The sequence below is a fragment of the Bartonella sp. PS17NMGDW genome, assembly GCF_042193555.1.
GTDB classification, from domain to species: Bacteria; Pseudomonadota; Alphaproteobacteria; order Rhizobiales; family Rhizobiaceae; genus Bartonella; species Bartonella grahamii.
In genome coordinates this window covers 1-41643 of the sequence record NZ_JBHILY010000012.1, presented here as the reverse complement: position 1 = coordinate 41643, position 41643 = coordinate 1, and the positions used below count along the sequence as shown (strand labels likewise).

35 protein-coding genes and 1 pseudogene are annotated in these 41643 nt (G+C 38.2%); 28 read left to right on the top strand and 8 right to left on the bottom strand.

From position 1 onward, the window contains the following. Positions 1–338: 338 nt before the first annotated feature. Together ACFIJK_RS07525 and ACFIJK_RS07520 are read right to left on the bottom strand one after the other, a co-directional pair. Entirely contained in the window at positions 339–575 is a 237-nt protein-coding gene (locus ACFIJK_RS07525; RefSeq protein WP_375626376.1) for an EexN family lipoprotein, read from the bottom strand. Between the two features lie 1046 nt (positions 576–1621). After that, the gene (locus ACFIJK_RS07520; protein WP_375626378.1) at positions 1622–2362 is read right to left on the bottom strand and encodes a hypothetical protein; all 741 of its coding nucleotides are present in this window, start codon (positions 2360–2362) and stop codon (positions 1622–1624) included. A gap of 399 nt (positions 2363–2761) precedes the next feature. On the opposite strand from ACFIJK_RS07520, the gene ACFIJK_RS07515 reads away from it, so the two are divergent. The 23 genes from ACFIJK_RS07515 to ACFIJK_RS07405 all read left to right on the top strand — a co-directional run bounded on the left by ACFIJK_RS07515 (position 2762) and on the right by ACFIJK_RS07405 (position 27053). Continuing rightward, positions 2762–3082: a TrbC/VirB2 family protein gene (locus ACFIJK_RS07515; RefSeq protein ID WP_375626379.1), complete on the top strand. Its 321-nt coding sequence runs from the start codon at positions 2762–2764 to the stop codon at positions 3080–3082. After that, positions 3083–3391 (top strand): type IV secretion system protein VirB3, encoded by a 309-nt coding sequence (locus tag ACFIJK_RS07510; RefSeq protein ID WP_212112790.1) that lies wholly within the window; start codon positions 3083–3085, stop codon positions 3389–3391. A gap of 22 nt (positions 3392–3413) precedes the next feature. Continuing rightward, positions 3414–5768 (top strand): VirB4 family type IV secretion/conjugal transfer ATPase, encoded by a 2355-nt coding sequence (locus ACFIJK_RS07505; protein ID WP_375626425.1) that lies wholly within the window; start codon positions 3414–3416, stop codon positions 5766–5768. Beyond that, positions 5765–6286, top strand: a complete 522-nt coding sequence (locus ACFIJK_RS07500; protein ID WP_375626381.1) for a type IV secretion system protein VirB5 — start codon at positions 5765–5767, stop codon at positions 6284–6286. Before ACFIJK_RS07505 ends, ACFIJK_RS07500 begins: the two co-directional genes overlap by 4 nt. Next, positions 6273–7259: a type IV secretion system protein gene (locus tag ACFIJK_RS07495; protein ID WP_375626427.1), complete on the top strand. Its 987-nt coding sequence runs from the start codon at positions 6273–6275 to the stop codon at positions 7257–7259. The genes ACFIJK_RS07500 and ACFIJK_RS07495 overlap by 14 nt, the downstream gene beginning before the upstream one ends. Positions 7260–7469: 210 nt before the next feature. Next, positions 7470–7772 (top strand): type IV secretion system protein VirB7, encoded by a 303-nt coding sequence (locus ACFIJK_RS07490; RefSeq protein WP_375626383.1) that lies wholly within the window; start codon positions 7470–7472, stop codon positions 7770–7772. Continuing rightward, positions 7726–8430: a virB8 family protein gene (locus ACFIJK_RS07485; protein ID WP_273788313.1), complete on the top strand. Its 705-nt coding sequence runs from the start codon at positions 7726–7728 to the stop codon at positions 8428–8430. Before ACFIJK_RS07490 ends, ACFIJK_RS07485 begins: the two co-directional genes overlap by 47 nt. Continuing rightward, positions 8427–9293 carry a P-type conjugative transfer protein VirB9 gene (virB9, locus tag ACFIJK_RS07480; RefSeq protein WP_375626385.1) on the top strand — a complete coding sequence of 289 codons (867 nt, stop codon included), beginning with the start codon at positions 8427–8429 and terminating at the stop codon, positions 9291–9293. The genes ACFIJK_RS07485 and virB9 overlap by 4 nt, the downstream gene beginning before the upstream one ends. After that, positions 9286–10446 (top strand): type IV secretion system protein VirB10, encoded by a 1161-nt coding sequence (gene virB10 / locus ACFIJK_RS07475; RefSeq protein ID WP_375626387.1) that lies wholly within the window; start codon positions 9286–9288, stop codon positions 10444–10446. Before virB9 ends, virB10 begins: the two co-directional genes overlap by 8 nt. Continuing rightward, positions 10443–11513, top strand: coding sequence for a P-type DNA transfer ATPase VirB11 (gene virB11, locus ACFIJK_RS07470; protein ID WP_015856713.1), 1071 nt, complete (start codon positions 10443–10445; stop codon positions 11511–11513). Before virB10 ends, virB11 begins: the two co-directional genes overlap by 4 nt. A gap of 65 nt (positions 11514–11578) precedes the next feature. Continuing rightward, entirely contained in the window at positions 11579–11794 is a 216-nt protein-coding gene (locus ACFIJK_RS07465; RefSeq protein ID WP_015856714.1) for an antitoxin VbhA family protein, read from the top strand. Positions 11795–11804: 10 nt separating this feature from the next. Further along, positions 11805–13439: a BID domain-containing T4SS effector gene (locus ACFIJK_RS07460; protein WP_375626390.1), complete on the top strand. Its 1635-nt coding sequence runs from the start codon at positions 11805–11807 to the stop codon at positions 13437–13439. A 154-nt stretch (positions 13440–13593) separates the two neighbouring features. Next, positions 13594–15510: a Ti-type conjugative transfer system protein TraG gene (gene traG / locus ACFIJK_RS07455; RefSeq protein ID WP_375626392.1), complete on the top strand. Its 1917-nt coding sequence runs from the start codon at positions 13594–13596 to the stop codon at positions 15508–15510. 1022 nt (positions 15511–16532) lie between these two features. Beyond that, positions 16533–16733 carry a hypothetical protein gene (locus tag ACFIJK_RS07450; RefSeq protein WP_375627376.1) on the top strand — a complete coding sequence of 67 codons (201 nt, stop codon included), beginning with the start codon at positions 16533–16535 and terminating at the stop codon, positions 16731–16733. A gap of 10 nt (positions 16734–16743) precedes the next feature. Further along, a complete protein-coding gene (locus ACFIJK_RS07445; RefSeq protein ID WP_375627375.1) occupies positions 16744–18342 on the top strand; it encodes a BID domain-containing T4SS effector in 1599 nt (532 codons plus the stop codon). 313 nt (positions 18343–18655) lie between these two features. Beyond that, positions 18656–19972: a BID domain-containing T4SS effector gene (locus ACFIJK_RS07440; RefSeq protein ID WP_375627374.1), complete on the top strand. Its 1317-nt coding sequence runs from the start codon at positions 18656–18658 to the stop codon at positions 19970–19972. 325 nt (positions 19973–20297) lie between these two features. Further along, positions 20298–21581, top strand: coding sequence for a BID domain-containing T4SS effector (locus ACFIJK_RS07435; protein ID WP_375627373.1), 1284 nt, complete (start codon positions 20298–20300; stop codon positions 21579–21581). Positions 21582–21791: 210 nt separating this feature from the next. Continuing rightward, positions 21792–23591, top strand: a complete 1800-nt coding sequence (locus tag ACFIJK_RS07430) for a BID domain-containing T4SS effector (protein ID WP_375627372.1) — start codon at positions 21792–21794, stop codon at positions 23589–23591. Positions 23592–23909: 318 nt separating this feature from the next. Then, positions 23910–24950: a Fic family protein gene (locus ACFIJK_RS07425; RefSeq protein WP_375627371.1), complete on the top strand. Its 1041-nt coding sequence runs from the start codon at positions 23910–23912 to the stop codon at positions 24948–24950. 97 nt (positions 24951–25047) lie between these two features. Then, the gene (locus ACFIJK_RS07420) at positions 25048–25677 is read left to right on the top strand and encodes a hypothetical protein (RefSeq protein WP_375627370.1); all 630 of its coding nucleotides are present in this window, start codon (positions 25048–25050) and stop codon (positions 25675–25677) included. Continuing rightward, positions 25622–26233, top strand: a complete 612-nt coding sequence (locus ACFIJK_RS07415; RefSeq protein WP_375627379.1) for a Fic family protein — start codon at positions 25622–25624, stop codon at positions 26231–26233. The genes ACFIJK_RS07420 and ACFIJK_RS07415 overlap by 56 nt, the downstream gene beginning before the upstream one ends. After that, positions 26218–26331 carry a hypothetical protein gene (locus ACFIJK_RS07410; RefSeq protein ID WP_375627378.1) on the top strand — a complete coding sequence of 38 codons (114 nt, stop codon included), beginning with the start codon at positions 26218–26220 and terminating at the stop codon, positions 26329–26331. Before ACFIJK_RS07415 ends, ACFIJK_RS07410 begins: the two co-directional genes overlap by 16 nt. Positions 26332–26462: 131 nt before the next feature. Next, positions 26463–27053 carry a hypothetical protein gene (locus ACFIJK_RS07405; protein ID WP_375627369.1) on the top strand — a complete coding sequence of 197 codons (591 nt, stop codon included), beginning with the start codon at positions 26463–26465 and terminating at the stop codon, positions 27051–27053. A 217-nt stretch (positions 27054–27270) separates the two neighbouring features. Here ACFIJK_RS07405 and ACFIJK_RS07400 read toward each other — a convergent pair. Beyond that, positions 27271–27502, bottom strand: a pseudogene (locus ACFIJK_RS07400) (integrase); the annotation flags it as partial. 334 nt (positions 27503–27836) lie between these two features. Between ACFIJK_RS07400 and murJ the strand changes: the two are divergent. From murJ to ACFIJK_RS07380, 4 genes are all read left to right on the top strand, one after another. Then, positions 27837–29408 carry a murein biosynthesis integral membrane protein MurJ gene (gene murJ / locus ACFIJK_RS07395; protein WP_375627377.1) on the top strand — a complete coding sequence of 524 codons (1572 nt, stop codon included), beginning with the start codon at positions 27837–27839 and terminating at the stop codon, positions 29406–29408. A gap of 60 nt (positions 29409–29468) precedes the next feature. Continuing rightward, positions 29469–30539 carry a tryptophan--tRNA ligase gene (gene trpS, locus ACFIJK_RS07390; protein ID WP_375627368.1) on the top strand — a complete coding sequence of 357 codons (1071 nt, stop codon included), beginning with the start codon at positions 29469–29471 and terminating at the stop codon, positions 30537–30539. Between the two features lie 62 nt (positions 30540–30601). Continuing rightward, positions 30602–31093, top strand: a complete 492-nt coding sequence (locus ACFIJK_RS07385) for a universal stress protein (protein ID WP_375626412.1) — start codon at positions 30602–30604, stop codon at positions 31091–31093. A 59-nt stretch (positions 31094–31152) separates the two neighbouring features. Then, positions 31153–31731, top strand: coding sequence for a NifU family protein (locus tag ACFIJK_RS07380; protein WP_015856727.1), 579 nt, complete (start codon positions 31153–31155; stop codon positions 31729–31731). A gap of 1139 nt (positions 31732–32870) precedes the next feature. On the opposite strand, the gene ACFIJK_RS07375 is transcribed toward ACFIJK_RS07380, so the two are convergent. Then, positions 32871–33206: a zinc ribbon domain-containing protein YjdM gene (locus tag ACFIJK_RS07375; protein WP_375618296.1), complete on the bottom strand. Its 336-nt coding sequence runs from the start codon at positions 33204–33206 to the stop codon at positions 32871–32873. Between the two features lie 1056 nt (positions 33207–34262). Further along, positions 34263–35891 carry an alpha-D-glucose phosphate-specific phosphoglucomutase gene (locus ACFIJK_RS07370; RefSeq protein WP_375627367.1) on the bottom strand — a complete coding sequence of 543 codons (1629 nt, stop codon included), beginning with the start codon at positions 35889–35891 and terminating at the stop codon, positions 34263–34265. Between the two features lie 216 nt (positions 35892–36107). On the opposite strand from ACFIJK_RS07370, the gene ACFIJK_RS07365 reads away from it, so the two are divergent. Beyond that, entirely contained in the window at positions 36108–36629 is a 522-nt protein-coding gene (locus tag ACFIJK_RS07365) for a peroxiredoxin (protein WP_375626417.1), read from the top strand. Positions 36630–37248: 619 nt separating this feature from the next. On the opposite strand, the gene ACFIJK_RS07360 is transcribed toward ACFIJK_RS07365, so the two are convergent. From ACFIJK_RS07360 to pyrF, 3 genes are all read right to left on the bottom strand, one after another. After that, positions 37249–37794, bottom strand: coding sequence for a replication protein (locus ACFIJK_RS07360; RefSeq protein ID WP_375627366.1), 546 nt, complete (start codon positions 37792–37794; stop codon positions 37249–37251). 571 nt (positions 37795–38365) lie between these two features. Further along, the gene (gene hisS / locus ACFIJK_RS07355) at positions 38366–39853 is read right to left on the bottom strand and encodes a histidine--tRNA ligase (RefSeq protein WP_375627365.1); all 1488 of its coding nucleotides are present in this window, start codon (positions 39851–39853) and stop codon (positions 38366–38368) included. A gap of 534 nt (positions 39854–40387) precedes the next feature. Beyond that, positions 40388–41233 (bottom strand): orotidine-5'-phosphate decarboxylase, encoded by an 846-nt coding sequence (gene pyrF / locus ACFIJK_RS07350; RefSeq protein ID WP_375626423.1) that lies wholly within the window; start codon positions 41231–41233, stop codon positions 40388–40390. Positions 41234–41643 lie beyond the last annotated feature (410 nt).

Below are 41643 nucleotides of genomic sequence, written 5' to 3'. Positions count from 1 at the left end.
AATATGCGCCTGCTTACTCCTTTATGAAGCGTAAAGATCGTGGTGCTCAATGGATTTACCGTTATACCATTCACGGACACCACCGTGAAATGGGATTGGTTGCCTTAAGAGATGTTTCTATAAGACAATGCTATCCTGTTTTCTCATGATCATAATCCTCAATCTAACAAAGATGAAACAAACAATAGGATTGCAAATATGATTTGGGGAGCTCATCTGAAAGATGAAAAATGATAAAAATCTCCGCTATAAAAATTAAAGAAGAAACTATTCGTTGAAACGTAACTTCTTTATTTTAGAATTTTTATATAACACTTTACTGTTGAGATGCATAACCGTTAAAACGCATGACCACGATCTGTAGAATTAAGCTTTGGCGAGAAAAACATTTCAGTATCTGCTTGTAAAACATTTTTACAATTTTTAGATTCCTTAACAGCTTGTCCTGAAAGAAAACACTTCTTTCCCCATTCTTCCCTTAATTTTGCATCTTTCTTAAAATCCTCTACGCTATAAGTTTTTTCACACCCCACAGCGAATAATAAAGCCATGCATAATAAAATAATTTTTTTCATTTTACCCTCTTTAAATACCTTATCTGTTAACATCATCCCCCAAATGGGTGTTAAGTTTTCATACTGTATGAGAAGACAGCCTTACTATCACTTACTTGCTTTCAAAGTGAGCACTCTGAGTAAAATAACGTAAGAAGAACTCACGACAGCCATCGTATGAGTTTGTCATAAAATATAATGAGAAGAAAAAAGCCCAAACTGAGTAAAAATGACAAAATCAGAAGACGCACTAATGTTTTTTTCCAACTGATTTCAAATAGTGACATAGCGATAGGAACCGCGCCCCTCACCCTATAAAAAGCCTATGAGCATTATAACGCTTAGTATCACGATCAATAGACTACAAAGCCATTACAAAAAAGTATGAGCTCTTTTTACCTATTCGTATGTTGATTATTGTTTCCCCCATCGAATGCTTAAATAAAAACATCTTGTAATATATAGAAAACAATCAACAATGCAAATCATTTTTACGAAGATTTCTTCGTGTGGAGTCTGTTTGAAATCCATCTTTTAGAAGTCTGAATTTAGAAGCAGATAATTATGAAAGCTTTTCAAGGAATGAAACAGTTTGATCACTCTTAAAGAAGTAAAAAAACGTGATCCAATCCTGAAGACAAAATTCTGATGAAAAAACTTTTGCTAGGAATTCTTTTAAGGCACTGTAAAATATTCTATCCGTTATATCAAACGTTACGCCATTTTGGGATCTATTCATTTTTCACTTTTATCAACTCTGCTCTAGAAATCCATTTCTTGAGCGTTTTTTATCGTCTCATTTTCTCCTTCAAACACAAATACTCAAAAACGTTTTGCCACCAACAATGAAATTTTCCTGCTTTTATAAAACACATAAGTAAAAATAGAAGAGCGATTTTGAGAGCCCCCCCTTGAAAATGGAAATATTATCCATTTACTTCACAAGCGGAAATAATCTCACGGTTTATTCAAACTTTCCCTATGGTCTTTTGCCCTATGCTCTGGTGCAATTTTATTGATAAAGTTTTCTCTATAAAAATTTAAGTAAATATGTTCGTTAAAGCCAATCACGGATTTTCAAAGGGGTTGTAAGATCCATTATCTCGCCGCCATTTTAAAGGTTCAGTGAAATCACTTGACCAAAGACCGATCTTGTTGTTGCGTGCTTTTTCTTCCGCATGATAGTACTGAGTTGGAATAGGATCTTTTCCCTCTTTTGAGAGGACCAACATACCTTCTGTAAGACCTGCCTCAGCTAAATCAACCCCTTGAACAAAACATTGCGCATAATAAACACCATTGTGCATCACAGCCTGTTTACAGGATAAATCCTGCCCAAGTGTTTTGGTGACAAGCCAAGCCGTTGTAACCGCACCACAGGGCCATTCTTGATCATTTAATCGTGCTTTTTGGCGTGGTGCGCACGTGTCTACACCATAAAGATGAATATCACGGGTGATATATGAGCGCCAAGATTGTGCAGCAGGCGTCAGTAATTTAAATGTAACCCCACTTGTAACAGAGGCCTTACCATGAAAAACAACAGCATTATTTGCAACATCGTTTGATGAAACACTCTTCTGCAAATCGAGAACTGGTTCATTTTTTTCTAATTGCTGTTTGGTGATAGATTTAACCAACTTTTCTTCTTCTCGATTTTTTTCTTTTCGATAAAAATTGAGAATATCTTGTATATCTTGCATCTCAAATGTTTTAAGAATACTGAAATCTATTTTATCTTTATACTGGCTTAATCCCCACACTATGGAACCCATAATGTAAATAATAACAATCAATTTAAATAGCATTTCTTAACACGCTCGCTCAAAAAATTCATTGTTTTTCTATCCTTTCACATTATTTATCACTAATCCCCTTGTTTTTAAAGAAAAAAATCCAAATATCTGTGTTGCATATTAACTACATTTTGTAAAGAATAATATTCCTTACTTGCATTGTTTTAATATTATTGTCTTTACCAATACATACAACTTAAAATTGCCATTTTCATGTAACACAATCCCAGTTTGAAAAGACTTCTGTCTCTTTAAGAAAAAGAGTTTGAGAGTGAACAGATCCACTATCAAGGCTTTTAAAACAAACAAACGAGAAGATTAAACTGTTATCAAATGACAGCATTCTCCAGTTTGTTAGAGGAAATGGAATGTCGACATATGAACAAATATTATTTGTTAAAGAGAGGTAAAATGACAGATAATAGATTCCAAAACATCATTTTTATCGTGACCATGCTGCTTTTTACGGCAGTTTTTGTATCTGATCTTTCTTATGCTGCTCCTGCTGCTAGTGGAGGTGGTCTGGGAAATCTTGATGGTGTTTTAGGCAACATTGTCACAATGATGACGGGTGCAACGGCAAAGCTTATTGCAATTATATGTGTTGCTGCTGTGGGGATTGGTTGGATGTACGGCTTTATTGACTTACGCAAAGCAGCTTACTGTGTTCTCGGGATTGCTATTGTTTTTGGTGCCCCTGCTCTCGTTGGTAAATTAGCGGGCACAACATAAATGAACGAAGATACTCTTTTCCTTGCCTGTACGCGCCCAGCCATGTTTGCTGGTGTTACAATGGAAGCGATGGCGCTTAATGTCATGGCGACATCCATTCTTTTTATTTTGACGAGTGATTTTACCATGTTTGGTCTTGGGATTGGGATGCACTTTATTTTGCGAGAAGTGACAAAGTATGATCACAACCAATTTCGCGTATTATTTGCATGGCTCAATACTCGAGGAAAACAAAAAAACCTCAACCGATGGGGAGGAGGTTCGACCTCCCCCTTGCGCCTTATCCGAACTTATAAGGAACTAAGCTGAAGGAGCCAAGCCGGTGAAACAGATGTCAATAATGAAACGGGAAACTTTGCCTGAAGAATATATTCCCTATATACGCTACATCAACCAACATGTCGTTGCTTTAAATTCACGCTGTTTAATGGTTGTGATGGCTGTTGAGGGTATAAATTTTGACACTGCGGATATTGATCAATTAAATTCTTTACACAACCAATTAAACACCCTTTTAAAAAATATCGCAGACGAACGGCTTGCTTTATATTCTCACATCATCCGCCGCCGTGAAACGATATACCCAGAAGGTCACTTTCTTTCATCTTTTGCAACAACATTAGATGAAAAATATAAAAAGAAAATGGTTTCGCAAGAACTGTATAGAAATGATCTATTTATTTCACTGCTTTGGAATCCGGCAGCGGATAAAACAGAAAAGCTGGTTTCATTTTTTCAGCGCTTGAGCAAAGCGAAGAAAACACAATCTGAACCCGATGAGGAAGCTATTCGTAAACTCGAAGAGTTAAGTCAAGACCTTATGCAAGGTTTAGAAGAGTATGAAGTCCGTCTGCTATCAATCTATGAACATGAAGGTATTTTATTTTCTGAACAAAGTGAATTTCTCCACCAGCTGGTGGGGGGAAGACGTGAGCGTATTCCTCTCACATTTGGAACTATTGCTTCAACGATTTACTCGGATCGTGTTATTTTTGGGAAAGAAATTATCGAAATTCGCCATGAAAGTAATGAACGCTTTGCTGGCATGTTTGGATGGAAAGAATACCCTTCTAAAACACGCCCTGGTATGACTGATGGTTTGCTTACGGTACCATTTGAATTCATTTTAACACAATCCTTTGTCTTTAAAAGTAAGGCGGCCGCCGGTGCGATTATGAGCCGCAAGCAAAATCAAATGATCAATGCAGCTGACCGTGCTAGTTCACAAATTGATGCACTCGATGAAGCGCTAGATGATTTAGAATCAAACCGTTTTGTTTTGGGCGAGCATCACATTTCTTTAGCTGTTTTTGCTGATCATCCCAAAATATTGTCTGAAAACTTATCAAAAGCACGTTCCCATTTAACCAATGGGGGAGCCGTAATTGCCAGAGAAGATTTAGGATTGGAAGCAGCATGGTGGGCACAGCTTCCTGGAAACTTTAGCTATCGTGCGCGTTCAGGCGCCATTACCAGCAGAAACTTTGCCGCTTTATCGCCCTTCCATTCTTTCCCCGTTGGCAAACTGAACGATAATGTTTGGGGGGCTGCTGTCGCATTGCTAAAAACACAGGCTGGTTCACCTTACTATTTTAATTTTCATTATGGCGATCTTGGAAATACGTTTGTTTGTGGCCCATCGGGATCTGGTAAAACAGTGATTGTTAATTTTCTTCTTGCACAATTACAAAAACACAATCCAACTATGGTTTTTTTTGATAAAGATCAAGGAGCAGAGATTTTTGTACGAGCTGGAGGAGGGAAATATAAACCTCTAAAAAATGGGCAGCCCACAGGGATTTCTCCCTTAAAGGGCATGGAATACACTGAAAAAAATAAAATCTTTCTTCGTAATTGGATCTTAAAGCTGGTAAGCGCTGAAGGGCAAATCGTAACAGAAGAAGAGCGACAAGATATCGCCAAAGCCATCGATTCTTTAGAAAACTTACCCCCAACACAACGTTCTCTTGGTGCACTTCAACTGTTTTTTGACAACACATCAAAAGAAGGTATCGCCATACGACTACAACGCTGGATTAGGGGCAATGATTTAGGGTGGGTTTTTGATAATGATCAAGATGATCTCAATTTAAACGCACAGTTCATTGGATATGACATGACCGATTTCTTAGACAATGAAGAAATTCGGCGCCCCTTAATGATGTATCTCTTTCACCGCATTCTTGATTTGATTGATGGGCGGCGCATCATTATTGTCGTTGATGAATTCTGGAAAGCTTTGGAAGATGATTCATTCAAAGCTTTTGCGCAAGATCGGTTAAAAACAATTCGTAAACAAAATGGCATGATGCTCTTTGCAACACAAAGCCCTAAAGATGCTTTGAACTCAACAATCGCGCACACAATTATTGAGCAATGCCCCACCCAAATATTTTTTCCAAATCAAAAAGCAAATTACAATGATTATGTCGAAGCTTTCAAACTTACTGAGCGTGAATTTGAACTGATACAGTCAGAATTAAGCAGAGAATCTCGCCGTTTTCTCGTCAAACAAGGACAAAGTTCCGTCGTTGCAGAACTTAACTTACGTGGAATGAATGATGAGATCGCCGTTTTAAGCGGCACAACAAAAAACATTGAACTCATGAATGAAATTATCAACGAATATGGAGCAGACCCTGACAAATGGCTGCCCATATTTTATCAAAGGAGAAAAAATCAATGAAAAAATATGGCTTAGTTACACTGTTATCTTTTTCTTTTATTTCTCATGCAATATCACAAACGACACCCGATGCGGATGAATATTATAAACAAGCACTCGAGAATACACAAAAATTAGATGCTGCAAAATCAGAAACAGCTGAAAGCGTATATAAAACTGCAACTGAAACTGCAAAAAAAATTAAAGCAATAAGTCATCAACTTGAACAACTTAAGTCACAAACAGATATAACAACAACAGAAGCTGTAAAAAAACCTAGCCTTGAAGAATTGCAGAAGCTTCAAGCTCTTCAACAAGAGCTTCAAGTAAAACTTTCTCTTCTTCAAGCCGATCTTCAAGTGGCTTCTCTAAAACTTCAGTCTCTTGATATGATTCAAGCAAGAGATACGAAAACAAAAGACGAAATGCGTGAAGAAAAGGAACAACAAAAACATAAATACCTTGAGGCACAATTAAAAGAAAAAGAAAAACAATTAAAAGAAAAACTTGAAAGTACGAGTACAAATGTCAGACTTTAGTTTTTCTCCATTTGAAAGCATTTCTGGGTATATTTTAACCCCTCTCGATAATGTGATGGACACAACGGTGAGAGGGTTATCTTCTGCTATTTCAGCGCCCTTAAATCTCGCCGCAATCATTTTTATCTTTCTTTATGGCTATAATGTTATGACAGGTCGCGTTGCGCTTTCCATGCATAGTCTTCTCAATAATGTTGTTAAAATCGTTGTTGTGACAACAATGGCAACGAATGCGGATACATTTAATACTTATGTCAAGGATATTTTCTTCAAAGATTTATCCAATGCTATTGGAAATGCGCTTAACAGCAATCCTGCAAGCTCCAATGTTTTTGATTATATTTTGTTAAAGGCAAATACTCGCTATCAAGAAGTTTTATACAACGCTTGGTTTTTTGAAAAGATCGTTGTGGGGCTTCTTGGTTCTATCATGCTTTTAGCCGTTATTCTTTTTTGTATAGGTGGTTTTATTGTGCAAATGTTTGCACAAGTTGCACTCGTAATGATTATAGGTCTTGGTCCTCTATTCATTAGTTTATATTTGTTTAATGCAACGCGAAAATACACCGATGCATGGATTACAACTTTGATCAATTTTACCATTTTACAGGTTCTCGTGATCATGCTTGGAACAATTATATGTCAAGTTATCCTACAGGTTCTCAAAGTTTCATATGAATCAATCTATGTTCTTTTCCCCCCTGTCCTCGTCATTTCGATCATAGGGGTTATTATCTTCCGTGCGCTTCCCGGTATTGCAACAGCGCTGGCCTCTGGCGGACCATACTTTAACACTGGTGTCTCTTCAGGAGGACAGGTTTTCACAATGCTTGCCAATGGTGCAAGAACGAGTGCGAATACAGTAAAAAATGCCGCTTTACAAATCTCAGGTGCTGCCGGTAACGCTTCTAAAGGTGCGGCAGGCGCGGCAGCAAAAGCAGGAAGATCTGGAGGTGGTCGTGGTCGGTTTTAAGATAAAGCACCTCTTTAAAAGAATAAGCACTTTTGTTTTAGCCTTGCGTGCGCCCTTTGGCGCACGCGCCATGGTCCTGTTCCAGATAAGACCTAACATCTCGGGTCTTACAACAAAACCAATCAAAGTCTTGCATCACATAGACTTGTAAAAGTGTCCAAAATAAAGGCTCTCATGCATTGTATTCCAAGATATTTGTGAGTTCAAAAAATGAAACGAAAAATAACTTTTGTTATGGTCCTAACAATCGCTCTTACTGGTTGCGCCTCTTTGAGTGGCCCCAAAAAACCACCACGCTGTAATGGCAAACATACACGTGCTTTAAATAAAGATAAGTGGAATTGGGACAATCAAAACGTTGTCCACCCAGAAAAGAGCGTAAAGACTGTTACAACTCCTATCATTCTCAATACTTTGGAAAGTGAAAAAGCAACAGCCAATTCAGCTTTATTAAAGCCGGTTATTCATGAAGCACGATCTGATAAAACTGTGGAGGTTACGCGTGAAAAGTGATGCCCTTGAAGAATATATAAAAGAAGCCCGCTCATTTGACATTGATCGCATGCATAGCATGCGCGTGCGAATGAAAATTTCCATGGCTTTAACAGTGCTTTTTGGATTGATGACGATTGCGCTGGCTTTAGCTGTCGCAGCTTTGACGCCTTTGAAAACGGTAGAGCCTTTTGTTATCCGCGTTGATAACTCAACAGGCATTATTGATACTGTAAGCGCCCTCAAAGAATCCCCTAACGACTATGATGAAGCGATAACGCGTTATTTTGCCAGCCAATATGTTCGTGCCCGTGAAGGTTTTCAAGCATCCGAAGCAGAAAACAATTTTCGCTTAGTTTCTCTTTTATCTTCTCCAAAAGAACAAAACCGTTTTGCAAAATGGTACGCGGGCAATAATCCAGAAAGTCCGCAAAATATTTATCATAACATGATTGCTACCGTCACAATCAAATCAATCTCTTTTATAAGCAAAGATCTTATCCAAGTTCGTTACTATAAAACGGTCAGAGACTTTAATGAAAAAGAAAATATTTCCCATTGGATTTCAATCTTAAATTTTTCCTACGTGAACGCACACATTTCAACATCTGACCGTCTCATCAACCCACTTGGTTTTCAAGTATCGGAATATAGATCTGATCCAGAGGTGATAAAATGATCAGACTTTTACAAACAATCTTTTTAATTTTTACGATTACTCTCAGCTTTCACACAGTCCTCTCATTTGCGGAAACAGCGCCTGTCAGTGCACGTAAAGATAACCGCATCAGATTTGTCAATTATGACCCTTACAATGTTGTGCAAATCATTGGCTCCATTCGCTCTTCAGTTCAGCTAGAATTTGCCGACGATGAAGAAGTAACCTATGTAGGAATTGGAAATTCCGTTGCTTGGCAAGTTGCGCCGGCTGGTCACTTTGTTTTTCTCAAGCCGCGTGAAGTCCAACCTGTGACCAATTTACAAATTGTCACAAGCCGCCAAGATGGTACACAACGCTCTTATCAATTCGAGCTGCAAGTCCGTGAAGGCGATGTTTCAGCCGGCAATGAGACGTATTTCTTGGTAAAGTTTCGTTATCCAGAAGATGAAGCCTTACGTAAGAAATTAGCCGAAGCAGAAAAAGCAAAACAACGTGAAGAAAACTTTGTCAATGATGTTTTAAATATCCATGAAGATTTTGGACCACGCAATTGGGCTTATGAAGCCCAAGGCTCATCCCTCATTGAACCTGCGTCTGTCTATGACAATGGAAAAACAACAACCTTTACCTTTTTAGGCAACATTGAAATCCCTGCCATTTACATTGTATCGCCTGATGGGCAAGAAGCTCTTATTCCCAAATCGATTAAAGGCAACAAAGTTATTGTTCATGCAACAGCTGCACAATTCACGCTACGGCGTGGGAATGAAGTATTGTGCATCTTTAATAAAAGGTTCGTACCAGAAGGAATTAACCCTGAAACAGGTACGACATCACCATCTGTACAACGTAAAGTGAACCTAGGAAGCAGCCATGAATAACGCCGTGGATGAAAAAAGCATCAATGATCGCGATACAATAAAAAATGCTCAAGGAAAAAGTCAACAGAACAATGTAGGGAAAGCTATTGCTCTTATTATTCTTTTCAGTGTCTGTCTTTATTTAGCCTATTCAACACTTGTTACAGAAAAAAAACAACCAATTGAATCTTCAAAAGAAGGAAAAGTTATAAAACAAACAGAGCTTTTTCGCCCTGCAAAGCCTACCCCCTCCCCCCTTGAACAGCCTCAACGAAATAACGCTCTATTGCCAAAAGTCGAGCTACCAACACCAAACATCAATCAATTAAATTCTGATGACTCACTTCTGGAAGCAGCACAACGTGCTCCTGTATTAGCTTATGCAAATACACAACAAGGCAAAATAGATTCACAAACAAATAATGGTGTATTGCCTCACCAACTTGAAAGTAAACCTGATGAAACAACACAACGTTTTAATCATCTTCTCAAACCCACAGTGCTTGAAGGTATTCGTGCTTCAACCCTTGGCAATCGAAACTACATCATCGCGATGGGAACTTCTATCCCTTGTATTTTAGAAACAGCCATCAACAGTGATCAACAAGGTTTTGCCAGTTGTATCGTCTCCAGAGATATCTTATCAGACAATGGTCGTGTTGTCCTTCTTGATAAAGGCACCCAAATTGTTGGTGAATATCGCGCCGGCTTGAAAAAAGGCCAAACACGTCTCTTTGTGCTATGGAATAGAGCAAAAACCCCTAATGGTATCATTATATCCTTAGCTTCACCTGCAACAGACAGTTTAGGGCGTTCTGGTATAGATGGAGATATTGATAACCATTGGCTCGAGAGGATTGGATCTGCGCTTCTTGTCTCCCTGATAAAAGATGCGACAAACTATGCCAATAAACGTTTATCAAAAAAACAGGAAAAAGAAGAAACTGAAACAATCTCTTCAGGACAAAACATCGCAAACATTCTCGTAGAAAATTACGCCAATATTCCTCCAACATTATCCAAAAACCAAGGGGAAATGGTGAATATCTTTGTTGCCCGCGATTTGGATTTTTCCAGCGTCTATAAATTGAAAGTCATCGAAAATAAAAAACAGATTACCAATCGAGCTGTTTCAAGAAACTTTTACAAAAATTCTGTGATACCTTTAAAATGAACTCAAACTTACATACCATGAGCGATGAAACCATCGCGATTGTTCTCACAAAACTTGAACCCATCCGTGCTTTTTTGAAAGATGAAAGTCTTTTTGAAATTGTTATCAATCGTCCCTATCAAGTAATGACGGAAGGTATTGATGGATGGAAAACAATAGAAGCACCGGCTCTCTCTTTTAATGAGCTTATGGGGATTGCGAAAGTTGTCGCATCCTATTCCAAGCAAAACATATCAGACAAGAATCCAATATTATCGGCTACTCTGCCAGGTAATGAGCGCATTCAAGTTGTTATTCCGCCGGCTGTCGAAAAAAACACGATTAGTATGACAATTCGCAAACCATCATCGCAGAGTTTTTCTCTCGAAGAGCTCGCGAATAAAGGTCTGTTTTCACTGTGTGAACAGATATCTTTCACGCCATTGAATGATTATCTTTCTCGTTTTAACGAACTCAAAATCATCGAGCATAACTTAGCTCATGCCTACTGCAATAAAGACTTTGTCTCCTTTTTAAATCAAGCTGTAAAATGCCAGAAAAATATTTTAATTGCAGGAAAAACTGGTTCGGGTAAAACAACATTATCAAAAGCATTAATCGCCAAAATTCCTCAAGAAGAGCGTATTATTACCATTGAAGATACACAAGAATTGGTGATACCGCACCCTAATCATGTCTCGATGTTCTATTCAAAAGATGGACAAGGCTTAGCCTCTGTTGGACCCAAAGAGTTGCTTGAATCATCTTTACGGATGCGTCCTGATCGTATTCTTTTGCAAGAACTTCGAGATGGTACAGCCTTTTATTATATCCGCAATGTCAATTCAGGTCATCCAGGTTCCATTACAACGGTTCATGCCTCAACAGCCCTTGCTGCCTTTGAGCAAATGACCCTTTTGGTCAAAGAAAGTGACGGAGGAGGTGATTTAGAGCGTGATGATATTCGAGGACTGTTGATTTCAATGATTGATATCATCATCCAATGCAAACGGGTTGAAGGAAAGTTTAAGGTCACAGAAATTTATTATGATCCCTTCAAACAACGAAACATCTTTGGAGGAGACTAAAAGAAGATCACATCGGTTGCTAAAGGCTCTTTTAAAGCAACGATTGCACATAAAAGGAAAAATGCATGAAAACCAAAGCAACAGAAAACAGCGAAAACCTTTTACCTATGACAGTAGAAGAATTAAAACAACGCCGTGAAGCGGTTGAAGCAGCCATCAGCACCCATGCAATAGAGGGAATAGCGCTACATTCCAAAACGCTAAAAATTTTAGAAGAATATGCAAGGGGGAATATTTCACTCGAGGAATTTAATACTCTCATGGACAACGTAACATTATAAGGAAGCTACGATGCCGAAAGCAAAAGAAAAAACAAAAAATATACAGACAGTTTCTCCTCATCATTATGTCTACCCGAACACCACAACACTCAAAAATAAATATGGAATAAAAAACTTTAAATCCTTTCTGGAGAAATGCTCGCATGATACAGCAAAAGCGATGGTTAATCTGCGTGCAGCCCCCCTACCAGAAAAATTTGATACCTCCTATCTATGCTCTATTCATTATCAGTTATTTAAAAATACCTTTGAATGGGCTGGTCATCTTCGCCATCTTCCCTTTACATTTGAAGATGGTACCACAGCCGCTATGCCCGAAATGAAAAGAACAGGATGGGAAAATCCTTTTGCACTCGGTGATGAAATCCCTGAAGGTTTACAAAAATTAGATCAAACACTTGCCGAAAAAGATAATTTGCAAGGCTTAACGCGTGAGAAATTTAACTCTGAAGCAATAAGTTTATTTAACTTCCTTAACCAGCTCCATCCTTTTAGAGAAGGCAACGGACGTACACAACGGGTCTTTTTTGAAAAGCTCGCTCAAGCAGCAGGCCATCAGCTTGATTTTTCACTTGTTACAAAAGAACGCATGATGCTCGCCAGTGTTGCTGTAGCAGAAAATGGTGATCTAGAACCAATGCAACATCTATTTGAGGATATCTCTAATCCCAATAAAATACTTCTTTTAAAGGAATTCATGAACAACATGAAAGAACTTGGGCGCAATGTTAATGATCGTCCCGTTATGGTTGCAAAAGAAGGTGAAACCTACACAGGAATGTATAGAGGTGCTGGTTATGATAGCTTTGCATTCAATGTGAAAGGGGCTTATATCATCGGCAATAAAGAGCATCTCACACCAGAACAACTCAAAACATTAAAACCCGGTGACAAATTTACCTTTACAGTTCCAAAAACAAAAGAGCTTGAAAGCATTCTCATTCCAGAAGAAAGATTAGCTCCTTTGACAGAAAATAAAAAAGCCGAAATGGTTGCAGAAGATTCTTGCGTCCACGCAAGCTTAAAACAGGTCCAGAAATTGGCAAAAATTGTTTATGGTAAAGAAAAAACATTAGATAAACAGATGCTAGAGATCATCAAAAATCCAAGCTTAGGCCAACAGCTCGCCAACCAGATTGAAAGAGCACCGCACTCTGTTTCTCATCTTGCAGGTTTCAGTTTATGTGGACTACAAAATCAAGCACGTGCAAACGCTAAAAATCATCTTGAGATGCTCTGTACTACCGTTGCAAATTTCGCCCATGCTGTAAAACATGCGGAGAAGGAAATTACTCAAGAACATGCAACAGAACAAAGTCGTCGTGCAAAAATAGTAAAAATGCCAAGCAAAAGCTTACAAGAGCTCTTCACCTTGCCAAAAGAATTACAGCAAGAAGCTTTAGCAAAAAATCCTTTACTTCAAAAAGAGCTTACCGACTTTGTAAAAAACATCAATAGCCGTCTCTCACTAACTGAACATAAAGCTGTCAAAAATAATGAGTATGAAACACTGGCTCAAAGCATTGGTGTATCAGAAAATAAAGCCAAACAAATTACACAAACCGTTAAGCAAGCCAAAGAGCTACATCAGCAAACACAAGTATGCACAATGCATCGTTCCAAAGCATTTGCTATGGCTTGCTAAGAATGGATAAAAGCTTCCTCCTTTATAAGAAGGGCTCATAAACGAGAACTGTTTGGCGTCATCTGCGCTTTTTCAAAAAAGAGAGAGTTTAATATCACACACCTGAAAAAAGAGCTTTTCGCAGCATCGTCTGATAGAATTGAAAGTAAATACAATGAAATATACCAAGACACAAATGGTACTCATTTTAACACCAATCGCTTTAGGTGCTTTAACGATATTCTTTGTTCCTCATTTTTTGTTGTTTATAACAAATGGACTAAAGAGCAATCAAATTTATTGGACACTTCGTTCAGAACCTTTACTAGTCTTAGCACTAACAGCTGCTGTGTCATTGTTTTATAGTCTCTCGCAAAAGCTGCACTTACGTAAAGGAATTACTTTCGTTTCCCTTATCTTTTTTGGAACCGCAGCTCTTTATTATATTGGTGGAGAAATAAAACGTTTAAGTCCCTATGTTGGACAACAAGGAATAACGTGGAATTATGCGCTTCAATTCATGGACCCCATGGTTGTCTTTGGCATCATCATTGGTGTTTTTTTTTCCGTTATTCAATTGATAACAACCTCTCCACCTAAAAATAAGGTCAGGCGAGCAAAAAAAGGTGTGTTTGGTGAATCCGCGTGGATGAATTTAAGAGAGGCAGCGAAAATTTTTCCTGCCAATGGGCAAATTGTTGTGGGTGAAAGATACCGTGTTGATCAAGATAATGTGTGCAAAATTCCCTTTGCACCTGGCAATAAAACAACATGGGGAAAGGGTGGGACAGCCCCTTTGCTAACCTTTAATCTTGATTTTGGCTCAACTCATATGATCTTTTTTGCTGGTTCTGGTGGCTATAAAACCACAAGTACAGTAGTTCCTACGTGCTTAACCTATCCAGGGTCTATTATTTGTCTTGATCCTTCAACAGAAGTTGCCCCAATGGTCAAATTTGCGCGTCAAAAGATGGGGAATAGAAATGTCATTGTTCTCGATCCCAATTCATTTTTAACAAAAAATTTTAATGTCATCGATTGGCTTTTAGACGACAGCGTACCACGCACACAACGCGAAGCAAATATTGTAAGCTTTTCTAAGTTGCTTCTTACAGATAAAAAATCAGACAATTCTTCAGCGGAATATTTCTCGACACAAGCTCATAACCTTTTAACAGCTCTTCTTGCTCATGTTATATTTTCTGATGAATATAAAGACAACGAGCGCAATTTAAAAACATTGCGTGGAATTCTCTCTCAATCAGAAACAGCTGTTGTCAATCAACTACGTATGATTCAAGAAACAACACCTTCTCCTTTTATTCGCGAAATGGTTGGCATTTTTACAGAAATGGCAGAGCAAACCTTTTCAGGAGTCTATACAACCGCATCAAAAGACACTCAATGGCTTTCTTTGTCCAATTACGCAGATCTTGTCTGCGGAGATGATTTTTTTTCCTCAGATATTACAAATGGCAATACAGATGTTTTTCTCAATCTCCCCGCAAGCATTTTAAACAGTTATCCAGCTATTGGACGCGTGATTATTGGCGCCTTTCTCAATGCCATGGTTACAGCAGACGGTAACTATAAAAAGCGTGTTTTATTTGTCTTAGATGAAGTTGATCTTCTAGGCTATATGAATATTTTAGAAGAAGCGCGCGATCGTGGACGTAAATACGGTACATCCTTAATGCTTTTTTATCAATCTTCTGGTCAGTTGGTCAATCACTTTGGAGAAGCTGGAGCACGTTCATGGTTTGAAAGCTGCTCCTTTGTCAGCTATGCTGCCATTAAAGACTTCCAAACTGCCAAAGACATTTCAGAACGCTGTGGACAAATGACCGTTGAAGTAACCGGAACAAGCAAATCAAGAGGCTTATCTTTAGGAAAGGGTTCATACAACGTCAATTACCAACAAAGAGCTCTGATTTTACCCCATGAAGTTATTCAAGAAATGCGTCAAGACGAACAAATTATCCTTATGCAAGGACAACCTCCTTTGCGATGTGGTCGCGCTATCTATTTCAGAAGAAAAGAAATGTTAGCCGCAGCTGCAAAAAACCGCTTTGCCCCACAAAAGAAAAACTAACCTCCTCTTATGAGATCTTGACTATGAAAAGAACAAAAACAATATACATTTCTGTTTTTTAAAAGCCCGTTAACAAAAAGTTTTTACCCGCTTCCTCACACACATAGGGAAAACATGATAAAAAAATCCGTGTTTTTTCCTTTTTGTATTTTGTGTATCATTTTACCAGCGCCCATCGTCTTTATAAAAAACACCAATCCCCTCATCAAATCACTTATAACTAAACCAACATCTCCACTGAGGAAAGTCTGCAAATACATTCCTCCAAAGCTTTTTGTGTATAATTTGTCCCCTACAAACAACCCAAAATTTAATCTTTGAGATAAGAACTCTCAAGACACCTACATTCAAGAACATCGACTTTTCCAAAAAAAACATTTTAGATATACATCAAAATGAATAAATCATCCTTATACAAGCTTTTCCCCCTTTACGATATCATAAAGTGTTCTACTTTAATGATAAAGCGCTGAAAAAAAGCCTTTCTCCCCAACCAAAGAAAGGGATTCCTCTCTTATGGATCTTAAAGAAGCGCAATACGATAAGAGCAACAATCAAAATAAAAAACAATTTGTTTCAAACATACACAAACGAGATGTTCATATGGCAAGATGTTCGTATGGAGCAATAAGAAAAACATAATGGAGAAAGATTCTTGATGACTGCTTTTGCCCATAGATTCACTAATCTAAGTACTGTGTATGAAAAGTACCAACTCCATCCGCAAACCAAGAGCGATTGCACCCGCCATATCCACGATCTTCATCAAAGCGCTCTTACAAATAACTTTATTAAAAGAAAAAAACCAACAATTTTAAGCAACGTTTTTCTTTTTGACCTCTTCCTTACACCTCAAAGAATGGAGTTTTTTCCAGAGTCAACTTGTAGATAATCCATTTTCTGACCACTCATGGGATTCATACCAGCACCTTCAATACCAGTATTTTACAGCACAACAGGATAATAAACAAAAAGAAACATCAGAAAACCTTTCCAAAAATAAATGAAAAAAGAAAATATACATGAAAACAATCACAACAGAACATTTGGCATTTCTCACACCAAAAACCTTTCAAAAGTATCACAAAACGATCGATACAACCATCCATACACTTGAGGGAAAAGCACTCCCTCTCATAACACCAAAAATCTCAAAAGAATACGCGAAGGGGAATTTTTCATATGCAGCGTTTAAGACGCTTATCAACCACCACCCTACTTAGGAGAGATTATATGTTAGAGCAAAATTATTTATATAAAGGTACCTTAACACTCAAAAATAAATACGGCATAAAAAATCCCAAAAAACTGTATGAACGCTGTGCCCATGATACCGCCAGAGAAGCTGTCAATTTTCGCCATGAACCACTTCCACAAAAATTTGATTCCACTTATTTAAAATTAATTCACTGGAGCCTCTTCCACAAAACTTTTGAATGGGCTGGAAAAACCCGCGATGTATCCTTTACATTTGAAGACGGAACCTCTGCCCATATGCCGGCGATGCGTCCCAAAGGTTATGAAGTTCCTTTTGCTGTCGGACCGCAGATTCAAAAAAAACTAAAACAACTCGAAAAAACACTTAATGAGAAGAACAATTTAAAAGGTTTATCGCGCCAAGAATTTGCTGAAAATGCCGCTGAAGTTTTTATGGTGCTCGAGCACGCACATCCTTTCCGAAAAGGGAATGGGCGCGTAAATCGAATGTTTATGGAAAAACTTGGACAAGCAGCAGGACATACCATTGACTTTTCTTTCATCACAAAAAGACGCATGACAGCAGCTTGTATTGAAGCCATGCAATATGGCAATCCCCAACCGATGAAGGATCTTTTTGAAGATATCACGCATCCGCAAAAATCCCTTGTTTTAAAAGAATTCATCTCCCAAATGAGAAATGCTGGACTAGATGAAATTAACAATCGTATTGTTGTTGCCGCAAAAGAAGGGATCCCCTATGAAGGCATCTTTAGAGGTTTTTCAGCAGAAGGTTTTGTCATGGAAGTAGACGGTGCTTTCGTCGTCGGCCACAAAGATGATCTCCCCCCAGAACTCGTCAAAACATTACAAAACGGTGCCCGCCTCTGCTTTCAAAAAAACAACGTTCAAAGCTTACAAGAAACACTGATCCCAAAAGAGACATTAGCACCTCTCACACATGAAGAGTTATTCACAAGGATTTCAAATGACCCTTATGTTGAAGCATGCCGAAAAGAAATCGAAAAATTATCAAAGATTGTTTATGGTAAAGCCCACGCATTAAAGACAAAAACGGATATCTTAACGGCAGATCCAAGCTTAGGAAATCAGTTTGCCAATGAAATTTTACAAAACCCTCAATCAATTTCTAAACTTGCAGGAAGAAAAATACTTGACATGAAAAGTCCAAATCGCAGACAGGCGGAACAAACTGTTCCACAACTCAGCCAAGCCCTTAAAAATTATGCCACAATAACAGAACAAACAAAAGAAGAAACTTTAGAACAACATCAAAGAGAACAAAAACGCCTGAGCCACACCGTCGAAACACCTGGAAAAAATTTACAAAACCTTTTTGCCTTACCAGGAGAACAACAAAGAGAAGCTTTATTGCATTCTCGTTCACTGCGACAAAAACTCCATCACTTTTCGCGCCAACTACATAATCGTCTATCCTCAGAAGATCGTAAAGCCATACAAGAAAAAGATTATACCAGACTAGCTTGCCTACTTGGAACATCAGAAAGCAGAGCAAAAGAAATTGCGAATACTGTAAGGAACACCAAAGAAGCACAATGTCAAGCTCCCACCTTAAAAGTTAATCGCTCTTCATCACTTGCTCTTACCGGCTAAAAACGAGTGAACTTTTTTCTTCCAACTAACTCTTGGCGCAAATCATTTTATCTCCATTGCGCCCACCAGTTGTTTTAGAATGTTACAAAAAATAGTCCTAAAAATGAATCCTGTAATTTACTATAACTTATTGATAAAATTTCATAAAAAAACTGTATAAAAGACATAAATGTCCACTACATATAAATATGAATAGCGCGAAATCTTTGGAGGTCATTCAATTCGATATCTGCCTTGTGTCTTACAGTTATCAAAAAGTAGGGAATGCGCCAACGCCAAAGAGGTTTTCTAAAAATATTGAAAGGAAACAGCCATGAAAAAAAGTTACCCAACCGCTTCTACCAATGTAGATGAACTAAGACGACAATTTGAACAACAAAATCTAGGAGCTTCTAATGTAGAAGACCTCTACGCAAAGGTTAATAAACCACCCAAAGAACAGCGCAACCCACAACAATATACACTTCAACAACCACCAACAACGGTCTATGCTCCCAAAAAGCCACTAGAACAACAAAACCTAGGAGCTTCTAATGTAGAAGACCTCTACGCAAAGGTTAACAAACCACCCAAAGAACAGCGCAACCCACAACAATATACACTTCAACAACCACCAACAACGATCTATGCTCCCAAAAAGCCACTAGAACAACAAAACCTAGGAGCTTCTAATGTAGAAGACCTCTACGCAAAGGTTAACAAACCACCCAAAGAACAGCGCAACCCACAACAATATACACTTCAACAACCACCAACAACGATCTATGCTCCCCAAAAGCCACTAGAAAATCCCTATGACAGACTTGGTGGAGAACCAAGTGATGGGCGACGCGCCGACAAACTCGTAGATCCCTATGCAGTAACGGATCTGGAGGCGAAAGGTTGGCAAACGTCCCCTTACGAGACAATTGGTGAAGGTGCACAAGGTGGACGATATCCCCATGAACCAGAACATCTCTATGCAGAGCTTGAATTTGGTGAAAGTGGTGGGCGCTCCCCCCAAAGACCGCTAGAATCTGTCTATGCAACGGTTGGCATGGGTGCTGAAGGCGGGCAAGAGTCTGAACAACGAGAAAATCCCATCTACCAAGGCGTTGGCAGAGGAACGACAACATCTCCCAGAACCCCGAAAGATGAGATTACAACAAAGCTTTTACAAAACACAAGTTTTCAATATGGTGTAAGAGAAACCCAAGAGTGGTGCAACGTTGTTTACGGTAACGAACATGCTTTGAATGAACACTTGGCTAAGATTCTTGACGATCCAAAAAATGCAGAAAAAGTCTTGCGGGACCTTGCAGAAAATCCCGAAAGCGCGGGTAAGCTTGCTGGTAGGAAAGCACTTGGCATAAAAAGTCACGCACGCAAAGAAGCTGAAGAGGGTTTTTCTCCCCTTTGCTCAGCTCTTGAGAGACATATCCATACTACACAAAAGCTCCATAAACAGTTTACACGGGAGCAGGAAAGAGAAAGAGGTCAAAGACACGAAAGTCCAGAAAGAGACTCAGAGCACAGACATCACTACCATCATCGCCATCATCACGCAAAAGGAAGAGAACAGGCTAATCCAGAGCACGGCTCACAACAACGAAAACATGCAACCGAAAAAGGAATGGCTTATGCCGTGTAAGGCATAAACGTAAAAACACATAAATTTTTGGTTTTCATGTAATCTCTTGGCGTAAATCGTTTCATTGCGGTTGCGCCAAGAATTTTTTTATCTTGTGATAGAAAATAATCCTAAAAATGGATGCAGTAATTGACTATAACTTATTGATAAAATTTCATAAAAAAACTGTATAAAAGACACAAAGGTCCGTTACACTGATCCTGAATAGCGTCGTTCTTTGGAGACCACTCAATTTTGATATCTTCTTATAAAAACCATAAAAGTATAAAGGGCGAGAGTGTGCACCAAAGAGGTTTTCTAAAACAACTCTTGAAAGGAAACATACATGAAAAAAGATCACCCTCACCCTTTTCCATCTCCTTCAATACAAGAACTTATAGAGCTCTATGAAAAAGCAGCAGCAGAGGTTACAAACCCAGAAAGCCTCTATAAAGAAGCTCCTTCACAAAGCAAAAGGCTGTCATCCATACCGGAAAAAGATGAAGAAAGACAATCTCTTTTAAAAGAAGAAACTGTACATGTATCAACAAATCCAACAACGCTTCTAACAAGAGGCAACTCTACCAAAAGGCAGAAACAACTTGAAACGACACACTCAACAGTTACTTCACAAGTTTCTCAAAAAAGGGCAACAAGAATTCTCTCAGAGGAAGAAATCATTCAATTGCTTCCACACCATTCATTGGTTCAAACATATCGAGAGGAAATCCAACGTTTATCCGCAAGTGCATATGGCGATTCAAATATTTTGCAAGAAAAAATGCAGGAAATTCAAAAAAATCCTGCTGCAGGAAAGGAGCTCTCATGGCGCATGGCAGCCCATCCTGAAAGTATTGCTAAACTTTCAGGCGCCAGCACGTTTGGCTTCAAAAGTCGAACGCGCAAACAAGCGGAAGAAGATTTTTCCGCCCTTTGCGTCACCGTTGATTGTTATACAAAAGCTGTAAAACAGGCAAGAGAGAGCCTATTGCAATCTCCAGAGCAAGAACTCAAAAACTATGAACGTTTAATGGGAAAGGCAGCAGTCACTGAACTTCTGCAAAAACCAGATCAACGTGAAAAAGAAACTCTTTCAGAGGCAGAAATTTCTACCAAAATTCAACAACATTCAAAAGTCAAAAGGCACTATGCCCAGATCAAATATTGGTGCGAAGTTGTTTTTGGTAACGCAAACATTTTGCAATCACAAGTGGAAACACTTTTTCAAAGCCCTGAAACAATAGAACCACTTGCACAGCAACTTGTCGGAAATCCTCAATCTTTCCACAAGTACGCTGGTGTCAGTCTTTTTGGCTTTAAAAATCAAGCACGCAGACATGCTGAAGCTGGTCTTTCTCACTTAATTGACGCCGCTGACAATTATGCAACGGCTGTAACACAAGTAAGAGAGAGCATTTTGCAAACCGAACAGGCAAAACAAAAGCGCCATGAACCATCTTCTGAACAGGCGCAAGATTTGCATCAACAACAACGCTTATCACAATCTGTTGAACGCACTGAGCATTCAACAGTAACTCGTGAAAAAGCAACAACCTCTACTCAACAAAGAGAAACAGATATTCGTCCTCGCAAAACTGCGATACCAAAAGCGATGGCTTTTGCCACCTAAACAGACATAAGTTTTCACATTGAATTCAACATCTTGGCGCAACACATAGCAAAGATCATTTGCGCCAAGAGAACCGATTATTGTGGAACCATTCAGTTTCATATCCTCTCTCATAAAAGCAAGTGAAAAAGCATAAAACAGAATAAAAACCAACGCATATTTTTAAATAGTATTTAAAAACAATATTGGAAGAGTTTGAAAGGAACATGTATGAAAAAAAGAAATCCTTCCCCTTTTATCACCGAAATGATGGAAAAATTTCAACAACAGACTGAACAATCCCCCACCAGAACCCCCCCTCCCCAAATTTCTCAAAGTTTGCCAAAACCAACTGTACAAAAACGCCCAGAAAATTTATCACACCACCCAAAGGTTGCTCCACCGCCCCCCCCACGCATGAAAACCCCAGTGCAAACCAGCACAATACCTCCTAGCACCAAAAAACAAGAGACGCCTCCCCCACAAAAAAACTCCTCTCCGCATACACAAGCAGCGCCACAAAGACCTCCACGTGCAAAAGAGAGGCAACAAAACAAACCAACAGTTCAAGAGCCCCCCTCCCTACAGACAAAAGTGGCTCCGCCCCTTCCTCCACGCATGAGAGAAAAAACACAAACTGGCACAACAATCCCCAGCTCAAAAATCCAAGAAAACTCCTCTCCGCACACAAAAGCAGCACCACAAAGACCTCCACGTGCAAAAGATAGGCAACAAAACAAACCAGCAGTTCAAGAGTCCCCCTCCCTACAGACAAAAGTAGCTCCGCCCCCTCCTCCACGCATGAGAGACAGAGTGCAAAACGGTGCAAAAATCGAGAATCCTGAAACACTCTACCCAAGTGTTAGACCCAAAACACCATCACATATGAAAGTCCGGCAACAAAGTAGTTCATCATCACAAGATAGTGGAACATATGCAGTACCTCCTTCACGAAAACCACACCGTATGGAAAACAGAAAACAAAGCGATGCTGTCATCCCAAAACCTGCCTCTCCACACACAGCAATTGAACAGCCAAAACCGTCTCACGGACAAAAAAAATCTATTAATACAATGGAAAGAGAGCTATTGCTCGTAGCATATCAAGAAGAAATACAATTTTTGTGCGAAAAGGTTTATGGCAACAAGCTTATTTTAGAAGAAAGAATAGAAGCAATCAAAGAAAACCCCGATATGGGAGAACAGCTCTTATGGGATATTACAGAACGGCCTAAGTCTATTTCTAAGCTTGCTGGTAGAAAAGTTCTTGGCATAAAAAATCATGCGCGCAGAAAAGCTGAAGAAAATCTTCCTACCCTACGTACTGCAATTAACGATTATGTATATACTTCAAAATATACAAAAAGTGAAAAGATTTCACAAGCTTCTCACACGGAACAACAACATCAGCGACAAGCACAAGAGGAAGAGCCAATAAATCAACATTTACAAAATCCGCTCAACTCAGAAAAGAAAATAAAGCCTCTCTCAAATCAGGAAATTGCCCGCAGAGTTCAACAAGATCCATCGGTTCGATATGGTCAAAGAGAGATCGAATATTGGTGCGAAATTGTTTATAATGATCCGTTTATTTTGCAATATAGAATAGAAGATATGCAAAAAATTCCAGAGATAGGAGAAGAGCTCGTATTTCAAATTGAAAACCCTTCTAGATCTTTTGCTCCGCTTGCTGGTAAGCAAGTCCTTGGCATAAAAAATGGAGCACGCAAAGCCGCTGAAGAAAATCTTTCTACCCTGTGTACCGTCATTAAGGATTATGCTGAAACTGTAAAACAGTTAAGAGAAGCCATTGTACAAAACCATCAGGAAGAACAACAAAAACGTCATCAACCACTTACCGATCTCGATAAAAAATTACAAAAGCAGCAAAGCTTATCGCAGCCCCCGAAGTTACCTGAACGCTCAACAGCAAAGCAGCATCAAGAGGTTGCAGAAACTTCTAGACAAGAAGACCAACTGCACGTTCGACCGCGCAGAGCCGAAACATCAAAAGCTATAGCTTTGTCGTGATAAATCTCCTAATTGTTGGCTTTTCATACAAAACTTTGATGCAATTATCTTGCCAAGATTGCATCAAAGACGGTGTATGAAATACAGCAGACTTTGAATAAGACACCCCATTATTTTACAGAATTCATTGATAAAATTTCACGATAATACTTCATAAAAATTACACACTTTAACTTTGTTTCATGCGAATAAGGTCAATTTTTTTCAATCATTAAAATGGGCACTCTTCTTTGAAGAAAACGCTATGAAAATAATTAAAGGCAAAAAATGTAAAAAAAGCTTTCAAAAAATAATGTTAACATTTGAAAGGAAATATACATGAAAGAAAACACTAAACATTGTGCCTCTTCCATACAGGAAGAGTTGCAAGAACAACAACCTGCAATTAGTGCAGCCATTTCTAAGCAAATCAATGAAGCATCGCAGAATTTCTTTTATCCCAATAGCAAAGTGCTTAAAAATAAATACCGCATCAAAGAGCAAGAAATATTAAAGGAACAATGTTGTGATGATGTAAAAAAAGAAATGATAAAACTGCGTCAAGAACCTCTACCAGAACAGTTTAATTCCTCCTATCTAAAATATCTTCATCAACGCCTCTTTTCCCGTGCATTTGAATGGGCCGGACAAATACGCGAAAAACCATTTACATTTGAAGATGGTACTGTTGCTTCTATGCCCATTTTGAAAAGAAAAGAATTTACAAAACCTTTTGCGATTGGCAGAAAAATACAGGAGGGACTAGAAAAGTTAGATAAAACGCTTGCTGAAAAGAATAATTTACAAGGCTTAACTCGCGAAGAATTCGTTGAACAAGCAGCTGGAATAATGATAGATTTGCACCACTTGCACCCTTTCAGAGAGGGCAATAGGCGCACAAAGAGACTGTTTGTTGAAAAACTCGCTCAAGCAGCAGGACATGAGCTAGACTTTTCTCTTGTGAGCAAAAAACGTAAAGACTTTGTCCGCGCTGCTGCCATGGAACATAGCGATCCAGAGCCTATGAAGCATCTGCTTGAGGATATCTCAAATCCAGAAAAATTGCTCATTTTACAAGAATTTACCAACTCTATGAGAACGCTTGGATTGGATGAAAAAAATTATTATCTCACTGTCGTCGCAAAAGAAGGAGAAACCTATCATGGTACCTACAGAGGCAGTGGACCCAGTGGACCCAATGGCTTCATGCTTGATGCCAATGGGATTTTCATCTTGGGAAATAAAAAAGGTCTCACCCCAGAGCAAATACAGACATTAAAAATCGGTGACGCCCTCTCCTTTACAGCGCCCAAAACTCAAAACCCAGCAAAAAACATTGCTTCCAGAAAAAAAGAGCCGTTCTTACAAACGATGAAATAACTAAAAAGAGCAAAGACAACGCATCCATTCAAACAAAGAAAAAGCTCATTTTTCACCGTGGATTGCCCCTCATGCTTTACATGACAGCATTGAAGTTATGTCCCAAAGTTTGCAAGAACAAATGACCAAACCAATTGCTCAATCTGCTTCCTCCATGAGGCAAATGCAAAAAGATTTCCAAAAAAACATTTTACAGACCAGCAATACAGCGACAAATAATCCAACGTCTGTCCAAATGACAAAGGAAAAACGCTCTGATCATCAAGAAAGAACAAAACAGCCCCCAAAACAAGCAACGGCATACTGGGACACTAGTACAAAAAAAACGGACACCGTCCCTCTCACCTTACAGGAGAAATTATCCTCATCGCCTGAAACCGAAGAAAATAAGACAATGTACCGTAATTTCTTTTGCCCTAATAGTATCACTTTAAAAAATAAATATGGAATAAAAGACTATAAAAAATTAAAAGTGCAATGTGCCCATGATACAACAAAAGCAATCATTCATCTACGCCAAGAAGCGCCACCGCAAAAACTAACTTCCACATCTCTCCAATTATTCATCACACCCTATTTAAAAATACTTTTGAATGGGCCGGACAAACACGGGGAAAAACCATTTACATTTGAAGATGTTACCGTTGCTTATATGCCAATGATGAAAAAAGCTGGTATTTTTTGCCCCAGCAAAACAGATACAAGAGGGACTAGAAAATTTAGATAAAATACTTTCTGAAACGAATAGTTTAAAAGGCTTAACCCGCGAAACATTTGTTGAACATGTCACTGAAATGTTAATACAGCTCAACTATACGCATCCCTTCAGAGAAGGTAATGGACGCACACAACGAATGTTTTTTGAAAAACTTGGGCAAGTTGCTGTCCACACACTCGACTTTTCTCTTGTAACAGAAAAACACATGAATCTTGCCAGCATTGCATCGCTAAAACATAATGATAAGGAAGAGATAAAACATCTGCTTGAGGATATCTCAAATCCAAAAAAAATACTTATTTTAAAAGAATTTATGGACAATATGAAACATCTTGGGTTTGAAAATATTCATCATCATCTTATTACAACAGCGAAAGAAGGTCATACCTATAAAGGCTTCTACAGAGGCAGTGGACCCAATGGCTTCATGCTTGATGCCAACGGGATTTTCATCTTGGGAAATAAAAAAGATCTCACCCCAGAGCAAATACAGACATTAAAAATCGGTGACGCCCTCTCCTTTACAGCACCAAAAGTTCAAAAAATGAAATTACCACAAGGATAAAAAACAACGCATCCATTCAAGCAAGAAGAAAAGAAATCGAAACTTTGTGCCAAATCATTTATGGCAATCGTCATATTTTGGGGAAAAAATTGAGATGATCCATGAAAATCATACTGAAGGAGAACAGCTCACCTATCAAATTGCCACCTCCCCCAATCTATTTCTAAACTTTCTGGTAGCAATGTATTTGGCATAAAAAACAACGCGCGCGCATGCTGAAGCAAATATTTTGCCCCTCTGTAGAGCCATTGATCGTTATATCAATATTTTTAAACAAACAGAAAGAGACATTCTCCATACCCATCATGTAAAACAAAGGCGGTGTGAACAATCGGTAGAAATGCCTAAGGCTTGGATGAAAAATCTCTTTTCCTTGTCAAAAGCACAACAGCAAGAAACCTTATCAAACTCTCCTGAATTAAGAGGGGAGATAAGGACTTATCTCAAAAAAATCAATGAGCGCTTATCCTCAAGCGAGCATGAAGCTATAAAGGAAAATAATCCTGAAAGACTTGCGAAGAGTCTTGGCACATCAACCGTTAAAGCAAAAGAGATTATGGAAATAGTCAAGCAAATAAAAGAGATAGAACAGCATATACAACCCATGTATTTTTATAACCATAAATTCGATGAGCGCCTAGCACCAAACCAGCATCAATCTATAAAGAAAAATAATGAAAAAAAATGTTCCAACACTCTTAGTAACGAAACAATTAAAGTGCAAAAAATGACAGAAACCGTCAATCAGAGTTCTAAAAGACAAGAAAATATTCAACCTCACAAAACAGAGCACGCAAAAGCAATGGCAATGAATATCTAAAGGATTCATAAACTTTAACTTTTTGCCCTCTCTGATAAAAATGATAGCCTTTACCCGCCTGCTTTCATTGGCAAATCAATCGCACCTCAACGGGAATGGAAACCATGAGAGAACAAATTTATCTTATTTCCTCAGATTTTATCCTCATTAACTGTGAAAAGAAACCTGAACAGGCAAAACGCTGTTGAAAGATCATGTCTTCCTATCCTTTTGTTTATGTAATCTCTAGAACGGGAAGGCAGCCTAATTTGGGGAGAATATAAAGCTGTAAAAGTAAAAACCAATCACGAGCTTTGCCATCACCTTTTAGCTCAGCCTTACGACTTTTAAAAACATCTAAAGTACTGTCTTTTAAATAATGGATAAATAATGAAGATTGCGCATTGCTTCACGCTTTTATTTTATTTGCGTTCTTTAATAGGGTCACGCCCCTCACGTAAAACAGAACGGGTATTGGGTTGTACTATTCACGACATCACACCATAAAGAGGAATTATCATTATAGATCCCCATATGTCCCTTCAAACTGTTATGATATCGCCCCCATATTTCAGTTTGAAAAGAAATTTTAATTATTTTATGGCAAAATAAAAATTGTAATGCAACAGTAAACAAGGAGCATAAAAAAGTCTTCAAGCACCATTGTTGACAGAAAGATAAACACCGTCGTACAACGCTTACAAAAAGTATCCTTGATTGGGATACAGATCAGATTTTTACGATTTAAAACGGTTTATTTCTCCTGTCATCGCTTCTCTTTTACAACAAAACCGATATATCTTTATGACATTGATAAAAAAAATTGCAACAGTTGCTTCCGGAACCCTTATGAGCCGTATTTTTGGCTTCGTACGCGAAATGCTTATGGCAGCAGCGCTAGGGACCGGTCCTGTTTCTGATGCCTTTAACGCTGCTTTTCGTTTTCCCAACACATTTCGTCGTTTTTTTGCTGAAGGTGCCTTTAACGCTGCTTTCATTCCTCTTTTTGCAAAAAAAATCACTGAAGATGGTCAAGAAACGGCATGCAAATTTGCAGAAGAAGTCTTTGGCGTTCTCTTTTCGCTGCTCTTACTGTTAACGATTGCGATGGAACTGAGTATGCCTTTTCTGGTACGAACCATTATTGCCCCAGGTTTTACCGAAGATGCGACAAAATTTAACGCTACAATTCACTTTACTGCGATCATGTTTCCCTATTTAACCTGCATGTCGCTTGCTGCCATGATGGGGGGCATGCTTAATGCTCTGCGACGCTATTTTATTGCCGCCATTGCCCCACTCTTTTTAAACATTATTCTGATTGGTGTGCTTGCCTATGCTTGGATTTATAAACTTGACGCTTGGCATATTGGCTTAAATCTCTCTTGGGGTGTATTGGCAGCAGGGCTTCTTCAACTCACCTTAATTGCCCTTGCTTTGCGTCAAAGTGGAATGAAAATATCCTTCCGCTGGCCCCATTTAAGTCCTAATGTTCGCAAGCTATTAACTTTAGCATTCCCAGCGGCTATCACGGGTGGCATCACACAAATCAATTTGCTCATTAATACCAACATTGCTTCTAGTCAATCGGGTGCTGTCTCTTCTTTGATGTATGCTGATCGTCTTTATCAATTGCCTCTAGGCGTAATCGCCATTGCCGTTGCAACCGTTCTTTTACCAGAATTAACACGCGCTTTGCGAAGCAAAAAGCATGAAGAAACCCACCATTTACAAAACCGCTCTATTGAATTAACGCTATTGTTAACACTTCCAGCATCCATCGCTTTTTTGTTGCTCTCCACTCCCATTGTCAGTTTGCTCTTTGAGCGAGGACAATTTACCAGTCAATCAACACATCATGTGGCACAATTACTGGAACTTTATGGACTAGGACTTCCAGCTTTTGTTCTCATTAAGGTCTTTATTCCTAATTTTTTTGCCCATGAAGATACCAAAACACCGATGATTTTTACAGGTATTTGCGTTTTCATCAATATCAGTCTCGCCTTAACATTATTTCCTTCTTTTTCTGCACGAGGCATTGTTATTGCTGAAATTACTTCTGGATGGGTCAACGCCCTGTTGCTTTGGGGTGTCCTTATCAAACGCGGTTATTGGAAATACGACTTCCAACTGATAAAGCGAATATTATGTCTCATGATAGCAACCCTTTTGAGTGCACTGGCCCTCTATTACGGATTGAATGTGTTTGGGTTTTGGTCTTTTCCTTTATCCTCACAAGCATCCTTTTTATTGCGCGCCAGCACCTTAGTTGGGATCATGCTTGGCATATTCTTGATCTATTTTAGTGCCTATTTTTTATTCAACACCCATTCCTTTTTTCACATGCTTAAAAATTTGAAAAAACGCCCATAATATCTATACTTTGTCAAAAACAATAAAACAAATAACCTTAATTGAAGAAAGAGCACTCCTATGGATACCTTCACACCACTTGTCTTTTCCGGCGTACAACCGAGTGGTCATTTACATCTTGGCAATTATCTTGGAGCCATTCAGCGTTGGGTTGAACTGCAAAACTCTCATCACTGCCTCTATTGTGTTGTGGATATGCATGCGCTCACAGTCAACCCAGATCCCCTTACTTTACGGGAATCCACCAGAACAGTGACAGCCGCCTTTTTAGCCTGCGGTATTGACCCTCAAAAACACATTATTTTTAACCAATCACGTGTTTTTCAACATGCTGAACTCGCCTGGATTTTTAATTGTGTTGCCCGTATCGGCTGGCTTCAACGCATGACACAATTTAAAGATAAAGCAGGAAAAGATCGCGAAAAAGCATCCCTCGGGCTTTTTGCCTATCCCACTTTGATGGCTGCTGATATTTTAGTCTATCGTGCAACGCATGTTCCAGTAGGCGAAGATCAAAAACAGCATGTTGAACTCACACGCGATATTGCACAAAAATTTAACAACGACTATGCACAACGTATTGCCGAATTAAATTTTGGTATCTCTATGCAAACGGATGAAGAAAAAAGGCAATGCTTCTTTCCCCTCCCAGAGGCGCTTATTGGAACAACAGCCACACGCGTTATGTCTTTGCGCGATGGGACGAAAAAAATGTCAAAATCAGATCCTTCAGATTTTTCACGCATTAATTTGACCGATGATGCTGATCTTATCGCAAAAAAAATACGCAAAGCCAAAACGGATTCGGCTCCTCTTCCCGATACCCTGACCGCTTTAAAAGAACGACCAGAAGTGGATAACCTGCTTGGTATTTATGCCGCCTTTGCTAACGTCAGCAAAGAAAAGATTCTTTTAGAATTTTCTGGTCAACAATTTTCGCATTTTAAAACAGCTCTAGCCGACCTTGCTGTCCATAAGCTTGCCCCTATAACAGAAGAATTACGTCGACTGCATCAAGAAAGTGATTATATCGACTCTGTTTTGCGTGATGGCGCTAAACGTGCTAGTATGCTCGCAGAAGAAAATATGAAAAAAATTCGTGAAATTATTGGATTTTTGCACGATACATAAAGATAATAAAACTAAAAACTGTAGAGAGCAAAAAAATCGTTTGTACAAAATAGAGAAAGTGCATGATTTCCAAACCAAAAAATCCGAAAAAAGAACCCAAGAAAAAGAACTTAGTCATTATTGATGAAACACCAGAGTGTCGGCGTGCCGTTGCGTTTGCCGCACAGCATGCCCAAAATACCAATAGAACATTGGTATTACTTTGTGTCGTTGATAGTGTGGAATTTCAACATTTTCTAGGTGTAAACAACGTTATGCGCACAGAATCAACGCAAAGTGCTCATAAAATATTAGGAGGCATTGCCAGTGAAGTCCGCACCACCCATGCGCTTGAAACAGAAATAGTGGTGCGTGAAGGAAAAAAAATTGATGAGATTTCCAAACTGATCGACGAAGATAAAAGGATTGCACTAATTGTTTTAGCAGCCAGTGGACATACAGAAGGACCAGGACCCCTTGTTCAATTAATCGGGAATAAAGGGACAGCTTTTTCAATTCCTGTCATTGTTATTCCTAGCAATCTTGCCGATGACGATATTAGATCTATTGCCTAAAAAATATAATATTCTACAATGTAAGATCTTCCTAATCCTTCATTATAAAAGGAGAGTCTATGTTTATTCAAACTGAAACCACACCAAACCCTGCAACACTTAAATTTCTGCCAGGACGCGTGGTTCTTTCTGAGGGCGTATTAGAATTTCGTGACCCTGAAGAAGCAGCTAAAAACTCACCTTTGGCGGCTAAACTGTTTAATATTCCTAATATCAATGGTGTTTTTTTAGGCTATGATTTTATCACCGTAAGCAAAAAAGAAGGAGAATGGCAACATCTCAAGCCCGTCATTTTAGGCACAATCATGGAACATTTTCTATCCAATGAGCCAGTGATCACCACCAACGCTACAATACAAGCACAAACCCATGCCCTTAACGAAGAATTTTATGACGAAAAAGATGCTGATATTGTCTTAACCATTAAAGAGCTGCTTGAAACGCGTATCCGCCCAGCAGTTGCCAATGATGGTGGAGACATTACTTTTCGCGGATTTGAGAATGGTATTGTTTATCTCAATATGCGGGGTGCCTGCGCTGGATGTCCCTCTTCAACGGCAACCCTCAAACATGGTATTGAAAATCTTTTACGCCATTTTATCCCTGAAGTTTTAGGCGTTGAAGCCATGCCACAATAAATATTGACCTCAATAGGTAAAATAACCACACCGATTGCCCCTCTTCAACAGCGCTCAAACATGGAGTGCAAAAATCTTACGTCATTTTATTCCTGAAATTTTAAAAGTAAGCTATGTAGCCATAAAAATACAGTACTGTTAAAAAAGTCTGTCCAATAATAATACCTTCACTCACCTTTCACCTCCATATATGCCTTAAAAAGATTTCAAAGCCCCTTTTAAGAAGCATCGGTTGTTTCACAACAAACCCAATAATGATATCCACAGAAGTACAAAACATGGGCATGCACTTTAAATTTATTTTGTTTCATAATCTTGTCATGCAATTTTAACTAGGAAAACACGACCCGTTACAAAAAAAGAAAACCCAAAAAAGAAAACATTGTAAGATAGAGTGCCCATTTGCTCCATCTTTCTCACTTCTCCCAACGATAAAATCACGCAAAATACTTCTTGTAGCAGCCAATCAACAAAGATCACATTTTGCAACTTGAATGAGAATTCTGGCATTCTTCTTATTTCAATTCTGTTTTTATTGTATCAATCAAAATCGTCCGCTTACACAGCACAAACTGGATAATAACAAAAACTATTTTTAATAGCTCTTATACACACTTTTTATAAGAGACTGTTGCAGCACTAAAAACTGGAAAATGCATAACCGTACGACCTTATCAAGATCATACCGTCCTTTTTCTATTCTTAAAATCAAGAATTTCCCCTCTATCATTTTCAATCTCATTTCCATAAATATGACGCAAACGGTGGAATTACCTGTAAAAAATAAATACATTTAAGCTAGATCTATTATGATTGTTTGAGAAATTATCTAATAAAAAATGAGAATATTTCTTCAATCCAGTAGGAATAAGTTTGTCTGCTTTACCGCATTGTTCTTCTCATAAAGCACATACTTTTACTGTCGCATGTACGTCAACATCCAACTTCACCCATAACTGCGTATTAAAAGAAAAGACAGAGCCACTATTCCTCTGCGATACATGGCTTTGCAATAAAGGAAAATATATTGCCTCTATCTGATTGGTGTAATCTGTGAAACAACAAAAAAAGCCCATTCGAGAAGAATGTAAAAATAAAAAACCAGCGAAATGCAAAAACAATTGCAAGGGGATAAATGCCTAAACTTTTTTCACAAACTCCGACTTTAAACTCATCTGACCAATCCCTGGAATTTTGCAATCAATGTTATGATCCCCATCCACCAAGCGAATATTCTTTACCTTAGTACCACCTTTTAAAACAGATGAAGCGCCTTTTACTTTCAGATCTTTTATCACCATAACGGTATCTCCGTTTGTTAAAATCTGACCATTGGCATCATAAACAGTATTGACAAGAACAGTATCATCGTTTTTTTGTGGCCATTCATGTGCGCATTCAGGACACACAAAATTTTCACCATCTTCATAAGTATAAAGACAATCACAACGAGGACATTTGGGATATTGGGTCATAAATTCCCCTTTTAAAAGAAAAATCATTTGTTATGACTGGTCATAAAGCAAGAAGTACTTATTGTCCATTATTTTAGAAAAACATTTCCCTTTGTTTCAACCTTCATCTGCCAACTGTGTTCATGAATACTATCATCACATACCATACATGGGTTTATAAAAATGATTGATCATTATATAACTTAAATAAGCCCCCGCATATCATAAAATTTACTCACTTCATTCTCTCTCATAAATGAATCAAAATCATTTTCTTATACATCACCAATACAATTAACGAATGAATAAAAAACAATTAGAAAAGGAACATCTCTGAATAAAAACGCTTCCAAAAAGCTAAAAACTGAGAAACAAGAAAATGATAGACTCAACTTGACCTTTTATTTAAGTAAAGCATTCATAATGTTAGAGAACAAACTGATTTATGATCATAGTTAATGGTTTTGTATATTGAATGAGAGCCCCCAATATCGTAAGATTCTCTCAACCTCTTTTACATTGAATAAACCAAAGCCTTTTCCTTGCATGTTACAAGTAGGAAGAGCCGTGTAAAACAATTATTCAAAATACTAAATACTCTCAAATATAAGAGCCAACATTGAAAGCGGGCAAAGTGAATGATGGTGCTGGTCTTACTCTCTCATAAGCATAAAAATGGTGCTGCTCAATGGATGGCCGGTTATCCCTTTCAAAAGTAACACGCATAAGATACGTTTTTAGCGTTTTGAGAGAGAAGCTTCTTTAAGACAACCATATGAAATGTGCAACAATGATCGTATTTTGTTGTGTATGAGCCCCCCCTATTAAACAAATATTTCTATCAAACCATTAGAAACCATTGGACATAAATTCCCCGATTATGCCTGATTATAATTACCTACAGCATTTGGTTTTAAGAAGCCAGAAGTTTTAGGAATCCAATTGACATGTAAAAGAGGAAAAAACAAAACGAGCTTGAAAATGGAAGCTCTGCCTTATGGCCAATAAAATCACGTCCCTAAAAACATACCTCATGTGATCAATCATCATACCTTTACAAAAAACATTCCACTGATCTTAGGTGATAATATCAGGGCGATTTCGCCCCAATGTTTGTTGTATTTTTAACAGTTTTAGTGCCACCTGTTGCAAAGGTTGGAGAACTTCTTGCGGATTAAAATTGTGTTTGCGCGGATCACTTTCATACTGTTCAAAATAAAGTCGTAAAGTAGCACCTAGCGTCCCTGTTCCCGACAAACGGATCACCAACCGTGCTCCGTTCTCGAAAAAAATACGTATACCTTGCCGCGTGCTAACGCTCTGATCAACAGGATCATGATATGTAAAATCATCTGCTTTTTTGACGAAAAATCCAGCAATTTCAGTTCCTGCATGTGGTAAGTGCGTACGCAAATGTTCTATAAGTTCCAAAGCTTTATCTGCTTCGACTTCTTCATAATCATGCCGTAACGTGTAAAAACGCCCATAGGTGTACCAATGCTGCTGAACTATTTGTGCGACAGTTTTTTCTGTTATCGCTAAAAGATTTAACCAAAATAAGACAGCCCATAAACCATCTTTTTCGCGGATGTGATGAGAGCCAGTTCCAAAGCTTTCTTCACCACAAAAGGTTACTTTCCCCGCATCCAAAAGGTTTCCAAAAAACTTCCATCCCGTTGGCGTTTCAAAAAAGTTTAATCCGTGTTTTTCCGCAACCAGATCAGCAGCACGTCCCGTCGGCATAGAACGCGCTATCCCCACAACACCTTTTCGATATCCTTTAATGAGGTGTGCATGCTCAGCCATAATAGCCAAAGAATCTGAAGGCGAGACAAATTGCCCACGACCAATAATGAGGTTACGATCTCCATCACCATCAGAGGCTGCGCCAAGATCTGGTCCTTGCTCTGACATCAATAAATCATAAAGAGCCTTGGCATAAACCAAATTGGGATCCGGATGACCGCCTCCAAAATCTGGCAAAGGAATACCATTAACCACCGTCCCTTCAGAAAATCCTAAGCATTTTTCAAAAATTTCATGAGCATAAGGCCCTGTTACCGCATGCATAGCATCAAACCGTAAAGTAAGACCTCGAGCGACGGCCTTGGCAATACAGTCAAAATCAAAAAGCTCCTGCATCAAAGCAACATAATCAGCGACAGAATCAATAATATCAATCCGCATGGCTCCCATAAAGATCGTACCTTGCCTATCTAAATCAATATCTGGTGCTTCAAGAATTTTATAAAAGGAAAGACGTTGCGATGTTGCAAAAATAGCATCACATAAAGAATTAGGAGCGGGTCCACCATTAGAAACATTGTATTTGATACCACAATCTCCCTCTGGACCACCAGGATTATGGCTTGCAGAAAGAATAAGTCCACCATGAGCATGGGTTTTACGAATAAGATGCGAAACAGCAGGTGTAGAAAGAATACCGCCCCTTCCCATTTTAACACAAGAAACACCATGCGCCGCTGCCATCTTCAACACAATCTGAAGGAGAGTACGATTAAAAGTGCGCCCATCGCCCCCAAGAATCAACATTTTTCCTTCAAGAGGTCCAATGTTATCAAAAAGAGACTGTATAAAGTTTTCTACATAATGAGGTTGTTGAAAAACAGACACTTTTTTGCGCAAACCAGACGTTCCCGGTTTTTGCCCCTCAAAAGCCGTGGTCAAAACTGTCTTTATGGTCATGTAAATACCTTCATATTCTTTCCTTTAATTTTAAGGTGAAGAGTATCCAAAGTCGACCATTAATTCTACTTGACGGAAGTGTGAAATATTTGCACACTCGTTAGAAGTAAGAATTCTTAAAGAATCCCTTTTATTTAAACCGTTCTTTCCGATATGCTTTTAAAGACAAAAGCTGTTTTAAAACGAAATTTTTGTAAAAAATATAGGAGCATCCTTATGATGAAAAAAACTGTTCCCAATGTAACATTCCATACACGTGTCCGAGATGAAGTGGGTGAAAATAATTCTTATCGGTGGCAAGAAGTTAACAGCGATTCTTACTTTAAAGGAAAGCGTGTTATTCTTTTTTCTCTTCCTGGAGCATTTACCCCTACTTGCTCAACCTTTCAGCTGCCTGACTTTGAAAAACTCTATGATGAATTTAAACAAGCGGGTATTGATGAAATTTATTGCCTTTCCGTCAATGATGCTTTTGTCATGAACGCTTGGGGAAAAACACAAAATATCAAAAACGTGAAATTAATTCCTGATGGCTCTGGTGAATTCACACGCAAAATGGGTATGCTGGTTGCAAAAGACAATGTTGGTTTCGGCATGCGATCATGGCGCTATGCTGCCGTTATTAATGATGGTGTGGTTGAGCAATGGTTTGAAGAAGCGGGTTTTTCAGACAATTGCATGACAGATCCTTACGAAGTCTCTTCACCACAAAATGTTTTAAAAGCTTTGAAAAGCTAATTCCGCCCCCAAAGTCGTCCATTTAAACAAAATTTAACGACACAAATTTCCTTAGTAAAGAAAATTTGTGTCGTTTGTATTTTTTGAAACATCTATTTGTCAAAGCAGACACTATAATTTGGTTGAGCGTTTTCGGTAAGAAAATATCCCAGCAATAAATTTTTAATAGGTATTTCACGTTTTAACTGCTTTGAAAAAACTTTGTGTCAAACAATAATTTGATTTATAAAGATAATTTATAATTTTTCATGTCGAATGAGAGGCACTGAATATCATAAGATTGTTTTATTTTATCCCTTCTTATATTGAATCTCTTAAAACTATTTTCTTGCTCATTAGCACGTGAGATTGGCATATGAATAAACGGTTAAAAAGAGTATAAATGCGTCTCATAAACGCTCTAAAACACAAAAGCTATGAACATCATTACTGCAAGCTTCACAAAAGCATCAAGAAAAAAATATGGTATAAAAACGGCTCTGCATAAATAACCGTTCATGAAGAATATTAAATAAAAACAGATCCCGTAAACATTCCAATTCACATACAATAAACAGATTCATTGCTGTTTTAATAGTCATTTATTCTAAGCTTTTATTTTTCTCTAAGAGAAAAACAGTTAAAGAAGGCGTCTATTTGGATATTCTACCATAAAGTGTTTTTTCATTTCTTCCTCTTCTATCTCTTCCTCTTCATCGAGCTCAAAATCTTCATCACATTCAGGAAGACCAAAAATATCTGGATTAATGAAATAACAATATTTTTTTGTCCCCTTCGCTACAATTTTATTCTCTTCTAATTCTTTGATACCTTCTTTAAAACTTTCAAAATTAAGATATTCTGGTTCTTGAATTGAAAGATCACAAATCAAAAATTCATTGAGAGTATCCTCATCTAATCTTACCTGATCAAACCATAAATCCACATCATCTTCATCTGACATTTTCCCTACCTGCCACAACATCACAAAAAATGCTTTCATACCACTAAATGATAGCCCAAAAATCATACGCCGGCTATCGGACGCTCCTGAAAACGTAATTTGCGGAAGATCTTCAAATCCGAAATTTGAAGGAGGAAGTTTAAATGATTTTCCAATATCTTCAGGTTTTTTCAAAATAAAGGGATTTCTTTCATATAACACTGTAAAATCATATTGGGCCATTTTCATTTCTCCGTAAAAAATTGATTTGTTATAATAAATGAATAATTTCAAATGGTTTTCATTATAATCTCTTATAATGCCTCCCATATTTTTCCTTTAAAAATTGTCTGATTTAAGTTATTCGTTGCTTTTGAAACTAAAAAAATCTTCTAAAATAAAACTCTTGAGATTTCTTTCATCTCTCATGGATGTGAGATTGTAGACTGCCGACAATAAAACAGTAGAAAATATGATATCAGCAAATGAGAATTCAAAAATTAAATCCATATGAATGAATGATGATCAATATTGCTATAAACTATTGGGTTTCTGTTATTGATCATCAATTTTTCTAAACAGGGTTGCGTCAAGGACCTCAAATGCTTCAGTGTCCAGTATTTTGCTTTACGAAGGTGCTTACCTCGCGTCCTCAAAAGCATTTTCACCTTTAAAAATTGCTTTTATGCCGCAGGAACTTTAAAAAAAATAACGCGATTTTAAGAATATCTAAACAAGTAAAATACAAATTCTGAAAATTGAAGAAGAAATGTTCAAGCTTTTCCTAACAATTTCTTTCACAAAACTTTTATCATTATCGTTTTTGGGCTGCCAAAATATCTTGTACTGTTTGAACCAATTGCTCTTCATCAATCATCACTTGCGCAGGACGGCTTTCACGCCATGTTTGATTATCTTTGATCTCATGAGACAACCGCGCTCCTTCAATCAAATCTTTAATCTGTATTTTCCCGCTCTCACGCTCTTGTGAACCTTGGATAACCACACAAGGCGCTTGACGTCGATCTGCATATTTCATCTGCGCTTTAATTCCCGATGCCCCCAAATAGAGCTCAGCACGAATTCCCGCATTTCGCAATTGCATCACCATTTTTTGATAACCAGCAACCGCCTCTGGTTCTTTATCCATCCTCAGTACCACAACCGGCCCTGTTGTGTCCTTCATAGGCAACTTTCCAAGATTTTGCAAAGCAGCGATCAAGCGTGAAACACCGATTGAAAAACCTGTTGCCGGAATATTTTCACCACGAAAGCGTGCCACCAATCCATCATAGCGCCCACCACCACCAACGGAGCCAAAAACAACTTTTTGCCCATCATCATTGAGAACATCAAAAAGCAATGCCGCCTCAAAAACAGGTCCCGTATAATATTCCAATCCACGAACCACCGAAGGGTCAATTTTAATGCGATTGTGATAACCATTAGCGACAAAGATTGCTTGCATTTCCTCAAGCTCGCGAACCCCTTCAAGCCCCTGAGCACTCTGACCAACGACTTGTCTGAGAACATCAAGGATTTCTTCTGCCGTTTTTGCATTTACAGTCAGTAAGGAAAGAATACACTCAATCTCTTTATCCTTAAGCTCGGCCCCTTTTGTAAAATCACCACTTTCATCCAAACGCCCCTTGCCTAGAAGCAAACGCACGCCTTCAGGACCAAATTTATCCAGTTTATCCATTGCTCGAAGAACAATTAAGCGCCTTTCAATCTGCTCCCTTTCCCCTAAACCAATCAATTCTAAAACACTTTCCAGAATTTTTCGGTTATTCAAGCGAATGGCATAATCATGCTGGTGAAACCCTAACTTTTCCAAACTGTCTGCTGCCATCATACAAATTTCGGCATCCGCTGCTACCGTTGATGTTCCAACAATATCCGCATCAAACTGCATAAATTGCCGAAAGCGCCCTGGTCCAGGTTTTTCATTGCGAAACACAAAACCAAGACGATAACTGCGATAAGGCTTTGGCAAAACTTCAAAATTCTCTGCAAAATAACGAGCAAGAGGAGCAGTTAGATCATAGCGCAAAGACATCCATTGCTCATCATCATCTTGTAGCGAAAAAACGCCCGCATTTGGACGATCTTCATCAGGTAAAAACTTACCCAAGACATCCGTATATTCAAAAATTGGTGTTTCCAGTGCCTCGAAGCCGTAAAGTTCATAAACTTCACGAATTTTTGTAATCATTGTTTCAGTTGCATACAACTGTGCACTTGTACGATCCACAAAACCACGGGGTAAACGGGCTTTGGTTTTTTCTTGTTTCAATGACATGTTATTCTCTAGCAACAATATGTGTTCACGAATAACCATTATCCCATAGAAACCAACGCTGCAATGACTTTATCAATCTAAAAACTTTTAATAACATGTTAGAGTCTTTTATTTTACAAAAACAATATCCTTATAAAGCGATATTCTAAAAGAGTTTATCCTGTAAGATGAATCATAGCCCTTAAACTAAAATGTTCCCAAAACGAATACACTCTCCAAGCCCTCTTATGCCTCATCTTTTAGCACTGTTCAGGTATTCCTTGCATTTTCTTCCTTATATCTTGTCTTCCTTGAAGCAATTTTTCATATATTTCCAAGATTTCTGCATTTTTTTTCAAACATTTGCTTTCCGTATTTGATCCTCCCAATCCCAACAGAAAATAAGAAATATATGAACACTTTTTGAAAAGATCAAAAATAACTCTTGACTTTAGATAAAGCAAATCACTTTTTGAAAGAAGTATCTGACTTAAAATTTGATAAGCCCCCTTCTTTTATAAGAGCTTTTTTTCTTTGATAACTTAGCAAAAAACTTTAAGATAGAAGCGTATTTTTAGATTGCTCGGCAAAATCATGAATAACATTTTTTAAATCAACACTATTTCGACCAACCTGTGTAATCGATCTTGAAATGGAAGGAATAAGATTCTGCCATAGCCTTTGAGGAAACTGCTGAGTTAATTGTGTTATTGTTCCCCCTTGAGCCCCAATACCAGGAACGAGAAATAAGTTATTTTCTAACTGTTCGATTGTATCTTTTGCTTCATTGCCCAATGTTGCTCCAATCACTGCCCCAATAGGACCAACATGATGATATTGACTTGAAGATTGGCTATTATATTCAAAAATACGCTGTGCCAAATGAACAGAAACTGTTTGATCACCAATGCGCGCATTTCGAATGTGCCTTCCCTCTGGATTCGAAGATTGAACAACCATAAAAACAGCCGTTTTTGTTTCTTCTGCAATCTTTATTAAAGGAATGAGAGCATCAAATCCTAAAAAAGGATTGACTGTTATAGCATCTGCTTTAAACGCACTGCTTGAACCAAGCCAAGCTTTACCGTAAGCCTCAGCGGTAGAGCCAATATCCCCTCTTTTCGTATCAACGAGAACCAACAAACCTTGTGCCTGTGCATTTTCAATAAGCTCTTTGAGAATTTGAAGCCCTTCCACCCCATATAACTCAAAAAATGCGGCTTGAGGCTTTATCATCCCCACTTTACCCACAACCGCTGCTAAGAGAATATCACAAAAATCTTTTAGACCTTTATAATCACAGCTTAAATTCCATGATTGCAAAACTTTATGACTCGGATCAAAACCAACACAAAGCGGTCCATATTTCTCACTATTTTTAAAAAAAGCTGAACAAAACATTTTATATCCTAACACGGTCTGTCTTTAAACCTTTTGATACAATCAAAAAGAAAAGCATTTGTCAAAAGAATACAATGCTGAAAACACAAAGAAAGAGCTCTCTATACAAAGTGTGCTTTTATTTGTGAAAGAATATAAACAAAAAAAACATCCATATTATTTTGTTCAATGAACTCATAAATCCCAATAGCGTGCCTTGTCGTTTTTACACCCCTTTTTTATGATCAACAAAAACTCTCTATGAACGTGCTTTAAACAAAAGTTTTAAAAGAAAATGCCCTACCATGATGATCACCGTCTTGTGTTCGATCTTTCCTATCCCTTTTTATCGGCTATTTACCACTTTTGGAACATAATTGGCAAAAAGACATTGTATCTCCAGCATATTCAAGGAGATAAAACATGGAAAC

Excerpts from the sequence above, each read along its gene's own strand:
- ACFIJK_RS07525 (WP_375626376.1), bottom strand. The coding sequence starts at position 575 with ATGAAAAAAATTATTTTATTATGCATGGCTTTATTATTCGCTGTGGGG.
- ACFIJK_RS07520 (WP_375626378.1), bottom strand. The coding sequence starts at position 2,362 with ATGCTATTTAAATTGATTGTTATTATTTACATTATGGGTTCCATAGTG.
- ACFIJK_RS07515 (WP_375626379.1), top strand. The coding sequence starts at position 2,762 with ATGACAGATAATAGATTCCAAAACATCATTTTTATCGTGACCATGCTG.
- ACFIJK_RS07510 (WP_212112790.1), top strand. The coding sequence starts at position 3,083 with ATGAACGAAGATACTCTTTTCCTTGCCTGTACGCGCCCAGCCATGTTT.
- ACFIJK_RS07505 (WP_375626425.1), top strand. The coding sequence starts at position 3,414 with ATGTCAATAATGAAACGGGAAACTTTGCCTGAAGAATATATTCCCTAT.
- ACFIJK_RS07500 (WP_375626381.1), top strand. The coding sequence starts at position 5,765 with ATGAAAAAATATGGCTTAGTTACACTGTTATCTTTTTCTTTTATTTCT.
- ACFIJK_RS07495 (WP_375626427.1), top strand. The coding sequence starts at position 6,273 with ATGTCAGACTTTAGTTTTTCTCCATTTGAAAGCATTTCTGGGTATATT.
- ACFIJK_RS07490 (WP_375626383.1), top strand. The coding sequence starts at position 7,470 with ATGAAACGAAAAATAACTTTTGTTATGGTCCTAACAATCGCTCTTACT.
- ACFIJK_RS07485 (WP_273788313.1), top strand. The coding sequence starts at position 7,726 with ATGAAGCACGATCTGATAAAACTGTGGAGGTTACGCGTGAAAAGTGAT.
- virB9 (WP_375626385.1), top strand. The coding sequence starts at position 8,427 with ATGATCAGACTTTTACAAACAATCTTTTTAATTTTTACGATTACTCTC.
- virB10 (WP_375626387.1), top strand. The coding sequence starts at position 9,286 with ATGAATAACGCCGTGGATGAAAAAAGCATCAATGATCGCGATACAATA.
- virB11 (WP_015856713.1), top strand. The coding sequence starts at position 10,443 with ATGAACTCAAACTTACATACCATGAGCGATGAAACCATCGCGATTGTT.
- ACFIJK_RS07465 (WP_015856714.1), top strand. The coding sequence starts at position 11,579 with ATGAAAACCAAAGCAACAGAAAACAGCGAAAACCTTTTACCTATGACA.
- ACFIJK_RS07460 (WP_375626390.1), top strand. The coding sequence starts at position 11,805 with ATGCCGAAAGCAAAAGAAAAAACAAAAAATATACAGACAGTTTCTCCT.
- traG (WP_375626392.1), top strand. The coding sequence starts at position 13,594 with ATGAAATATACCAAGACACAAATGGTACTCATTTTAACACCAATCGCT.
- ACFIJK_RS07450 (WP_375627376.1), top strand. The coding sequence starts at position 16,533 with ATGAAAACAATCACAACAGAACATTTGGCATTTCTCACACCAAAAACC.
- ACFIJK_RS07445 (WP_375627375.1), top strand. The coding sequence starts at position 16,744 with ATGTTAGAGCAAAATTATTTATATAAAGGTACCTTAACACTCAAAAAT.
- ACFIJK_RS07440 (WP_375627374.1), top strand. The coding sequence starts at position 18,656 with ATGAAAAAAAGTTACCCAACCGCTTCTACCAATGTAGATGAACTAAGA.
- ACFIJK_RS07435 (WP_375627373.1), top strand. The coding sequence starts at position 20,298 with ATGAAAAAAGATCACCCTCACCCTTTTCCATCTCCTTCAATACAAGAA.
- ACFIJK_RS07430 (WP_375627372.1), top strand. The coding sequence starts at position 21,792 with ATGAAAAAAAGAAATCCTTCCCCTTTTATCACCGAAATGATGGAAAAA.
- ACFIJK_RS07425 (WP_375627371.1), top strand. The coding sequence starts at position 23,910 with ATGAAAGAAAACACTAAACATTGTGCCTCTTCCATACAGGAAGAGTTG.
- ACFIJK_RS07420 (WP_375627370.1), top strand. The coding sequence starts at position 25,048 with ATGTCCCAAAGTTTGCAAGAACAAATGACCAAACCAATTGCTCAATCT.
- murJ (WP_375627377.1), top strand. The coding sequence starts at position 27,837 with ATGACATTGATAAAAAAAATTGCAACAGTTGCTTCCGGAACCCTTATG.
- trpS (WP_375627368.1), top strand. The coding sequence starts at position 29,469 with ATGGATACCTTCACACCACTTGTCTTTTCCGGCGTACAACCGAGTGGT.
- ACFIJK_RS07385 (WP_375626412.1), top strand. The coding sequence starts at position 30,602 with ATGATTTCCAAACCAAAAAATCCGAAAAAAGAACCCAAGAAAAAGAAC.
- ACFIJK_RS07380 (WP_015856727.1), top strand. The coding sequence starts at position 31,153 with ATGTTTATTCAAACTGAAACCACACCAAACCCTGCAACACTTAAATTT.
- ACFIJK_RS07375 (WP_375618296.1), bottom strand. The coding sequence starts at position 33,206 with ATGACCCAATATCCCAAATGTCCTCGTTGTGATTGTCTTTATACTTAT.
- ACFIJK_RS07370 (WP_375627367.1), bottom strand. The coding sequence starts at position 35,891 with ATGACCATAAAGACAGTTTTGACCACGGCTTTTGAGGGGCAAAAACCG.
- ACFIJK_RS07365 (WP_375626417.1), top strand. The coding sequence starts at position 36,108 with ATGATGAAAAAAACTGTTCCCAATGTAACATTCCATACACGTGTCCGA.
- ACFIJK_RS07360 (WP_375627366.1), bottom strand. The coding sequence starts at position 37,794 with ATGGCCCAATATGATTTTACAGTGTTATATGAAAGAAATCCCTTTATT.
- hisS (WP_375627365.1), bottom strand. The coding sequence starts at position 39,853 with ATGTCATTGAAACAAGAAAAAACCAAAGCCCGTTTACCCCGTGGTTTT.
- pyrF (WP_375626423.1), bottom strand. The coding sequence starts at position 41,233 with ATGTTTTGTTCAGCTTTTTTTAAAAATAGTGAGAAATATGGACCGCTT.